This is a genomic window from Pseudomonas parafulva NBRC 16636 = DSM 17004, from assembly GCF_000730645.1.
GTDB classification, from domain to species: Bacteria; Pseudomonadota; Gammaproteobacteria; order Pseudomonadales; family Pseudomonadaceae; genus Aquipseudomonas; species Aquipseudomonas parafulva.
Map to the genome: position 1 here is coordinate 54955 of NZ_BBIU01000011.1, position 56872 is coordinate 111826.

General features: G+C 60.3%; 52 protein-coding genes (1 of these 52 cut by a window edge). 8 read left to right on the forward strand and 44 right to left on the reverse strand.

Annotated elements, in window-relative coordinates; genetic code table 11:
• Positions 1–8 precede the first annotated feature (8 nt).
• Complete coding sequence (fdxA, locus tag PPA02S_RS08500) at positions 9–332, forward strand: ferredoxin FdxA (protein WP_028635011.1); 324 nt, start codon at positions 9–11, stop codon at positions 330–332.
• 506 nt (positions 333–838) lie between these two features.
• Here fdxA and rpoS read toward each other — a convergent pair.
• The 8 genes from rpoS to PPA02S_RS08540 form a co-directional block, all read right to left on the reverse strand.
• Positions 839–1846: an RNA polymerase sigma factor RpoS gene (gene rpoS / locus PPA02S_RS08505; protein WP_028635010.1), complete on the reverse strand. Its 1008-nt coding sequence runs from the start codon at positions 1844–1846 to the stop codon at positions 839–841.
• 108 nt (positions 1847–1954) lie between these two features.
• Entirely contained in the window at positions 1955–2803 is an 849-nt protein-coding gene (locus PPA02S_RS08510) for a peptidoglycan DD-metalloendopeptidase family protein (RefSeq protein WP_028635009.1), read from the reverse strand.
• 217 nt (positions 2804–3020) lie between these two features.
• Positions 3021–3659: a protein-L-isoaspartate(D-aspartate) O-methyltransferase gene (locus tag PPA02S_RS08515; protein WP_161629595.1), complete on the reverse strand. Its 639-nt coding sequence runs from the start codon at positions 3657–3659 to the stop codon at positions 3021–3023.
• A 35-nt stretch (positions 3660–3694) separates the two neighbouring features.
• The gene (surE, locus tag PPA02S_RS08520; RefSeq protein ID WP_028635007.1) at positions 3695–4444 is read right to left on the reverse strand and encodes a 5'/3'-nucleotidase SurE; all 750 of its coding nucleotides are present in this window, start codon (positions 4442–4444) and stop codon (positions 3695–3697) included.
• Complete coding sequence (gene truD, locus PPA02S_RS08525) at positions 4432–5490, reverse strand: tRNA pseudouridine(13) synthase TruD (RefSeq protein ID WP_028635006.1); 1059 nt, start codon at positions 5488–5490, stop codon at positions 4432–4434. The genes surE and truD overlap by 13 nt, the downstream gene beginning before the upstream one ends.
• Positions 5487–5960, reverse strand: coding sequence for a 2-C-methyl-D-erythritol 2,4-cyclodiphosphate synthase (ispF, locus tag PPA02S_RS08530; RefSeq protein WP_028635005.1), 474 nt, complete (start codon positions 5958–5960; stop codon positions 5487–5489). Before ispF ends, truD begins: the two co-directional genes overlap by 4 nt.
• A gap of 50 nt (positions 5961–6010) precedes the next feature.
• Positions 6011–6862 (reverse strand): S-formylglutathione hydrolase, encoded by an 852-nt coding sequence (gene fghA, locus PPA02S_RS08535; RefSeq protein WP_028635004.1) that lies wholly within the window; start codon positions 6860–6862, stop codon positions 6011–6013.
• A gap of 8 nt (positions 6863–6870) precedes the next feature.
• The gene (locus PPA02S_RS08540) at positions 6871–7983 is read right to left on the reverse strand and encodes an S-(hydroxymethyl)glutathione dehydrogenase/class III alcohol dehydrogenase (RefSeq protein WP_028635003.1); all 1113 of its coding nucleotides are present in this window, start codon (positions 7981–7983) and stop codon (positions 6871–6873) included.
• A gap of 107 nt (positions 7984–8090) precedes the next feature.
• Here PPA02S_RS08540 and PPA02S_RS08545 point away from each other — a divergent pair, with 107 nt between their 5' ends.
• Positions 8091–8987, forward strand: a complete 897-nt coding sequence (locus PPA02S_RS08545; protein ID WP_028635002.1) for a LysR substrate-binding domain-containing protein — start codon at positions 8091–8093, stop codon at positions 8985–8987.
• A 28-nt stretch (positions 8988–9015) separates the two neighbouring features.
• Here PPA02S_RS08545 and ispD read toward each other — a convergent pair whose 3' ends face one another.
• The 23 genes from ispD to rpsB form a co-directional block, all read right to left on the reverse strand.
• Positions 9016–9723 carry a 2-C-methyl-D-erythritol 4-phosphate cytidylyltransferase gene (gene ispD / locus PPA02S_RS08550; protein ID WP_028635001.1) on the reverse strand — a complete coding sequence of 236 codons (708 nt, stop codon included), beginning with the start codon at positions 9721–9723 and terminating at the stop codon, positions 9016–9018.
• The gene (gene ftsB / locus PPA02S_RS08555) at positions 9720–10001 is read right to left on the reverse strand and encodes a cell division protein FtsB (RefSeq protein WP_028635000.1); all 282 of its coding nucleotides are present in this window, start codon (positions 9999–10001) and stop codon (positions 9720–9722) included. The genes ispD and ftsB overlap by 4 nt, the downstream gene beginning before the upstream one ends.
• 158 nt (positions 10002–10159) lie before the next feature.
• Entirely contained in the window at positions 10160–11449 is a 1290-nt protein-coding gene (gene eno, locus PPA02S_RS08560; RefSeq protein WP_028634999.1) for a phosphopyruvate hydratase, read from the reverse strand.
• A gap of 152 nt (positions 11450–11601) precedes the next feature.
• The gene (kdsA, locus tag PPA02S_RS08565; RefSeq protein ID WP_028634998.1) at positions 11602–12447 is read right to left on the reverse strand and encodes a 3-deoxy-8-phosphooctulonate synthase; all 846 of its coding nucleotides are present in this window, start codon (positions 12445–12447) and stop codon (positions 11602–11604) included.
• A gap of 3 nt (positions 12448–12450) precedes the next feature.
• Positions 12451–14079 carry a CTP synthase gene (pyrG, locus tag PPA02S_RS08570; protein ID WP_028634997.1) on the reverse strand — a complete coding sequence of 543 codons (1629 nt, stop codon included), beginning with the start codon at positions 14077–14079 and terminating at the stop codon, positions 12451–12453.
• A 270-nt stretch (positions 14080–14349) separates the two neighbouring features.
• A complete protein-coding gene (gene tilS, locus PPA02S_RS08575) occupies positions 14350–15633 on the reverse strand; it encodes a tRNA lysidine(34) synthetase TilS (protein ID WP_028634996.1) in 1284 nt (427 codons plus the stop codon).
• A gap of 118 nt (positions 15634–15751) precedes the next feature.
• On the reverse strand, positions 15752–16699 hold the full coding sequence (locus PPA02S_RS08580; RefSeq protein ID WP_028634995.1) for an acetyl-CoA carboxylase carboxyltransferase subunit alpha: 948 nt from the start codon (positions 16697–16699) through the stop codon (positions 15752–15754).
• Positions 16700–16804: 105 nt separating this feature from the next.
• On the reverse strand, positions 16805–20329 hold the full coding sequence (gene dnaE / locus PPA02S_RS08585; RefSeq protein WP_028634994.1) for a DNA polymerase III subunit alpha: 3525 nt from the start codon (positions 20327–20329) through the stop codon (positions 16805–16807).
• 86 nt (positions 20330–20415) lie between these two features.
• Positions 20416–21039 (reverse strand): ribonuclease HII, encoded by a 624-nt coding sequence (rnhB, locus tag PPA02S_RS08590; RefSeq protein WP_028634993.1) that lies wholly within the window; start codon positions 21037–21039, stop codon positions 20416–20418.
• 1 nt (position 21040) lies between these two features.
• Positions 21041–22168, reverse strand: coding sequence for a lipid-A-disaccharide synthase (lpxB, locus tag PPA02S_RS08595; protein ID WP_028634992.1), 1128 nt, complete (start codon positions 22166–22168; stop codon positions 21041–21043).
• Between the two features lies 1 nt (position 22169).
• Complete coding sequence (lpxA, locus tag PPA02S_RS08600; RefSeq protein ID WP_028634991.1) at positions 22170–22946, reverse strand: acyl-ACP--UDP-N-acetylglucosamine O-acyltransferase; 777 nt, start codon at positions 22944–22946, stop codon at positions 22170–22172.
• On the reverse strand, positions 22943–23383 hold the full coding sequence (fabZ, locus tag PPA02S_RS08605) for a 3-hydroxyacyl-ACP dehydratase FabZ (RefSeq protein ID WP_028634990.1): 441 nt from the start codon (positions 23381–23383) through the stop codon (positions 22943–22945). The genes lpxA and fabZ overlap by 4 nt, the downstream gene beginning before the upstream one ends.
• A 114-nt stretch (positions 23384–23497) precedes the next feature.
• Positions 23498–24553 carry a UDP-3-O-(3-hydroxymyristoyl)glucosamine N-acyltransferase gene (lpxD, locus tag PPA02S_RS08610; RefSeq protein ID WP_028634989.1) on the reverse strand — a complete coding sequence of 352 codons (1056 nt, stop codon included), beginning with the start codon at positions 24551–24553 and terminating at the stop codon, positions 23498–23500.
• Position 24554: 1 nt separating this feature from the next.
• Positions 24555–25058, reverse strand: coding sequence for an OmpH/Skp family outer membrane protein (locus PPA02S_RS08615; RefSeq protein WP_028634988.1), 504 nt, complete (start codon positions 25056–25058; stop codon positions 24555–24557).
• A 44-nt stretch (positions 25059–25102) separates the two neighbouring features.
• The gene (gene bamA / locus PPA02S_RS08620; RefSeq protein ID WP_028634987.1) at positions 25103–27454 is read right to left on the reverse strand and encodes an outer membrane protein assembly factor BamA; all 2352 of its coding nucleotides are present in this window, start codon (positions 27452–27454) and stop codon (positions 25103–25105) included.
• A gap of 74 nt (positions 27455–27528) precedes the next feature.
• A complete protein-coding gene (rseP, locus tag PPA02S_RS08625; protein WP_028634986.1) occupies positions 27529–28881 on the reverse strand; it encodes an RIP metalloprotease RseP in 1353 nt (450 codons plus the stop codon).
• 67 nt (positions 28882–28948) lie between these two features.
• The gene (gene ispC, locus PPA02S_RS08630; protein ID WP_028634985.1) at positions 28949–30139 is read right to left on the reverse strand and encodes a 1-deoxy-D-xylulose-5-phosphate reductoisomerase; all 1191 of its coding nucleotides are present in this window, start codon (positions 30137–30139) and stop codon (positions 28949–28951) included.
• Entirely contained in the window at positions 30136–30951 is an 816-nt protein-coding gene (locus tag PPA02S_RS08635) for a phosphatidate cytidylyltransferase (protein ID WP_028634984.1), read from the reverse strand. Before PPA02S_RS08635 ends, ispC begins: the two co-directional genes overlap by 4 nt.
• Positions 30951–31706, reverse strand: a complete 756-nt coding sequence (uppS, locus tag PPA02S_RS08640) for a polyprenyl diphosphate synthase (protein WP_028634983.1) — start codon at positions 31704–31706, stop codon at positions 30951–30953. Before uppS ends, PPA02S_RS08635 begins: the two co-directional genes overlap by 1 nt.
• 16 nt (positions 31707–31722) lie before the next feature.
• Positions 31723–32280 carry a ribosome recycling factor gene (gene frr / locus PPA02S_RS08645; RefSeq protein ID WP_028634982.1) on the reverse strand — a complete coding sequence of 186 codons (558 nt, stop codon included), beginning with the start codon at positions 32278–32280 and terminating at the stop codon, positions 31723–31725.
• The gene (gene pyrH / locus PPA02S_RS08650) at positions 32277–33020 is read right to left on the reverse strand and encodes a UMP kinase (protein WP_028634981.1); all 744 of its coding nucleotides are present in this window, start codon (positions 33018–33020) and stop codon (positions 32277–32279) included. The genes frr and pyrH overlap by 4 nt, the downstream gene beginning before the upstream one ends.
• Positions 33021–33200: 180 nt before the next feature.
• Positions 33201–34064: a translation elongation factor Ts gene (tsf, locus tag PPA02S_RS08655; RefSeq protein WP_028634980.1), complete on the reverse strand. Its 864-nt coding sequence runs from the start codon at positions 34062–34064 to the stop codon at positions 33201–33203.
• 183 nt (positions 34065–34247) lie between these two features.
• Entirely contained in the window at positions 34248–34985 is a 738-nt protein-coding gene (rpsB, locus tag PPA02S_RS08660) for a 30S ribosomal protein S2 (protein ID WP_028634979.1), read from the reverse strand.
• Between the two features lie 299 nt (positions 34986–35284).
• Here rpsB and map point away from each other — a divergent pair, with 299 nt between their 5' ends.
• The 4 genes from map (at position 35285) to PPA02S_RS08680 (ending at position 40864) form a co-directional block, all read left to right on the forward strand.
• Positions 35285–36067: a type I methionyl aminopeptidase gene (map, locus tag PPA02S_RS08665; RefSeq protein ID WP_028634978.1), complete on the forward strand. Its 783-nt coding sequence runs from the start codon at positions 35285–35287 to the stop codon at positions 36065–36067.
• A gap of 34 nt (positions 36068–36101) precedes the next feature.
• Positions 36102–38801, forward strand: a complete 2700-nt coding sequence (locus tag PPA02S_RS08670; protein WP_028634977.1) for a [protein-PII] uridylyltransferase — start codon at positions 36102–36104, stop codon at positions 38799–38801.
• Between the two features lie 30 nt (positions 38802–38831).
• The gene (dapC, locus tag PPA02S_RS08675) at positions 38832–40025 is read left to right on the forward strand and encodes a succinyldiaminopimelate transaminase (RefSeq protein ID WP_028634976.1); all 1194 of its coding nucleotides are present in this window, start codon (positions 38832–38834) and stop codon (positions 40023–40025) included.
• A 110-nt stretch (positions 40026–40135) separates the two neighbouring features.
• Positions 40136–40864 carry a zinc metalloprotease gene (locus tag PPA02S_RS08680; RefSeq protein WP_028634975.1) on the forward strand — a complete coding sequence of 243 codons (729 nt, stop codon included), beginning with the start codon at positions 40136–40138 and terminating at the stop codon, positions 40862–40864.
• 9 nt (positions 40865–40873) lie between these two features.
• Here the strand turns inward: PPA02S_RS08680 and PPA02S_RS08685 are convergent, their stop codons facing one another.
• From PPA02S_RS08685 to PPA02S_RS08705, 5 genes are all read right to left on the reverse strand, one after another.
• Complete coding sequence (locus PPA02S_RS08685; RefSeq protein WP_028634974.1) at positions 40874–42520, reverse strand: Na+/H+ antiporter; 1647 nt, start codon at positions 42518–42520, stop codon at positions 40874–40876.
• A 444-nt stretch (positions 42521–42964) separates the two neighbouring features.
• Entirely contained in the window at positions 42965–43309 is a 345-nt protein-coding gene (locus PPA02S_RS23315; protein ID WP_080667902.1) for a hypothetical protein, read from the reverse strand.
• Between the two features lie 78 nt (positions 43310–43387).
• Positions 43388–43612 (reverse strand): hypothetical protein, encoded by a 225-nt coding sequence (locus tag PPA02S_RS08695; protein ID WP_028634972.1) that lies wholly within the window; start codon positions 43610–43612, stop codon positions 43388–43390.
• An 11-nt stretch (positions 43613–43623) separates the two neighbouring features.
• Entirely contained in the window at positions 43624–44118 is a 495-nt protein-coding gene (locus PPA02S_RS08700; protein WP_028634971.1) for a DUF2514 domain-containing protein, read from the reverse strand.
• Positions 44115–44561: a structural protein P5 gene (locus tag PPA02S_RS08705; RefSeq protein ID WP_028634970.1), complete on the reverse strand. Its 447-nt coding sequence runs from the start codon at positions 44559–44561 to the stop codon at positions 44115–44117. The genes PPA02S_RS08700 and PPA02S_RS08705 overlap by 4 nt, the downstream gene beginning before the upstream one ends.
• 178 nt (positions 44562–44739) lie before the next feature.
• Between PPA02S_RS08705 and PPA02S_RS08710 the strand changes: the two genes are divergently transcribed.
• Complete coding sequence (locus PPA02S_RS08710) at positions 44740–45519, forward strand: glycosyltransferase (RefSeq protein ID WP_028634969.1); 780 nt, start codon at positions 44740–44742, stop codon at positions 45517–45519.
• A gap of 154 nt (positions 45520–45673) precedes the next feature.
• Here the strand turns inward: PPA02S_RS08710 and PPA02S_RS08715 are convergent, their stop codons facing one another.
• The 3 genes from PPA02S_RS08715 to PPA02S_RS22995 all read right to left on the reverse strand — a co-directional run bounded on the left by PPA02S_RS08715 (position 45674) and on the right by PPA02S_RS22995 (position 49107).
• The gene (locus PPA02S_RS08715) at positions 45674–47413 is read right to left on the reverse strand and encodes a type I secretion system permease/ATPase (protein ID WP_028634968.1); all 1740 of its coding nucleotides are present in this window, start codon (positions 47411–47413) and stop codon (positions 45674–45676) included.
• A gap of 252 nt (positions 47414–47665) precedes the next feature.
• Entirely contained in the window at positions 47666–48139 is a 474-nt protein-coding gene (locus PPA02S_RS08720) for a hypothetical protein (protein ID WP_028634967.1), read from the reverse strand.
• 110 nt (positions 48140–48249) lie between these two features.
• Complete coding sequence (locus PPA02S_RS22995; RefSeq protein WP_154660099.1) at positions 48250–49107, reverse strand: hypothetical protein; 858 nt, start codon at positions 49105–49107, stop codon at positions 48250–48252.
• Between the two features lie 277 nt (positions 49108–49384).
• Here PPA02S_RS22995 and PPA02S_RS08725 point away from each other — a divergent pair, with 277 nt between their 5' ends.
• Complete coding sequence (locus PPA02S_RS08725) at positions 49385–50269, forward strand: DUF6492 family protein (RefSeq protein ID WP_028634966.1); 885 nt, start codon at positions 49385–49387, stop codon at positions 50267–50269.
• Between the two features lie 51 nt (positions 50270–50320).
• Here the strand turns inward: PPA02S_RS08725 and PPA02S_RS08730 are convergent, their stop codons facing one another.
• The 5 genes in view from PPA02S_RS08730 to PPA02S_RS23320 are tightly spaced (at most 59 nt apart) and all read right to left on the reverse strand, a layout consistent with a single transcriptional unit that may run on beyond the window.
• Positions 50321–52990: a hypothetical protein gene (locus PPA02S_RS08730; RefSeq protein WP_028634965.1), complete on the reverse strand. Its 2670-nt coding sequence runs from the start codon at positions 52988–52990 to the stop codon at positions 50321–50323.
• A gap of 59 nt (positions 52991–53049) precedes the next feature.
• Positions 53050–53670 (reverse strand): hypothetical protein, encoded by a 621-nt coding sequence (locus PPA02S_RS08735; protein WP_028634964.1) that lies wholly within the window; start codon positions 53668–53670, stop codon positions 53050–53052.
• Positions 53667–54395 carry a hypothetical protein gene (locus PPA02S_RS08740; RefSeq protein WP_028634963.1) on the reverse strand — a complete coding sequence of 243 codons (729 nt, stop codon included), beginning with the start codon at positions 54393–54395 and terminating at the stop codon, positions 53667–53669. The genes PPA02S_RS08735 and PPA02S_RS08740 overlap by 4 nt, the downstream gene beginning before the upstream one ends.
• Entirely contained in the window at positions 54395–55366 is a 972-nt protein-coding gene (locus PPA02S_RS08745; RefSeq protein WP_028634962.1) for a hypothetical protein, read from the reverse strand. Before PPA02S_RS08745 ends, PPA02S_RS08740 begins: the two co-directional genes overlap by 1 nt.
• Positions 55363–56872, reverse strand: the 3' end of a protein-coding gene (locus tag PPA02S_RS23320; RefSeq protein ID WP_050577105.1) for a tape measure protein. It continues 4085 nt past the right edge of the window; the window shows 1510 of its 5595 coding nt (coding positions 4086–5595); its start codon lies beyond the right edge, outside the window; the stop codon is at positions 55363–55365. The genes PPA02S_RS08745 and PPA02S_RS23320 overlap by 4 nt, the downstream gene beginning before the upstream one ends.

The following is a 56872-nucleotide window of genomic DNA, read 5'->3' on the forward strand; positions in this document are numbered from 1 at the left end:
AATTAGAAATGACCTTCGTCGTCACCGACAACTGCATCAAATGCAAATACACCGACTGCGTGGAAGTCTGTCCGGTGGACTGCTTCTACGAAGGCCCGAACTTCCTGGTCATTCACCCGGACGAGTGCATCGATTGCGCCCTGTGCGAGCCTGAATGCCCGGCGCAAGCCATCTTCTCGGAAGACGAAGTGCCTTCGGGCATGGAAAACTTCATTGAGCTGAATGCCGAGCTGGCAGAGATCTGGCCGAACATTACCGAGCGTAAGGACGCCCTGCCCGACGCAGAGGAATGGGATGGCAAGACCGGCAAGCTTGCCGACCTGCAGCGCTAAGCAGCAGCGCAATACAAAAAGGCCCTTGCAGGGCCTTTTTTGCTTTCTAGCGGGCAAAAAAAAGGGGCGGTTTGACCCGCCCACATTTTTTTCCGTAGTCCCTGCTTGTCCTGAACATCGTCCTGATGAAATCGCTTCTTGCGATGTCCCTGGCTTTCTTCCTGAAGGCCTGTGCATGTCCGTGTGCACAGTTCGAATACTAGCGATTCGGCTGAGGGAGGCAACCGGCAAACCTCTCACAATGTTGCGCTGGATACATTTCCTCACAGGCAAAAACATCATGTTTTTCAGTCAGTTGTGAAAATAGCCAGACTGAAAACGACAATGATTTACTCTCCCTCGCATACATGGCTTACGCGACGAGTAAGCAAACACTTACACGCCAAGCTGCAACCTGTAGGCGTTGAGCGACTCTGTTAGGGGTTGGGGAGTATTCGAGCAAATACCTCACATACGAAAACGCCCCGGCATGCCGGGGCGTTTCAGGGGGGTAAGGCAGCAGCTGCTTATCGAAACAACGACTCGCTGGACAAGCCGTTCTTCTCGAGGATTTCGCGCAGACGCTTAAGCCCTTCTACCTGGATCTGCCGAACGCGCTCACGGGTCAGGCCGATCTCCAGCCCGACATCTTCCAACGTGCTGCTCTCGTGGCCACGCAGGCCAAAACGACGCACTACCACCTCGCGTTGTTTATCGGTCAGTTCACCCAGCCACTGATCGATGCTCTGGGACAGATCATCGTCCTGGAGCAGTTCGAAAGGATCGGTCGGGCGGTCGTCAGTGAGCGTATCGAGCAAGGTCTTGTCTGAGTCCGGCCCCAGCGAAACGTCGACTGACGATACCCGCTCGTTGAGACCGAGCATACGCTTGACCTCCGCAACGGGCTTTTCCAGCAGGGTAGCGATTTCTTCCGGCGAAGGCTCGTGATCCAGTTTCTGGGTGAGCTCTCGGGCTGCACGCAGATAAACGTTCAGCTCCTTGACCACGTGGATGGGCAAGCGGATGGTGCGGGTCTGGTTCATGATCGCCCGCTCGATGGTCTGGCGAATCCACCATGTAGCGTAGGTGGAAAAGCGGAAACCACGCTCCGGGTCAAATTTCTCAACGGCACGGATCAACCCCAGGTTGCCCTCCTCGATCAGATCGAGCAACGACAAGCCACGGTTCACGTAACGGCGGGCAATTTTCACAACCAGGCGCAGGTTGCTTTCGATCATGCGTTTGCGGCCAGCAGGGTCGCCTTTTTGCGACAATCGCGCAAAATGCACTTCCTCTTCCGGCGACAAAAGGGGCGAGAAGCCGATCTCATTGAGGTACAGCTGGGTGGCATCGAGCGCCCGGCTGTAATCGATGTACTTGTGTTGTTTGAGCGAAGGGCCCGACTTGGCCCTGGTCCGAACCGAGGATACAGCAGGTTCGTCTGACACCACATCCGTTTCCAAAACGATACCCGTCTCCATGAGGAGGACGTCATCGTCGATGTCAAACTCCGGCGCTTCTTTACTGAGAGCCATTGTTATAGTCCTTTGCTGAGTTCGAACTCAGACTCAAGCGGCACCTGTATCCCTGGCAGCGCTGGAGCCTGTCCCCTCTACGTCACGGGAAACAGGCTGGTACAACGGTCAACGACGTGGCAGGAACTGGAGAGGATCGACGGGCTTGCCCTGGCGGCGAATCTCGAAATGCAGCTTCACCCTGTCTGTGCCTGTGGACCCCATTTCAGCAATCGACTGCCCTGCCTTGACCTGCTGCCCCTCCCGAACCAACAGCCTGCGGTTGTGACCGTAGGCACTGACGTAGGTATCGCTGTGTTTGATGATGATCAACTCGCCGTAGCCCCTTAAACCACTCCCGGCGTAGACCACTGTACCACCCGACGCAGCAAAAACAGGCTGTCCCAAATCACCGGCGATATCAATGCCTTTATTCAAACTACCGTTTGAAGCAAATTTTCCAATCAGCACCCCGTTGGCCGGCCATGTCCAGCCACCCACCGCACGTTCTGCAGCGGGCACCGTAGCCACCACAGGGGCAGTGGTCGTAGTAACGGTTTTGGTGGTGCTGGCAGGGGCCGCCGGCGAGGTGCCCACCGGACGACGGGTCACGGTGGTACGGCTGGAGGAAGACGGGCTGGCAACCACCGTCGTGCTGCCCGACGCACCCGTGCTGAAACGAATGGCCTGGCCGGGGCGTATGGTGTAGGGCGGTGCGATACCGTTGCGGGCGGCCAGCTCTTTGTAGTCCCAGCCATAGCGGAAAGCGATGGAAAACAGCGTGTCACCCGGTTTGACCACGTATTGCCCGGACGTCACCGTCGGCCGTTTGGGCGCAGCGCTGTTGCGGTCGACCACCCGTGCGTTGTTGCTACCGCTGCTGGAGCACCCCACCAGCAGCGCGCCCAGGGCCATGGCGAGCACCACGAGCTTGAAAGCCGAGCTGTCCTTGCGCTGCCGAAAGACTGTGTGAACCACCCGCGCTCCCCTCATGGTGCCGAAATCTTCTTTGAACAAGAAATGCAATAGTATTGCAATTATAACGAAGCTCGCCGGCATTCCCAGGCAGATGCAACACGCTGCTGCAAAGGCCGATCATAGGCCGGCGCAACCTGTGCGTACCGCCTGATAGACAGGACGACGCGGCAAGAATTCGCTGCTGTTGTAAAAATAGCCCGCCGGTAAGGCCGGCGGCTCAGGCCACAGGCCCATTCAGCAAAGGCACGAAACGCACCGCGCCCAAAACCCGGCGCGAGAAGCCATGTTCTTCACGCACGATCAGCATCAGCTGCTGAGCCTCGCCGGCAGGCCCCACAGGGATCACCATGCGCCCACCGGGTGCCAGCTGGTCCAGCAACGCCTGGGGCACTTCCGGCGCCACCGCCGTCACGATGATACCGTTGTAGGGCGCCAACGCCGGCCAGCCCTCACAGCCATCGCCCCAGCGGAACACCACGTTGCGCAGGCTCAACTCAACCAGACGCTCCTTGGCGCGATCCTGTAGCACCTTGATGCGCTCAACCGAGAAAACCCGCTCCACCAGTTGCGCCAGCACGGCGGTCTGGTAACCCGAGCCGGTGCCGATCTCCAGCACCTTGTCCAACGGCCCGGCTTCGAGCAGCAACTCGCTCATGTGCGCGACCATGAACGGTTGCGAGATGGTCTGGTTGTGCCCGATCGGTAGCGCGGTGTCTTCATAGGCCCGGTGGGCCAGGGCCTCGTCAACGAACAGGTGACGGGGCGTGCGACGGATGACATCCAGCACCTGGGTGTTCGATACACCCTCTTCACACAGGCGCTGGATAAGCCGCTCCCGGGTGCGCTGGGAGGTCATGCCGATACCGCGCCGCAGCATATCGTCTTCGCGCATCAAAGCAGCCCCTCCAGCCAGCCATCGAGCTGCTCGAAGGCATCACTGAAGGTGCGGTCCAACTGCAGCGGCGTTATTGACACATACCCCTGCATGACCGCATGGAAGTCGGTACCCGGGCCGCCATCCTCGGCGTCACCGGCCACGGCGATCCAGTAGCCTTCCTTGCCACGCGGGTTGACCACCTTGGTAGGGGCCGCCGCCCGGGCCCGGTGCCCCAAGCGGGTCAGCTGGATGCCGCGGATGCGCTCCAGCGGCAGATTGGGGATGTTGACGTTGAGCACGGTACGCGGTGGCAACACCAGGCGCGACTGTGCCTCTACCAAACGACGGGCGATGTGGGCGGCAGCCGGCAAATTGTCGGGCTGGCGAGACAGCAGCGAGAAAGCAAGCGATGTGCCACCCAGGAAACGCCCCTCGAGCGCCGCTGCGACCGTGCCGGAGTACAGCACGTCATCGCCCAGGTTGGCGCCCAGGTTGATGCCTGACACCACCATGTCGGGCGCCTGAGGCAACAGGCCGTTGAGCCCCAGGTGCACACAGTCGGTGGGCGTGCCATTGAGGCTGATGAAGCCATTGGCCAGGGTCACGGGATGCAGCGGGCGGTCCAGCGTCAGCGAACTGCCGGCGCCGCTCTTGTCCTGGTCAGGGGCGATTACCGTGCACTCGGCGTAATCCGCCAGCGCAGCGTGCAGCGCGGCGATGCCGGGTGCAGTAACACCATCGTCGTTCGAAATCAGAATACGCATGGGCTGTCCGTCTGCCCTGCCGGCACCAGATCCACCACTTCGCGCACTACTACGGTGGCGAAGCATCCGGCCGGAAGGACGAATTCCAGTTGCAGGATATCAGGCTCGGGATAATGCCACGTCAGGCCGCCAATAGGGAGCCGCATGATGCGCCGTTCGTGATCCATGCCCGCCTGCGACAACCAGTGGCAGAGTGCTGGCTGACGCGCGGCGATGGCATTTTCCAAGTCTGCGCAGGCGCCAGCAGCGGGTGACGCGCCTTCGCCCCACAACGGGCCGGTGGGGTGCAGGTCGAGCACCGCCAGCCGTGGGTCACTGCATTCGGCCTCACCCGCCGGGAAGAAACTGCGGCTATCGGTGAAGGCCAGCAAATCGCCTACCTGCGCCTGGTCCCAGTTGCCTTGGGCCACGCGCGCAGCCAGCACCTGGTTGAACAGATAGCTGCGCCCGGCCGAGAGCAACCGCGAGCGCACGTTGCGCTGCTCGGGCAGGGCCTTGCGTGCCGCCCACTCGAGGGCATCCTGCACATTGCCACCGCCGTGACCGAAGCGCTGGGTACCGAAGTAGTTGGGCACCCCTTGCTGCTTGAGCAGCGCCAAACGCGCATCGATGGCCTGGTGATCTGCCTTGAGGGCCGTGAGGCGCAAGGTGAAACCGTTGGCGGAGTGGGCGCCACGCTGCAACTTGCGCTGGTGGCGCACCTGCTTGAGCACGCGCAGGCTGGCATCTTCGGCCCGCGAAAGGTCCGGGTCGGCCTTGCCAGGCAAGTGCAGGCTGAACCACTGGCGGGTCAGCGCCTGGCGGTCCTTGAGCCCGGCGTAGCTGATAGCACGCGCTGGCACACCCGCAGCACGGGCCAGGCGGCGAGCGGCCTCCTCGGTGTTGAGGTCGCGCTTTTCCACCCATAGCCACAGGTGTTCGCCCTGCCCGGACAACGGAATATCCAGCACTTCATCCACCTGGAAGTCTTCAGCTACCGCCTTGAGTACGGCGCTGCCCAGGGGTTCGCCCGATGCGCGCGGGCCCAGCAGTTCCTGTTCGGTCATGCTGGCAGCAGCAGGGCAACCGAATGCACGGCAATCCCCTCCTCGCGGCCTGCGAAGCCCAGTTTTTCGGTGGTAGTGGCCTTGACGTTGACCTGATCGAGGCCAACCTGCAGGTCGTCGGCCAGCAGTTGGCGCATGGTGTCGATATGCGGCGCCATCTTGGGCGCCTGGGCGACGATGGTGGCATCCACATTGCCCACCTTCCAACCCTTGGCCTGGACCACACTCAGCACATGGCGCAGCAGCACACGGCTGTCCGCGCCCTTGAACTGCGGGTCAGTGTCGGGGAAGTGCTTGCCGATATCGCCCAGGGCCGCAGCACCGAGCAGCGCATCGCTCACGGCGTGCAGCAGCACGTCGCCATCAGAGTGGGCCAGAAGGCCGTATTTGTGGGGGATACGCACCCCGCCCAGGGTAATGAAAGCACCGTCGCAGAAACGGTGCACATCGTAGCCGTGGCCAATACGCATAGAAAAACGCCCTGAATGAGTCAGGGCGTGATTCTACCTGTATTTGCAGGCTAGCGCCCCAATGCCGCGGCGTGATGGCGCAGGTGGTCCTCGATGAAACTGGCAATGAAGTAATAACTGTGGTCATAGCCAGGTTGCAGGCGCAAGGTCAGGTCGTGACCGCCTTTGCGCGCAGCCTGCTCGAGTGCTTCAGGCTTGAGCTGCTTTTCCAGGAAATCATCGCGGTCGCCCTGGTCCACCAGCAACGGTGGGCACTGCCCGGCCAGGGTTTCGGCCAGCAGCACGCTGGCGTCCCACTCGCGCCAGCGGGCGCGGTCTTCCCCCAGGTAGCGGCTGAACGCCTTCTCGCCCCATGGGCAATCCATGGGGTTGCTGATGGGTGAAAACGCCGATACCGCGCGGTAGCGCCCCGGGTTGCGCAAGGCGCACACCAGCGCGCCGTGCCCGCCCATGGAATGGCCACTGATGCTGCGCTCCCCCGACGCGGGGAAGTGTGCCTCGATCAGCGCGGGCAACTCCTGCACCACATAGTCATGCATGCGGTAGTGCTGGGCCCAGGGTTGCTGGGTAGCATTCAGGTAGAACCCGGCGCCCAGGCCGAAGTCCCAGGCACCGTCGGGGTCGCCCGGTACCTGCTCGCCACGCGGGCTGGTATCGGGCGCCACAATGATCAACCCAAGCTCCGCAGCCAGGCGCTGGGCACCGGCCTTCTGCATGAAGTTCTCGTCGGTGCAGGTCAGGCCGCTTAGCCAGTACAGCACCGGCAGCTTGGCGCCCTGCTCCGCTTGTGGCGGCAGGTACACAGCGAACACCATGTCGCAGCCCAGCACCTTGGAGTGATGCCGGTAACGCTTGTGCCAGCCGCCGAAGCTTTTCTGGCAGGAGATGTTGTCCAGGCTCATGGCAAACCTCAGAAGTGAATGACGCTGCGAATGCTCTTGCCTTCATGCATCAGGTCGAACGCCTTGTTGATGTCTTCCAGGCCCATTGTGTGGGTAATGAAGGTGTCCAGCGGAATCTCGCCGTTCTGCGACATCTCGACGTAGCTCGGCAGCTCGCTGCGCCCGCGCACCCCACCGAACGCCGAACCGCGCCATACCCGGCCGGTAACCAGCTGGAACGGACGGGTGGCAATTTCCTGCCCGGCGCCGGCGACGCCGATGATCACCGACTCCCCCCAGCCCTTGTGGCAGCACTCCAGCGCCGCACGCATCAGCTGGACATTGCCAATGCACTCGAAGGAGAAGTCCACGCCGCCGTCGGTGAGGTCCACAATGACTTCCTGGATCGGGCGGTCGTACTCCTTCGGGTTGATGCAATCGGTAGCACCCAGCTGGCGAGCGATCTCGAACTTGGCCGGGTTGATGTCGATGGCGATGATGCGCGAGGCCTTGGCCTTGACCGCGCCGATGATCGCCGACAGGCCGATGCCGCCCAGGCCGAAGACCGCGACGGTATCACCCGGCTTGACCTTGGCGGTGTTCAACACCGCGCCGATGCCGGTGGTAACGCCACAGCCCAGCAGGCAGACCTTCTCCAGCGGGGCTTCTTTCTGGATCTTGGCCACAGAGATTTCCGGCAGCACCGTGTACTCGGAGAAGGTCGAAGTGCCCATGTAATGGAACAGTGGCTGGCCTTTGTACGAGAAACGCGTGGTGCCGTCTGGCATCAGGCCCTTGCCTTGGGTGGCACGAATGGCCTGGCACAGGTTGGTCTTGCCCGACAGGCAGAACTTGCACTTGCCGCATTCAGGGGTGTACAGCGGGATTACGTGGTCACCAACGGCAACCGAGGTGACGCCCTCGCCTACCGCTTCGACGATTGCGCCACCTTCATGGCCCAGAATCGACGGGAAGATGCCCTCCGGGTCGGCGCCCGACAATGTGTAGGCGTCGGTATGGCAAACGCCGCTGGCGACAACGCGCAGCAGCACTTCCCCGGCCTTGGGCATGGCCACGTCGACTTCGACGATCTCCAACGGTTTCTTGGCTTCGAAGGCTACGGCAGCGCGGGACTTGATCATCAAAGGTCTCCATACAGGTGTTGAACAATGGCCTGCAGTGTAATTCACCTTGATTTGATGAATAATCAGCCTCGGCTCAAAACATTATTGCTGCACAGGGACAATCAATGCTTAGCCGTTGGGAAGGCATAGACGAATTCGTTGCGGTGGCCGAGTCTGGCCAGTTCACGGCGGCGGCCGAACGCCTGGGGGTTTCGTCATCCCATGTGAGCCGCCAGATCGCCCGCCTTGAAGAGCGCGTACAAACACGCCTGCTGTACCGCAGTACCCGCCGGGTGACGCTGACGGAGGCGGGGCAGACCTTTTTGCAGCATTGCCAGCGCCTGCAAGACGGCCGCGAGGAAGCGCTGCGCGCCATGGGTGACCTGGCCAGCGAGCCCAAGGGGCTGCTGCGCATGACCTGCGCGGTGGCGTATGGCGAGCGGTTTATCGTGCCGCTGGTGACGCGTTTCATGGCCCTGTACCCGCAGTTGCGGGTGGACGTGGAACTGAGCAACCACACCCTCGACCTGGTGCATCACGGCATGGACCTGGCGATAAGGCTGGGCCGCCTGGCCGACTCTCGCCTGGTGGCCACGCGCCTGGCGCCACGGCGCATGTACCTGTGTGCCTCACCCGCCTACCTTGAACGCTACGGCAGGCCACACAGCGTGTCCGAGCTCGCCCGCCACAACTGCCTGATCGGCAGCTCGGACGTGTGGGCGCTGCAGCTGGAAGGGCGCGAGCTCAGCCAACGGGTGCAAGGCAACTGGCGCTGCAACAGCGGGCAGGCAGTGCTGGATGCTGCGCTGCAGGGGATCGGGTTGTGCCAGTTGCCGGACTACTACGTGCTGGAGCACCTGAACACTGGGGCGCTGGTGTCACTGCTGGAGGCACACCAGCCGCCGAATACGGCAGTGTGGGCGCTGTATCCACAGCAACGGCACTTGTCGCCGAAGGTGCGGCGGTTGGTGGATTACCTGAAGCAAGGGTTGACGGGGTTGCCGGAGTATCGTTTCGGCTGAAGGGGTGTGCTGCTAATACTGGCGACCATCAGCGCCTACCCGCCCAGCGCTGGCGCAACCATTCCAGGTCTTCGGGGCGCGTGACCTTGATGTTGTCACTGCGCCCTTCGACCAGCCTCGGCGCCTGGCCGGACCATTCGATGGCCGAGGCCTCATCGGTCACTACCACATCAGACACCAGGCACTCGGCCAACGCCCGGTGCAATGCCCCAAGGCGGAACATCTGCGGCGTGTAAGCCTGCCAGATGGTGCTGCGGTCCACGGTAGCGCTCACCCGGCCATCGCTGTCGGCACGCTTGAGGGTGTCGCGCGCCGGCACCGCCAGCAGCCCCCCCACCGGGTCGTCTGCCAGCTCCGACAACAACTTGTCCAGGTCGCTGCGTGCAAGGTTCGGCCGCGCCGCATCGTGGACCAGCACCCAGTCGCTGTCCGAGGCCCCCTGGGCATGCAGCAGCAACAAAGCATTCAGCACCGAGTCCGCACGCTCACGACCGCCATCGGCGCGCCGTATGCGCGCGTCATTGGCACACGGCAGGCCAGGCCAATAGGGGTCATCTTCGGCAACACTCACCACCACCCCGCTTAACGTGGGGTGGCCCAGGAAACAGTCGAGGCTGTGCTCAAGAATAGTCTTGCCGGCCAGCTCAAGGTATTGCTTGGGGCGGTCGGCAGCCATGCGGGCACCCACGCCGGCAGCCGGGATCACGGCCCAGAAGGCCGGTAGATGCGCGTTCATTTCTGCGGCAACTGGAAGAGGGTCTCGCCCTCCTTGACCATTCCCAATTCATGACGAGCCCGTTCTTCGACGGTCTCCATGCCCTTCTTCAGCTCCAGCACTTCGGCATCGAGCACGCGGTTACGCTCGAGCAGGCGCTCGTTTTCGGCGTGCTGCTCTTCGATCTGCTGCTTGAGCTCGGCCACCTGCGCCAGGCTGCCATTGCCCACCCACAAGCGGTACTGCAGGCCACCCAGCAGCAAAAGCAGGACCAGGAACAACCAATAAGGACTGCGCATCAAGATATCCAGGTTGAAAGACCCTGTCGGTTCAGGGGCTCGGATAGCACAAAGCCTGGCCGAGGCCAGGCTTCGTAAACAGAAACCCGTTGGGCTACAGGCACATTCAGTACGCGTGTGCCTGCAGCGGCGGCTGCTGCCTTTTTACCATCTCTTGCTTAGGCGCGAAACTCGGCACGACCACGGTATACCGCCTTGGCACCCAGTTGCTCTTCGATGCGCAGCAGCTGGTTGTACTTCGAGACGCGGTCGGAGCGGCACAGCGAGCCAGTCTTGATCTGACCTGCAGCGGTACCCACGGCCAGGTCGGCGATGGTGGAGTCTTCGGTTTCGCCGGAGCGGTGCGAGATGACTGCGGTGTAGCCTGCAGCCTTGGCCATCTGGATGGCTTCCAAGGTCTCGGTCAGCGAGCCGATCTGGTTGAACTTGATCAGGATCGAGTTACCGATACCCTTCTCGATGCCTTCCTTGAGGATCTTGGTGTTGGTCACGAACAGGTCGTCGCCCACCAACTGCACTTTGCTGCCGATCTTGTCGGTGAGGATCTTCCAGCCCGCCCAGTCCGATTCGTCCAGGCCATCTTCGATGGAGATGATCGGGAAGCGCTCGGTCAGGCCCTTGAGGTACTCGGCAAAGCCTTCGGCGTCGAACGACTTGCCTTCGCCCGACAGGTTGTACTTGCCGTCTTCGTAGAATTCGGAAGCTGCACAGTCCAGGGCCAGGGTCACATCGGTACCCAGCTTGTAGCCGGCTTTTTCGACAGCTTCAGCGATGGCACCCAGGGCATCTTCGTTGGACGCCAGGTTAGGCGCGAAACCACCTTCATCACCCACAGCAGTGTTCAGGCCACGTGCCTTGAGCACGGCCTTGAGGTGGTGGAAGATCTCGGTGCCCATGCGCAGCCCGTCGGAGAAGGTCTTGGCGCCAACCGGCTGGACCATGAACTCCTGGATGTCGACGTTGTTGTCGGCATGCTCGCCGCCGTTGATGATGTTCATCATCGGCACCGGCATGGAGTACTGGCCTGGGGTGCCGTTGAGGTTGGCAATGTGCGCGTACAGCGGCAGGTCCTGGTCCTGGGCGGCAGCCTTGGCGGCAGCCAGCGACACGGCGAGGATGGCGTTGGCGCCCAGCTTGGCCTTGTTCTCGGTGCCGTCGAGTTCGATCATGGCATGGTCCAGGGCCTTCTGGTCGGAAGGGTCCTTGCCCAGCAGCAGCTCGCGAATCGGGCCGTTGATGTTGGCGACAGCCTTCAACACGCCTTTGCCCAGGTAACGGCTCTTGTCGCCATCACGCAGCTCCAGCGCTTCGCGCGAGCCGGTGGAAGCACCGGACGGCGCACAAGCGCTGCCGATGATGCCGTTGTCGAGCAGTACATCGGCTTCCACGGTGGGGTTGCCACGCGAATCGAGAACTTCACGACCTTTGATGTCGACGATTTTTGCCATTGTTGTAAGCACTCCAGAATTGACGAAAACAACGCAGCTTAGGGAATTCTTGCCGTTCGCCGGGAGGGTTTGCGATGGCAGGCCCGGCGAAGGGAGCCCCTGACCGAATGGTCAGGGGTAGGTCGGGCGCTACTTTACCCGAGAAACGCGCTTTAGGCGGTTTCTACCGTCGGAAAACTTTTCACCAGGTCGTCCAGTTGCTTGAGCTGGGCCAGGAATGGCTCCAGCTTGTCCAGGCGCAGGGCACAGGGGCCGTCGCACTTGGCGTTGTCCGGGTCCGGGTGGGCTTCGAGGAATAGCCCCGCCAGGCCCTGGCTCATGCCGGCCTTGGCCAGGTCGGTGACCTGGGCGCGGCGCCCGCCTGCGGAATCGGCGCGACCACCCGGCATTTGCAGGGCGTGGGTCACGTCGAAGAACACCGGGTACTGGAACTGCTTCATGATGCCGAAGCCGAGCATGTCCACGACCAGGTTGTTGTAGCCGAAGCTCGAACCACGCTCGCAGAGGATCAACTGATCGTTACCGGCCTCTTCACACTTGGCCAGGATGTGTTTCATTTCCTGAGGCGCGAGGAACTGGGCCTTCTTGATGTTGATCACTGCGCCACTGCGGGCCATGGCCACCACCAAGTCGGTCTGGCGCGACAGGAAGGCAGGCAACTGGATGATGTCGCAAACCTGGGCCACCGGCTCGGCCTGGTAGGGCTCATGCACGTCGGTAATCACCGGCACATTGAAGGTGCGCTTGATCTCTTCGAAGATCTTCAGCCCTTCTTCCATGCCAGGCCCACGGTAAGAACTGACCGAGGACCGGTTGGCCTTGTCGAAGCTGGCCTTGAACACATAGGGGATACCGAGCTTGTCGGTAACCCGTACGTATTCTTCGCACACCTTCATGGCCAGGTCGCGGGATTCCAGCACGTTCATGCCGCCAAACAGCACAAACGGCTTGTCGTTGGCGATCTCGATGTTACCGACGCGGATGATCTTCTGGGTCATGGATCAGGCCTTGTTCTTCTGGGCGAGGGCCGCTTTCACGAAACCACTGAACAACGGGTGGCCGTCACGCGGGGTGGAGGTGAATTCCGGGTGGAACTGGCAGGCAACGAACCATGGGTGATCCTTGGATTCAACCACTTCCACCAGCGCGCCGTCTTCGGAACGGCCGGATACCACCAGGCCAGCATCGACCAGTTGCGGCAGCAGGTTATTGTTCACTTCATAGCGGTGGCGGTGACGCTCGGTGATCACATCCTTGCCGTAGCAATCGTGCACGTTGGAGCCGGCTGCCAGTTGGCAGTCCTGTGCACCCAGGCGCATGGTGCCGCCCAGGTCGGACGCTTCGCTGCGGGTTTCGACCGCGCCGGTGGCATCAGCCCACTCGGTGATCAGGCCCACGACCGGGTGGCCGCTGTTGCGGTCGAACTCGGTGGAGTTAGCGTCTTTCCAGCCCATCACATTACGGGCAAACTCGATCACGGCCACCTGCATGCCCAGGCAGATGCCCAGGTACGGTACCTTGTTCTCACGGGCGTACTGCACCGCGGTGATCTTGCCTTCCACGCCGCGCAGGCCGAAACCGCCCGGCACCAGGATGGCATCGGCGCCTTCGAGTAGGCTGGTGCCCTGGTTTTCGATGTCTTCGGAGTCGATGTAGCGCAGGTTGACCTTGGTACGGTTGGTGATGCCGGCGTGGCTCATCGCTTCGATCAGCGACTTGTACGCATCCAGCAGCTCCATGTACTTGCCGACCATGGCGATGGTGACTTCATGCTCAGGGTTGAGCTTGGCGTCCACCACCTTGTCCCACTCGGACAGGTCGGCACCGTTGCACTGCAGGCCGAAACGCTCGACGACGAAATCGTCCAGGCCCTGGGCATGCAGCACGCCTGGGATCTTGTAGATGGTGTCGACGTCTTCCAGCGAAATGACCGCACGCTCTTCAACGTTGGTGAACAGGGCGATCTTGCGGCGCGACGAGGCATCGACCGGGTGGTCGGAGCGGCAGATCAGTACATCGGGCTGCAGACCGATGGAGCGCAGTTCCTTCACCGAATGCTGGGTCGGTTTGGTCTTGGTCTCGCCCGCGGTGGCGATGTACGGCACCAGGGTAAGGTGCATCAGCATGGCGCGCTTGGAGCCGACTTCGACGCGCAGCTGGCGGATGGCCTCAAGGAACGGTTGCGACTCGATATCGCCCACGGTACCGCCGATTTCCACCAGGGCCACGTCGGCATCGCCGGCACCCTTGATGATGCGACGCTTGATTTCGTCGGTAATGTGCGGAATGACCTGGATGGTGGCACCCAGGTAGTCACCACGGCGCTCCTTGCGCAGCACGTGCTCGTAGATCCGGCCCGTGGTGAAGTTGTTGTTCTGGGTCATGGTCGTGCGGATGAACCGCTCGTAATGGCCCAGGTCCAGGTCGGTTTCGGCGCCGTCCTGGGTGACGAATACTTCACCGTGCTGGAACGGGCTCATGGTGCCTGGGTCGACGTTGATGTACGGATCCAGCTTGAGCATGGTGACCTTCAGGCCCCGCGCTTCCAGGATGGCCGCCAGGGAAGCCGAGGCAATGCCTTTCCCCAATGAAGAAACAACACCGCCCGTGACGAATATGTAGCGCGTCATGAAAAACCCTAGAAGTCTGCGTTAAGGCGGCCAGCGCCGCCGGAGAAAGCGAAGGAAGGCCGAAGCCTCCGATCACCTGCGTCAATCACAGTGCATCTCGAAAAACTGCCGCGTCTGTACAGACCAGGGGTATCCCCGGCATGGAGCTCGCTCGTCATTTCTCAGAATCAGCCCAGCAAAAAACTGCTTGGTAATCGGCAACCCCTGTGTTTTCGCGGAACCCACAGAAGCTGTATCAAGAAGGGAGGGTAGTCTACCCGAATGTACCCATCAGCTCAAACCTTGCGCGTTGCTCGGCAGTAGCCATTGCAGCTGGCAATCGCCCCGCCCCAGGCCTGGCAGGTTGGCGACCGCCAGCAGCTGCTCGCCCTGGTACAGCAACGGCAGGCGCGCGCGCAGAAAGTGCGGCACTTGCAGCTCGTTGAGCAGGCGCTTGAGATCACGCCGCCCCCGCCCGGGGACGTCCAGCACTTCGCCACCCTGGCGGTAGGCAATGCGCAGGCCTGCCAGCGCGGCTGCGCCAACAAGTCGCACGCAGCCGTTACCAGGCAACGCCAGAGGCGCCCCGGCATCCGCCCAGCTCAGGCCGCCTGCAGGCTGTCGCAACCAATCACCACTCAGCCACCAGATACGCCCCTGACTGCGCACCAGCTGCCCATCGGCAAGCCGCCACACGGGCTGGGCATCGGCTGCGGCGTCGCGCAAATCTGCCCACCCGGCCCAATGACGCGTATCGGGCAGTCGGGTACGGCTGCTGAGCCAGTATTCCAAGGCGTTACGCTGCCGCGCGGGCGACAGCGCCCCCAGGCTGGCCAGCGCCAGCGAGTCCAGCCCTGGCCAGGTGCCCGGTGCCCCTTGCGCGGCCGATGACAGGTCGGCCCGGGCCAGCTCTTCGAGCAAGCCCAAGGCTTCGCCCAGGTGCTCGGCGGCGCGGGCGAGGCTCTGGCCGGCCTGGGGCCAGCGCCGCTCAAGCACCGGTACCACTTCAGCACGCAGGTAGTTGCGAGCGTACTGGAGATCGCTGTTGGAAGGGTCTTCAACCCAGGCCAGGCCACGCGCCTTGGCATAGCCTTGCAACTGCTCCCGGGGGCAGCCCAGCAGCGGCCTGACCAGCACCCCCTGCCCCAGCGCGCGCTGTTTGGCCATGGCCGCCAGCCCCCGCAGGCCTGCGCCGCGCAACAACCGAAACAGCACAGTCTCGGCCTGGTCATCCAGGTGCTGCCCGGTGAACAGGATGTCACCCTGCCCCATGAACGCTTCAAAGGCGGCGTAACGCGCATCGCGGGCGGCTTGTTCCAGGCTGGCGCCGCGCACGACGTCGACGTGAATAACGCGCAGTTCGACACCCAGGTGGTCGCAGGTGCGCTGGCAATGGGCAGGCCAGGCATCGGCAGCCGCCTGCAGGCCATGATGAACGTGAACGGCGCACAACGGTGGGCACGAATGCTGGCGGGCGTAAGCCGCCAGGCAGTGCAGGAGGACGGTGGAATCCAGGCCACCCGAAAAGGCGATGTACCAGTGAGGGGCGGTTACCCAGGGGGTTGGGTCGATCATCAGGGCCTCTGAAACCACTCGCGGGTGACCCCGCCCCTACAGGCAATACCTGTCTGTAGAGGCGGGGTCACCCGCGATAACCGGCAACGCCGGTGCCATTACCTGACAGCCGGAATAATCAGACGCCGTAGCTCATCAAGCGGTCGTAGCGACGCGCCAGCAGCGCGTCGTGATCGAGCTTGCCCAGGATGTCCAGCTGCTGCACCAGGTCGGCACGAATGCTTTCAGACATGGCAGCCGGGTCGCGGTGGGCGCCGCCCAGCGGCTCCTCGATGACCTTGTCGACGATATTCAGGCTCTTCAGGCGCTCGGCGGTGATACCCATGGCTTCAGCCGCGTCAGCCGCTTTGTCGGCAGTCTTCCATAGAATGGAGGCGCAGCCTTCAGGCGAGATCACCGAGTAGGTGGAGTACTGCAGCATGTTCAGCTGGTCGCACACACCAATGGCCAGCGCGCCGCCGGAACCACCCTCACCGATCACGGTGGCGATGATCGGGGTTTTCAGGCGGGCCATGACGCGCAGGTTCCAGGCGATGGCTTCGCTCTGGTTGCGCTCTTCGGCGTCGATGCCAGGGTAGGCACCCGGGGTATCGATGAAGGTCAGGATCGGCATGCGGAAGCGCTCGGCCATTTCCATCAGACGGCAGGCCTTGCGGTAGCCCTCGGGGCGTGGCATGCCGAAGTTGCGGCGCACCTTCTCGCGCACTTCGCGGCCTTTCTGATGGCCGATGACCATCACGGGTTTGCCGTCCAGGCGCGCAGTACCACCAACAATGGCAGCATCGTCGGAGAAATGGCGATCGCCGTGCAGTTCTTCGAATTCGGTGAAGATGTGTTCCAGGTAGTCCAGGGTGTAGGGACGACGTGGGTGACGGGCCAGGCGAGCGATCTGCCAGCTGGTGAGGTTGCCGAAGATGCTTTCGGTCAGGGTATTGCTCTTGTCTTGCAGACGGGCAATTTCATCGCTGATATTCAGCGAATTGTCGTTGCCTACCAGGCGCAGGCCTTCGATCTTGGCTTGCAGGTCGGCAATCGGCTGTTCGAAATCGAGAAAATTCGGGTTCATAGTCATCCGTCTTGGGTCTACGGCCAGGCGGCCGGCCGGTTGATCCGTTTGGCGCCATACCTTAAGGGATCAGGCGCATTCAGGTCGAGATTAAATTTGGTCGGTTCAACGATATTGCAGAAAGACGTTCTCACGCCCGAACTGGTCACGCAGTGTCTGAATCAACCCATCGGCCGGGTCGATTGCCCACTGCTCGCCAAACTGCAGCATGGCCTTGGCGTCACTGCCGGTGTACTCCAGGGTGATCGGGCAGGCACCCCGGTGGCGGGTGATCAGCTCGCCCAGCCATTTCAGCCGGTCGCCCTTGAGCGCCTCGTGCGCCACTTTCAGGCGCAGGCTCTCGGCCAGCTTGGTACGGGCGTCTTCCAGGGTCATGACCTGCTTCACCCGCAGGCGCAAGCCGCCCGAGAAGTCATCGTTGCTGACCTCCCCTTCCACCACCACCATGGCGTCGGTCTGCAGCAGAGACTGGGCGGTGATGTAGGCATCGGCAAACAATGATGCCTCGATGCGCGCGGAACGATCATCCAGGGTCACGAAGCCCATCTTGTCGCCCTTCTTGTTCTTCATCACCCGCAGGGCAATGATCATGCCCGCGATGGTCTGGGTATCGCGCGAAGGCTTGAGGTCAATGATGCGCTGGCGCGCAAAACGACGGATCTCAGCTTCATACTCGTCGATCGGGTGGCCGGTCAGGTACAGCCCAAGGGTGTCCTTCTCGCCTTTGAGCCGCTCCTTGAGTGTGAGGGGCCGCGCCTTGCGGTGGTTGGCATAGACGTCGGCATCCACCGCATCGAACATGCCACCGAACAGGTCGATGTGACCGCTGTCTGCCGTGCGGGCAGTCTGCTCGGCGGCTTTGATCGCTTCGCCCAGTGCCCCCAGCAGGATGGCCCGGTTGATGTCGATGTGGGCGTGGTAGGCCTTGATCTCGTCGTGGAAGTGCGGGCCAAGCCGGTCGAGGGCGCCACTGCGCACCAGGGCATCGAGGGTGCGCTTGTTGACGCGCTTGAGGTCGATGCGCTCGCAGAAATCGAACAGGTCCTTGAACGGACCACCTTCGGCACGTGCCTCGACGATTGCCTCCACCGGCCCTTCGCCCACCCCCTTGATCGCACCCAGGCCATAAACGATGCGCCCATCATTGTTGACGGTGAACTTGAAATCGGAGAAGTTCACGTCCGGGGCGTCCAGGCGCAGCTTCATGCTGCGCACTTCCTCCACCAGCACCACCACCTTGTCGGTGTTGTGCATGTCCGCAGACAACACGGCGGCCATGAATGCAGCCGGGTGGTGGGTTTTCAGCCAGGCAGTCTGGTAAGACACCAGCCCGTAGGCGGCGGAGTGCGACTTGTTGAAGCCATAGCCGGCGAATTTCTCCACCAGGTCGAAGATGTTACCCGCAAGATCGCCATCGATACCGTTGTTGGCACAGCCCTCGATGAAACCGCCGCGCTGCTTGGCCATTTCCTCGGGTTTTTTCTTGCCCATCGCCCGGCGCAGCATGTCAGCGCCGCCCAGGGTATAGCCAGCCATCACCTGGGCGATCTGCATCACCTGCTCTTGATACAGGATGATGCCGTAGGTGGGCGCCAGCACCGGCTGCAGGCCGTCGTACTGGTAGTCAGGGTGCGGGTAGGCCAGTTCGGCACGGCCGTGCTTGCGGTTGATGAAGTCATCCACCATGCCCGATTGCAGCGGGCCCGGGCGGAACAGCGCCACCAGTGCGATGAGGTCTTCCAGGCAGTCGGGCTTGAGCTTCTTGATCAGCTCCTTCATGCCCCGGGATTCAAGCTGGAACACCGCCGTGGTTTCGGCTTTTTGCAGCAGCTCGTAGGTTTTGCGGTCATCCAGCGGGATGAAGTCGATGTTCAAGTCCGGCAGGTTTTTCTTGGCCTGCTCGCGGTTGATGATCTCCATCGCCCACTTGATGATGGTCAGCGTACGCAGGCCGAGGAAGTCGAACTTCACCAGGCCGGCCGCTTCGACATCATCCTTGTCGAACTGGGTGACTAGGCCGCCGCCCTCTTCATCACAGGCGATGGGCGAGAAGTCGGTGAGCTTGGTCGGCGCGATCACCACGCCCCCGGCGTGCTTGCCGGTACCGCGGGTGACGCCTTCGAGCTTCAGCGCCATGTCCCAGATTTCGCGGGCGTCTTCGTCCCCCTTGAGGAAATCGCGCAGGATCTCTTCCTGCTCGTAGGCCTTCTCGAGGGTCATGCCCACTTCGAACGGGATCATCTTCGACAGGCGGTCGGCCAGGCCGTAAGACTTGCCCTGCACCCGCGCCACATCCCGCACCACGGCCTTGGCCGCCATGGTGCCGAAGGTGATGATCTGGCTGACCGCGTTGCGGCCATAGGCTTCGGCCACGTAGTCGATCACCCGGTCGCGGCCGTCCATGCAGAAGTCGACGTCGAAGTCGGGCATGGAGACACGTTCAGGGTTGAGGAAGCGCTCGAACAGCAGGTCGTAGGCCAGCGGGTCCAGGTCGGTGATCTTCAGTACGTAGGCCACCAGCGAACCCGCACCCGAACCCCGGCCGGGGCCCACGGGCACGCCGTTGTTCTTGGCCCACTTGATGAAGTCCATCACGATCAGGAAGTAACCGGGGAAGCCCATCTGGATGATGATATCCAGTTCGAACTTCAGGCGGTCCAGGTAGACCTGGCGCTTCTCTTCGTAGTCCGGCGTGGTGTCCTTCGGCCACAACACTGCCAGGCGCTCTTCGAGGCCCTCGTGGGACACGTGGCGCAGGTAATCGTCGATGCCCATGCCGTTGGGCGTCGGGAAGTCCGGCAGGAAATACTTGCCCAGTTGCACCTGGATATTGCAGCGCTTGGCGATTTCCACGGTGTTGGCGATGGCGTCCGGCAGGTCGCTGAACAGCGCCGCCATTTCGTCGGCCGACTTCAGGTACTGCTGGTCGCTGTACAGCCGAGGGCGACGCGGGTCGTCCAGGGTCCAGCCTTCACCGATACACACCCGGGTTTCGTGGGCATCGAAGTCGGACTGCTTGATGAACCTCACATCGTTGGTGGCAACCAGCGGTGCGCCCAGCCGGTCGGCAAGGGCCACGGCAGCATGCACATAGTCTTCGTCGCGAGGCCGGTTGGTACGCTGCAGCTCAACGTAGAACCGGTCGGGGAACATGCCCATCCAGTCCTGCAGCAGGGCCTGGGCCTCATCGAGCCGACCGGCCAGCAGCGCCATGCCGATGTCACCCTCACGGCCGGCAGACAGGGCAATCAGCCCTTCGCTGGCGGGGGCGATCCATTCACGTTGCAGAATCACCAGGCCATTGCGCTGCCCGTCGGTCCAGCCACGGGAAATCAGCTCGGTGAGGTTGCGGTAACCCTGAGGGTTCATGGCCAGGAAACAGATACGCGACAGCGGCGCTTCGGGGTCTGCACCGGCCAGCCACAGGTCGGCCCCGCAGATGGGCTTGATGCCTGCGCCCATGGCGGTTTTGTAGAACTTGACCAGCGAGCACATGTTGCTCTGGTCGGTAATGGCCACTGCCGGCATGTTCATCCCGGCCAGTGCCTTGGCCAGCGGTTTGATCCGCACCAGGCCGTCTACCAGCGAGAATTCGGAGTGGACGCGCAGGTGAACGAAGGGAACCGACATGGAAGATCCTGTAGCAGTGCTGAACGACAAGGGCGCAATTGTAGCGTAGTTGCGAAGGGATGTTGGGCCGCGCGGCTGGCCCCTGATCAGATCAGCGAATCGACCACGCCGTCACGCGCTTCCCAGGCCGCACGCACGGGGGCAAACGAGCGACGATGAATGGGCGTAGGCCCCAGGCGCGCGAGCGCTTCGAGGTGCACAGGCGTCGGGTAGCCCTTGTGCCCACCCATGCCGTAGCCCGGGTAAATGAGCTCGAAGGCTGCCATCTCCCGGTCGCGGCTCACCTTGGCCAGGATTGAGGCAGCGGCAATGGCCGGCACCTTGGCATCCCCCTGCACAACGGGTGCGCAGGGTACGGCCAGGCGTGGGCAGCGGTTGCCGTCGATCAGGGCCATGTTGGGGGTGATGTGCAAGCCCTCGACTGCACGCTGCATGGCCAGCAGGGTGGCGTGCAGAATGTTCAGGCGGTCGATTTCCTCGACTTCAGCGCGGGCAATGCAAAAGCTCAGGGCTTTTTCGCAGATTTCGTCGAACAGCGCCTCACGGCGGGCTTCAGTCAGCTTTTTCGAATCGTTAAGGCCCAGGATCGGGCGCAATGGGTCAAGGATCACTGCCGCCGTGACCACTGCACCGCACAACGGGCCACGGCCCACTTCATCGACACCGGCAACCAAGTCTTCGACCAGGTTGAAGTCCAGCCCTATCTGCATCTCAACGCCTCTCCAGCAAAGCCAGCACCGCGTCGGCGGCCTGGTTGGAGGCGTCGCGACGCAGGGTGCGGTGAATTTCGTCGAAGCGCTCGGTCTGCAGGCTGCCATCGCGCACCAGTGGCGCCAGTGTGGCGGCCAGCGCTTCGCTGGTGGCTGCGTCCTGCAGCAACTCAGGCACCAGCTCACGCTGGGCCAGCAGGTTGGGCAACGACACGTACGGGCTTTTCACCAGGCGCTTGAGTATCCAGTAGGTCAGCGGCGCAAGGCGATAAGCCACCACCATAGGGCGCTTGAACAGCAATGCCTCCAGGGTGGCGGTGCCCGAAGCGATCAACACCGCGTCACAGGCCGCCAGGGCCTGGTGCGACTTGCCATCAAGCAGCGTCAATGCAAGCTGCCGGCCGCTCAGCATCTGCTCGACCTGGGCGCGGCGGCTAGCATTGGCGCAGGGCAGCACAAAGCGTACCCCCGGCACCCGTTCGCTCAGGCGCTGGGCTGCATCCAGGAACAACGCCCCCAAGCGACCCACTTCCCCGCCACGGCTGCCTGGCATCAGCGCAACCACCGGCCCGTCACCCAAGCCGAGGGCGGCACGGGCAGCAGCGCGGTCGCACTCCAAAGGAATGGTGTCGGCCAGCGGGTGGCCGACGAACCGCACCGGTACGCCCTGCTCTTCATAGAAGCGCGCCTCGAAGGGCAGCAGCGTCAGCATCAGGTCGCAGCCCTGGCGAATCTTCAGTACACGCTTCTGACGCCAGGCCCACACGGACGGGCTCACATAGTGCACGGTCTTGATACCGGCCTGGCGCAGCTTGAGTTCGATCGTCAGGTTGAAATCAGGGGCGTCGATGCCGATGAACGCATCCGGCTTCTGCTCGATCAGGGTCTGGATCAGCAGCTTGCGGCGCTTGAGCAGTTCGCGCAGACGGCCCAGCACTTCCACCAGCCCCATCACCGCAAGGCGCTCCATGGGGAAGTAGGACTGCAGGCCCTCGGCTTCCATGAGCGGGCCACCGACACCGATGAAGCGCACATCGGGGTGACGCACCTTGAGTGCGCGCATCAAGCCCGAGCCAAGAATGTCGCCGCTGGCCTCACCCGCGACCAAGGCTATGCAAAGCTGGGCCATATCAGCGGGTGATGCCGCGGGCAGAGCTCACGATCGACTGACGGAACAGTTCGACCTCAGGGTACTGCGCAGCCGGTGCCTGCAACTCGCGCAGGGCATCTTCGACAGTCAGGCCCTGGCGGTACACGATCTTATAGCAGCGACGCAGCACGTGGATGACCTCGTCACTAAAACCGCGGCGGCGCATGCCCTCGAAGTTCATGCTGCGGGCTTCAGCCGGGCTGCCGAACACCGTGACGAAAGCCGGCACATCTTTGCCAATGGCGGTGCCCATGCCGGAAAACGCGTGGGCCCCGATGTGGCAATACTGGTGCACCAGTGTGAAACCGGACAGGATCGCCCAGTCGCCCACGTGCACATGGCCTGCCAGCGCCGTGTTGTTGACCAGAATGCAGTGGCTGCCGATGACGCTGTCATGGCCGATGTGGGCATAGGCCATGATCAGGTTGTGGTCGCCCACGGTGGTTTCGGCGCGGTCCTGCACGGTGCCGCGGTGAATGGTCACACCCTCGCGGATCACGTTGTGATCGCCAATCACCAGGCGGGTCGGCTCGCCTTTGTATTTCAGGTCCGGGGTGTCTTCGCCAATCGACGAAAACTGAAAGATACGGTTGTGCTTGCCGATGCGGGTCGGGCCTTTGAGCACAACATGCGGGCCGATGACCGTGCCCTCCCCGATTTCGACATCGGGGCCAACGATCGACCAGGGGCCGACCTCGACGCCATCGGCCAGCCTGGCCGATGGATCGATAATGGCCCGAGGATCAATCAAATTCATAGGGAGCGTTCCGCGCAGGTGATCTCTGCCGAGCATACAGGCTTGCCGTCCACCAGGGCACGGCATTCGAACTTCCAGATCATGCTCTTGCGGCTGAGGAACTTCGCCTCCAGCACCAGCTGGTCACCCGGCAGCACCGGCTGGCGGAAGCGCAGCTTGTCGGAGCCGACGAAGTAATACAGCGTGCCGTCGGCCGGCTTGGCATCCAGCATCTTGAAACCCAGGATACCGGCCGCCTGGGCCATGGCTTCGATGATCAGAACGCCCGGCATGATGGGGTGCGCCGGGAAATGGCCGTTGAAGAACGGCTCGTTGATGCTGACATTCTTGTAGGCACGAATGCTCTGGGCCTCGTAGTCCAGATCCGTCACACGGTCCACCAGCAGGAACGGGTAACGGTGAGGCAGGTATTCGCGAATCTCGTTGATGTCCATCATTTCGGGGGGGAAGCCTGTAATAAGAATAGGGAGCGCAGGTGCTGACCACACGCTCCTTTTGCAATCCAAAGAGGAGCCAGCTAGCGACTGTTCACTCTTGCTCAGAAAATGGTATCAGCCTTCTGATGTCGGCCGGCCACCTGAGGTCACGGTATCGACGCGTTTTTCCAGCTGCTGGAGGCGCTTGGCCATGTCGTCCAGGTGACGGATACGCGCGGCGCTCTTGCGCCAGTCAGCCAGTGGCTGCATGGCAGTGCCGGATGAATAGGCGCCCGGCTCGGTGATGGAGCGGGTGACCATGGTCATGCCAGACACAAAAACGTTATCACAGACATCGATATGGCCAACCATGCCAACGCCCCCGGCAATGGTGCAGTGCTTGCCGATGCGCGTACTGCCGGAAATACCCACACACGCAGCCATGGCCGTGTGCTCACCAACGTGCACGTTGTGGGCAATCTGGATCTGGTTGTCCAGCTTGACCCCATCGGCAATCACGGTATCGGACAGCGCGCCACGGTCGACCGCCGTATTGACGCCGATTTCAACATCATCGCCGATGCTCACGCCGCCAATCTGGGCGATCTTGCGCCATACGCCTTTTTCGTTGGCAAAGCCGAAGCCTTCACCGCCGATCACCGCACCCGACTGGATAACCACCCGCTTGCCGATGGTGACGTCGTGGTACAACGTGACCCGCGGGGCCAGCCAACCGCCCTCGCCGATGACGCAACGAGCACCGACCACGCAATGGGCACCAATGGTGACGTTGGCGCCGATGCACGCCCCGCTTTCAACGACTGCAAAAGGCCCGATACAGGCACTGGCATCCACCTGAGCATCCCCGGCCACCACGGCGCTGGGATGAACACCCGCCACAGCCTTGGGTTTTGGGTCGAACAGGTGGGAAATGCGTGCGTACGCCAGGTACGGGTCCGCCACGATCAGCGCGTGGCCGGCAAAGCCTTCTGCATCCGCCGCCTTGAGCAGCACGGCAGCCGCCTGGCAGTTGTCCAGGTACTTGCGGTACTGCGGGTTGGCGAGAAAGCTCAGCTGGCCGGGGCCGGCCTCCTGCAAGGTGGCCAGGCCGGTGATGTTCAGGTCACCAGGGCCCTTCAGGGTGGCCCCGAGGGCCTCGGCCAACTGGCCAAGCGTCATGGTCAGGGTCATATCAACGGGCTTGGTTCATGCGCTCGATAACCTGGCGGGTGATGTCGTACTGAGGTTTGACATCGATGACCGCGCCGCGCTCGAGCACCAGGTCAAAGCCACCTTTCTTGATGACTTCTTCCACCGCACCGTCCAGCTTGGGCTTGAGCTGCTTGAGCATGTCACGGTCGGCCACGGCCTTGGCTTCGTTGAGTTCCTTGGACTGGAACTGGAAGTCACGGGCTTTCTGCTTGAATTCAAGCTCCAGGCGCTCACGCTCAGGCTGCTGCATCTTGTCGCCGCCCTTGATCAGGCGATCCTGGATGCCCTTGGCGCTGCTTTCCAGGCTCTTGAGCTTGGTCAGCTGCGGGCCGAACTTTTTCTCGGCATCCACGGCGTACTTCTTGGCGGCGTCCGATTCCAGCAGGGCCATCTGATAGTTCAGAACGGCAACCTTCATTTCGGCGAAAGCCGGGGTGGCGACCAGCGCCGCGGCCACTACGGCCATTTGGGTCAACTTGCGCACGATGAACTCCTGGATAAACCGTTGTCGTTAAGCAAGGGCCGACCTTAGAAGGTCTGGCCCAGAGAGAATTGGAACACCTGGGTGTCGGCATCGTCCGGCTTCTTGATCGGCATCGCCAGGCTGAAGCTCAGCGGGCCCAGGGCGGTGATCCACGTCACACCCACACCGACCGAACTGGCCATGTCGGAGAAGCCGACCTTGGCGCAATCGGGCTTCTTGCCGCAATTGGTGTCGAACACGTTACCCACATCCCAGAAGACCGAGGTCCGCAGGGAACGCTGATCCTTGATGAACGGCATCGGGAACAGCAGTTCTACGCCGCCCTGCACCAGGACGTTGCCGCCGAAGGGTAGCGGGTCTTGGTCTGGATCCGTCAGCGTACCGTTCTTTTCATTGGCCTGGCTTGGGGTACTACGTGGCCCCAGGCTGCTGTCCTTGAAGCCGCGGACAGAGTTGAAACCACCCGCGTAGTAGTTCTCGTAGAACGGCAAGCCAGAGGTACCGCCGAAGCCGTCACCATAGCCCAGCTCAGTGTGCAGACGCAGGGTGTAGTTCTGGCTGAGGGGCTTGAACAGCTGGCCACGGTAGTCCAGTTTGTAGAACGACAGGTCGCTGCCTGGAATGGTCGACTCCAGGGTCAGGCTCTGGGAGTGGCCACGGGTCGCCAGCACACCTTTGTTCAGCGTTGATTCAGACCAGCCGATCGACGCTTTGAAGTTGGTGAAGCTTTTGCCTTCCTTGTTGATGAAATCAAAGATCTCATCAACCGTGTACTTACCGGTTTTCAGCTTGTCCTGCTGCACGCTCAAACCATAGGTCAGGCGCGACGTTTCGCTGATCGGGTAACCCAGGCTGACGCCGGCACCCAGGCTATCCACCGCATAGCTCGCCACGTCGACGTCGAGATCATCGTAGTTGGTGCTGCGGTAGAAGGCGTTGTAACCCAGGCTCACGCCGTCGGCAGTGAAGTAGGGGTCCACGAAGCCGAAGTTGTAGCGGGTCTGGTATTCGGAACGGGTCAGGCCAACGGAAACCTTGTTACCGGTACCCAGGAAGTTGGTCTGGCTGATCGAACCACCCAGGATCAGGCCCGCACTCTGGGCGAAACCGACGCTGGCGGTGATCGAACCGGACGCCTGCTCTTCAACGCTGTAGTTCACGTCGACCTGGTCATCGGTACCCGGCACAGGCGGGGTCTCGACGTTCACATCCTTGAAGAAGCCCAGGCGCTCAAGGCGGGTCTTGGACTGGTCGATCAGGTAGGTCGAAGCCCAGCCGCCTTCCATCTGGCGCATCTCGCGGCGCAGCACTTCGTCTTCGGTCTTGGTGTTGCCACGGTAGTTGATGCGGTTGACGTAGGCGCGTTTGCCCGGGTCTACCACGAACATGATGTCGACCGTGTGGTCCTGGTCGTTCGGCTGCGGTACGCCGTTGACGTTGGCGAAGGTGTAACCTTCGTTACCCAGGCGGCGGGTGATCAGCTCGGACGTGCTGGTCATGACCTTGCGCGAGAACACCTGGCCCGGCTGCACCAGCAGCAGCGACTTGACCTGGTCTTCCGGCACCTTCAGGTCACCGGACAGCTTCACGTCACGAACGGTGTACTTCTCACCTTCGTTGATGTTGACGGTGATGTAGACGTGCTTCTTGTCTGGCGTGATGGACACCTGGGTAGAGGCGATGTCCATGTTGATGTAGCCGCGGTCCAGGTAGTAGGAACGCAGACGTTCCAGGTCACCGGACAGTTTTTCGCGGGCATACTTGTCGTCGTTCTTGAAGAACGACAGCCAGTTGGTGGTTTTCAGTTCGAACAGCTGCTGCAGGGTTTCGTCATCGAACACGTTGTTGCCAACGACGTTGATGTGCTGAATGGCAGCGACGGTGCCTTCGTTGATCTTGATCTTCAGCGCCACACGGTTGCGCGGCTGCGGCACCACTTCGGCGTCGACCTCGGCCGAGTAGCGGCCCTGGGCCACATATTGGCGCTGCAGCTCGTTACGCACACCTTCAAGGGTGGCGCGCTGGAAGATTTCACCTTCGGCCAGGCCCGACTGTTTCAGGCCTTTCATCAGGTCGTCGGTGCTGATCGCCTTGTTGCCTTCGATCTCGATGCTCGACACCGACGGGCGCTCGACCACGTTGATGATCAGAACATTGCCATCACGGTTCAGCTCGATGTCCTGAAAGAACCCGGTCTTGAACAGCGAGCGGGTAGATTCCACCAGACGACGGTCATCGGCCTGGTCGCCCACGTTGAGCGGCAAGGCGCCAAAGACGCTGCCAGCGGAAACCCGCTGCAGGCCGTTGACTCGAATATCGGAGATGGTGAAGGACTCGGCGTGAACTTCAGCGATCATCAGTGCGGAGAGGACCGCAGTTAGCAGCAGACGTTTCATGAAGTCCTTTTATTCCAACTGGCAATAAACAACCTGCCGTCATGAACGACAGGTTTCGCAATTGAGCGAAGCTTTTATAGTCGACCCAGATCGTTGATCAGGGCGAGCAGCATCACCCCCAAGACCAAACTGATACCGATCTGGACCCCCCAACCTTGTACCCGGTCCGACAGCGGGCGACCGCGCGCCCATTCGACCAGGTAGAACAGCAAATGCCCCCCATCCAGTACCGGGATGGGCAGCAGGTTAAGAACCCCCAGGCTTATGCTCAGGTAGGCCAGGAAATTCAGGAAATCCCCTACGCCGGACTGGGCTGAAGCGCCCGCCACTTTAGCAATGGTTATCGGTCCACTCAAGTTTTTTACCGAGAGCTCACCGAACAGCATTTTCTTCAGGGACTGCAGCGTCAGCACGCTCATGTTCCAGGTGCGCGACAAGCCCTCGCCAACCGCCTCCAGCGGGCCGTAGCGCACCTCACGCAGCATCGATGCCGGCCACTCGCCACCCTTCACCCCAGCCCCCAGGTACCCCGCAGCCGCACTGCCCTCGCCCTTGCGGCCCAAGGTGACCGGCAGGTCTAGCACGGCGCCGTCGCGCTGCACGCGCACCACCACCTTGGCGTCGGGGCGGGCACGCACGCTGTCGACCACTTGCTGCCATTCAGCCACCGGCTTGCCATCGATGCTCAACAAGGTGTCACCGGTTTTCAGGCCTGCGGCCCCTGCCGGGCCCTTGCTGTCGATTTCGGCCAATACCGGCACGATGGCCGGCCGCCAGGGGTGTAAGCCCAACGACTGGATCGGGTCGGGCTCATCAGCGCCTTTGAGCCAGCTGTCGAGTTTCACCTGACGTTGCTGTTCTGCGCTGGCGCCCTCGTCCCGCACACCCACTTGCAACGTGCCACTTTCACCCAGCCGGCGCACCAGCTGCAGGTTGACCGCCGACCAGCCGTTGGTCGGTTTGCCGTCGATGGAAACGATTTCCTGCCCGGCAACCAGCCCGGCAGAGGCCGCCAGGCTGCCCGCGTCTACGGCCCCGATCACCGGGCGTATCTGCTGGCTACCCAGCATGGCCAGAATCCAGAAGAACAGGATTGCCAACAGGAAGTTGGCAATCGGGCCGGCAGCCACGATCGCAATGCGCTGCCCTACCGGTTTACGGTTGAACGATTGCCCTGCCAGCGAGGGCGGCACATCACCCTCGCGTTCGTCGAGCATTTTCACGTAGCCGCCCAGCGGGATGGCCGCCACCACGAACTCGGTGCCATGGCGGTCATGCCAGCGCACCAGCGGCATACCGAAGCCGACCGAAAAGCGCAGCACTTTTACACCGCAGCGCCGCGCCACCCAGAAGTGGCCGAATTCGTGGAAGGTGACCAGTACACCCAGGGCAACGAGGGTGCCGATAATCATGTAGAGCGCTGTCATGTCCATCTCCGAATGATGTGCAGCGGGCCGGCCTACACCGGCCCCTCGCTACCTGGGCAAACTGGTATCAGCGCCCGTGACGCCTCAGCCATTCGCGGGCCAGCTCGCGGGCGCGCTGGTCGGCGGCAAACACCGCAGCCAGTGACGGCAGTGGCACGACCGGCTCCTGATCCAGAACCTGTTCGATCATACTCGCGATATCCGGGAAGCGGATACGGCGAGCCAGAAATGCCTCGACCGCCACTTCGTTGGCCGCATTGAGCACAGCCGGGGCGCTGTGGCCCGCTTCCGCAGCCTGACGCGCCAGGCGCAGGCAGGGGAAACGCAGCTCGTCCGGCGCCTGGAAGTCCAGGCGGGCGATGCTGAACAGATCCAGCGGGGCAACCCCTGACGCTATCCGCTCCGGCCAGGCCAGGGCATTGGCGATGGGCGTACGCATGTCCGGGTTACCCAGCTGCGCCAGCACCGAACCGTCGACGTAGTCGACCAGCGAGTGGATCACACTCTGCGGGTGCACCACCACTTCGACGTCGGCCGGCGCGGCATCGAACAACCAGCACGCCTCGATCAGCTCCAGGCCCTTGTTCATCATGCTGGCCGAGTCTACGGAAATCTTGCGCCCCATGGACCAGTTCGGGTGTGCACAGGCCTGCTCGGGGGTAACCTCGAGCAGCGCCTCGGCGGGCGTCTCACGGAACGGCCCACCCGATGCGGTCAGCAGGATGCGGCGAACACCCACGGCGCCGAGGCCCCGTGCGTAATCGGCCGGCATGCACTGGAATATCGCGTTGTGCTCGCTGTCGATGGGCAGCAGTACCGCGCCGGAGCGCCGGACTGCGTCCATGAACAGGGCGCCCGACATCACCAGCGCTTCCTTGTTGGCCAGCAAGACCTTCTTGCCCGCCTCTACCGCCGCCAGGGTGGGGCGCAGCCCAGCGGCGCCGACGATAGCCGCCATCACGGCGTCAACCTCCGAAGCCGAGGCCACCTGACAAAGCCCTGCCTCGCCCTCGAGCACTTCAGTGGCACACCCGGCAGCCGCCAGGCCGCTGCGCAACCGAGCAGCGGCCTCAGCCTCCGGCACCACCGCAAACACCGGGCGATGGCGCACGCACAGCTCAAGCAGCTCGTCGATGCGTGAGTACCCGGTGAGCGCGAACACCTGGTAGCGGTCCGGGTGCCGCGCGATCACATCCAGCGTACTCAGGCCGATAGAGCCGGTAGCACCGAGCACGGTGATCCGCTGCACAGCACTCACATCACACCCCATTCAGCAGCCCACAGCAGCACGGCGAACAGCGGAATGGCAGCAGTCAGGCTGTCGATACGGTCCAGCACACCACCGTGGCCCGGCAGCAGGTTGCTGCTGTCCTTGATGCCCGAGCGGCGCTTGAACATGCTCTCGGTCAGGTCGCCCACCACCGATGCCATCACCACCAGCGCAGCACCGACCAGGCCAAGCAGCACCTGGCCCACGCCCCACTCACGGCTGATGCCAACGACCAGCGTGATGACCAGGCTCACCGCCAGGCCACCATAGACGCCCTCCCAGCTCTTGCCCGGGCTCACGTGCGGGGCCAGCTTGCGCTTGCCAAATGCTCGGCCAGAGAAATACGCGCCGATATCTGCCGCCCATACCAGCACCATCACCGACAGGATCAGCCAGTTGCCCAGTGGCCAGTGTTTGAGCAGCACCAGGCCCTGCCAGGCTGGCAGCAGCACCAGCAGGCCGATCAGCAACCGGCAGGCGGCACTGGCCCACAGCTCACTGGTGCGCGGGTAGGTCAGTACCAGCCAGGTAGCCAGCCCCCACCAGATCACCGCCGCACCGAGCACCCAGGGGGCCAGCTCCGGCAACACGTAGAGCAGCATCAGCGCCCCGGCAACCACCAGGGCATAGGCGATACGTAGGGGCTGGGCCATCAGCCCGGCCAGGCGCGCCCACTCCCACGCACCGAGCGTTACCACCAGGCCGATGAACAGGGCGAAGTCGCCCCCTTCGAGCAGGAAGAACCCACCCAGCGCTATCGGCAACAGGATCAGCGCGGTAATGATGCGTTGTTTAAGCATTAAGCACGAGCTCCAGCCTCGACCTGCTCGCTGGTCTTACCAAAGCGGCGCTGGCGCGAAGCGAAATCGGCCAATGCCTTACGCATGGCCTCGTGTTTGAAGTCCGGCCAGAAAAGGTCGGAGAAATACAGCTCGGCGTAGGCCAGCTGCCAAAGCAGGAAATTGCTGATGCGGTGCTCGCCACCCGTGCGGATGCACAAGTCGGGCAACGGCAGATCGCCCGTGGACAGGCACGTTTGCAGCAGGCCCGGGGTGATGTCGTCAGGGCGCAGATGCCCGGCCTGCACCTCCCGCGCAAGCCGCTGGGCCGCCTGGGCGATATCCCATTGCCCGCCATAGTTGGCCGCGATCTGCAGGATAAAACGGTTGTTACCGGCAGTCAGTGCCTCGGCCTCGCGCATGGCGGCCTGCAGCTCAGGATGGAACCGCGAGCGGTCGCCAATGATGCGCAGGCTGATGTTGTTCTCGTTCAGCCGCCGGGCCTCCCGGCGCAACGCCGAGAAGAACAGCTCCATGAGGGCACCGACCTCCTCGGCCGGCCGCTGCCAGTTTTCGCTGGAGAAGGCGAACAGCGTGAGCACCTCGACACCCGCCTCGGCGCACACTTCGATGACCGCACGAACGGCGTCCACTCCGGCCTTGTGGCCGGCAACCCCCGGCAACAGGCGGCGTTTCGCCCAGCGGTTGTTGCCGTCCATGATGATCGCGACGTGACGCGGCACCGAAGACGGTACCGCTGGCTTGGTCTTTTCCATCAAAAAAAACCTGGCCTCAGACGGCCATCAGGTCCTTTTCCTTGGCCTTGAACGCAGCATCGACTTCAGCAACGAACTTGTCGGTCAGCTTCTGGATTTCATCGGCCGCGCGACGCTCTTCGTCCTCGCTGATTTCCTTGTCCTTGGTCAGCTTTTTCAGGTCTGCCAGGGCATCGCGGCGCACGTTGCGCACAGCTACCTTGGCATCCTCGGCCACGCCGCTGGCCTGCTTGGTATAGCCTTTGCGAGTTTCTTCGGTCAGGGCAGGCATCGGCACACGGATGGTGGTGCCAGCGCTCGACGGGTTCAGGCCCAGGTCCGAGGTAAGGATCGCCTTCTCGATAGCCGCGCTCAGGTTCTTGTCATGGGCGACGATCTTCAAGGTGCGGGCGTCTTCGACGCTGATCGCAGCAACCTGGTTCAGCGGCATCTCGCTACCCCAGGCAGGCACCTTGACGCTGTCCAGGATGCTTGGGTGGGCGCGACCGGTGCGGATGGCCGCCAGGTTGCGAGCCAGGGCCTCCAGGGACTTGCCCATGCGGTCCTGAGCGTCTTTCTTGATGTCGTTGATCATGCTTGGCCTTCCTCGATCAAAGTGCCTTCAGCGCCGCCCACCACGATATTCAGCAGGGCGCCAGGCTTGTTCATGTTGAATACCCGCAATGGCATCTTGTGGTCACGGCACAGGCAGATTGCGGTCAGGTCCATCACACCCAGCTTGCGATCCAGAACCTCGTCATAGGTCAGGCGATCGAACTTCTCGGCATGCGGGTCCTTGAATGGGTCAGCAGTGTACACACCATCGACCTTGGTCGCCTTCAGCACCACGTCGGCATCGATTTCGATGGCGCGCAGACAGGCTGCGGAGTCGGTGGTGAAGAACGGGTTGCCGGTACCGGCGGAGAAAATTACCACATCCCCGGAGTTGAGGTGACGGATAGCTTTGCGGCGGTCGTAGTGGTCGGTGACACCCACCATGGAAATGGCCGACATGACCAGCGCCGGGATGTTCGAACGCTCCAGGGCATCGCGCATCGCCAGGGCGTTCATCACCGTGGCCAGCATGCCCATGTGGTCACCGGTAACGCGGTCCATGCCGGCAGCGCTCAGTGCGGCGCCGCGGAACAGGTTGCCACCGCCGATGACCAGGCCCACCTGAACACCGATCCCAACCAGCTGGCCTACTTCAAGGGCCATGCGATCGAGTACCTTCGGGTCGATCCCGAAGTCTTCCGAGCCCATCAGGGCCTCGCCGCTAAGTTTGAGCAAAATGCGTTTATAGCGAGGTTGGCGACCACTCACCTGCTGAGCCATTGCGAGTCTCTCCTGCGGCGTACTGTAGAAAATTCGTGCGGGCTGTTTGCAGCCTGCTAACTGTAGCGTGGCACCGGGTAGGTGCCAGCGGCGGCAGGGTTCGATGAACCCCTCGCCGTTTTGACAAAGAGGCTGCGCGCGTGAGCGGGCAGCCTCTTCGGGGCGACAGACGGGGCTGTCTTACTGCTTGGCAGCAGCTACTTGAGCAGCAACTTCGGCAGCGAAGTCGTCAACCGGCTTTTCGATACCTTCGCCGACCTTGAAGTAGGTGAAGGAAACGATTTCTGCACCGGCTTTTTTAGCCAGGGCGCCCACTTTGACTTCTGGATCCATGACGAAGGCCTGCTCTTTCAGCGAGGCTTCAGCCTTGAACTTGGAAATACGGCCGTTGATCATGTTCTCAACGATGTTTTCCGGCTTGCCGGCGATCTTGTCGGCGTTCAGCTGCAGGAACACGCCCTTCTCGCGCTCGATGGCTTCGGCGGAGATTTCCGACGAGTCCAGGAACTCAGGGTTCGAGGCTGCAACGTGCATGGCGATGTTCTTGGCCAGCTCGACGTCACCGCCTTGCAGAACAACAACGGCGCCGATCTTGTTGCCGTGCAGGTAGGCACCTACCACGTCACCTTCAACACGCACCAGGCGGCGGATGTTGACGTTTTCGCCGCACTTGGCGACCAGGGCTTCACGGGCAGCTTCACGCGAGGCGATCAGCGGGGCTGCATCGGTCAGCTTCTGGGCGAAGGCTTCTTCCAGGCTTTCGGCCACGAAATTCTTGAAGTCGTCTTGCAGGGCCAGGAAGTCGGTCTGCGAGTTCACTTCCAGCAGAACGGCGGCTTTGCCGTCGGTCTTGACGGCGATAGCGCCTTCAGCAGCCACGTTGCCAGCCTTCTTGGCGGCCTTGATGGCGCCGGAGGCACGCATGTCGTCAATGGCTTTTTCGATGTCGCCGTCGGCCTTTTCCAGGGCCTTCTTGCAATCCATCATGCCTTCGCCGGTACGCTCGCGCAGTTCTTTTACCAGCGCTGCAGTAATTGCTGCCATTTCAAAATCCTCTTGGAAAGTTTTTCAACCATTCCACCCGTTGCTCACGGGCGTTCAATTCTGCGAATCCGCTGTTGTGTTCAGCCGGCCCATGATGCGGGGCCATCGCTGACAGCAGGATTTCAAGGTGGCAAAAAGGGGGCAGAGCCCCCTTTTTGCGTGCCAAGTCGACGCTAGCGTCTATTACTCGGCAGCCGGTGCAGCCGCTTCTTCAGCGTAGACTTCGGTGCCGCCAGCAACGTTGTTGCGGCCACGGATCACAGCGTCAGCCATGGAAGTCATGTACAGCTCGATAGCGCGAATGGCGTCATCGTTACCTGGGATGATGTAGTCAACACCTTCCGGGCTGCTGTTGGTATCGACAACGCCGATAACCGGAATACCCAGTTTGTTGGCTTCGGTGATCGCGATGCGCTCGTGATCAACGTCGATGACGAACAGAGCGTCAGGCAGACCACCCATGTCCTTGATGCCACCCAGGCTGCGGTCCAGTTTTTCCAGATCGCGGGAGCGCATCAGGGCTTCTTTCTTGGTCAGCTTGGCGAAGGTGCCGTCATCGGCCTGGGTTTCCAGGTCGCGCAGACGCTTGATCGAAGCGCGGATGGTCTTGTAGTTGGTCAGCATGCCGCCCAACCAACGGTGGTCAACGTACGGCGAACCGCAACGAGCAGCTTGCTCGGCGACGATCTTGCCGGCGGAACGCTTGGTGCCGACGAACAGGATCTTGTTCTTGCCCTGGGCCAGGCGCTCAACGAACGACAGTGCGTCGTTGAACATCGGCAGGGTTTTTTCCAGGTTGACGATGTGGATCTTGTTGCGCGCGCCGAAAATGTACTTGCCCATTTTCGGGTTCCAGTAACGGGTCTGGTGGCCGAAGTGCACACCGGCCTTCAGCATATCGCGCATGTTGACTTGGGACATGATAGTTCCTTGATAAGTCGGGTTGGGCCTCCACGTATCCCAATGACCAACCCGCGAGTTCTGCAACTCGGGGCACCCAGGCCATCGTGTCGACACGTGTGTGGGTTTGTGTGCAGACGGGCCTGGGCCCGAAAGCGGCGCATGTTATACCACAGTGCGCGGGCAAACGGAACCTGAAAACTGCCCCCGCGCTGCAGGCGCCCTGCCATGACTGAAACAGCCTGAACCCCGCAGCTCTGTTAGAATGACGCCTTTCCTGTTTTAGCGCGCCGCGTGCGGCGCAGTGAAGAGAGCCTGTAATGACCGTCACCATCAAGACTGCAGAAGACATCGAGAAGATGCGCATCGCCGGCCGTCTGGCTGCCGAGGTGCTGGAAATGATCGAAGAGCACGTCAAGCCCGGCGTCACCACCGAAACCCTCGACCGCCTGTGCCACGACTACATCGTCAACGTGCAGCAGGCCATTCCGGCGCCGCTCAACTACAAGGGCTACCCCAAGTCGATCTGCACCTCCATCAACCACGTGGTCTGTCATGGTATCCCCAACGACAAACCACTCAAGGACGGTGACACGCTGAACATCGACATCACCGTGATCAAGGACGGCTACCACGGCGACACCAGCCGCATGTTCCATGTGGGTAGCGTGCCGCAGTGGGCCGAACGGCTGTCACGCGTCACCCAGGAATGCCTGTACAAGGCCATCGAACTGGTGAAGCCAGGCTGCCGCCTGGGCGATATCGGCGAAGTGATCCAGAAGCACGCTGAAAAGAATGGTTTTTCCGTGGTGCGCGAGTTCTGCGGCCATGGCATCGGCAAAGTGTTCCACGAAGAGCCGCAGATTCTGCACTACGGCCGTGCCGGCACGGGCATGGAGCTTAAAGAAGGCATGACCTTCACCATCGAGCCGATGATCAACCAGGGCAAGGCCGACACCAAGGTACTGGGCGACGGCTGGACCGCCATCACCAAGGACCGCAAGCTTTCGGCGCAGTGGGAACACACCCTGGTGGTCACCGCCACGGGCTACGAAATCTTCACCCTGCGCAAGGACGACACCATCGCGCGCATCTCGGCCTGAACAGGCACAGCCCACACCACAGGAGCGTGACCCGATGCCACAGGTGGACCCCGAACTGTTCGACCGCGGCCAGTTCCAGGCAGAACTTGCCCTGAAGGCCAGCCCTGTGGCTGCCTTCAAGAAGGCCATTCGCCAGGCCGGCGAGGTGCTGGACAAGCGTTTTCGCGCCGGCAGCGCCATTCGCCCGCTGATCGAAGCACGCGCCTGGCTGGTGGACAACGTGCTGCAACAGGCCTGGAACCAGTTCGACTGGGGTGACCACAGCGGCATCGCACTGGTCGCCGTAGGCGGTTATGGCCGCGGCGAATTGCACCCGCATTCGGATATCGACCTGCTGATATTGCTGGGCGCGGCAGAACATGAACAGTACCGCGATGCCATTGAGCGGTTTCTCACGCTGCTGTGGGACATCGGCCTGGAAGTGGGCCAGAGCGTGCGCACCGTCGATGAGTGCGCCGAACAGGCCCGTGCCGACCTCACGGTCATCACCAACCTGATGGAAAGCCGCACCATCACCGGCCCCGAGGCCTTGCGCCAGCGCATGCTCGAGGTCACCAGCACCGCGCACATGTGGCCCAGCCGGGAGTTCTTCCTGGCCAAGCGCGCCGAACTCCAGGCGCGCCACCACAAGTACAACGACACCGAGTACAACCTGGAGCCCAACGTCAAGGGTTCGCCCGGGGGCCTTCGTGACATCCAGACGGTGCTGTGGGTAGCACGCCGCCAGTACGGCACACTCAACCTGCACGCCCTGGCCGGCGAAGGGTTTCTGCTGGAAAGCGAAAACGAGCTTCTGGCCTCGTCCCAGGACTTCCTGTGGCGGGTGCGCTATGCCCTGCACATGCTGGCAGGCCGCGCCGAAGACCGCCTGCTGTTTGACCATCAGCGCAGCATCGCCGCTCTGCTGGGCTACAGCGATGACAACCCGAAGCGCGCCATCGAGCAGTTCATGCAGCAGTACTACCGGGTGGTGATGAGCATCAGCCAGCTGTGTGACCTGATCATCCAGCACTTCGAAGAAGTGATCCTGGCCGATGACGACAGGGGTACCACCCAGCCGCTGAATGCACGGTTCCGCCTGCATGACGGCTACATCGAGGCCGTGCGCCCCAATGTGTTCCGGCGTACCCCGTTCGCCATGCTGGAAATGTTCGTGTTAATGGCCCAGCACCCTGAGATCAAGGGCGTGCGGGCAGACACCGTGCGGCTGCTGCGCGAGCACCGGCACCTGATCGACCAGAGTTTCCGTACCGATATCCGCAACACCAGCCTGTTCATCGAGCTGTTCAAGTGTGAAATCGGTATCCACCGCAACCTCCGGCGCATGAACCGCTACGGCATCCTCGGGCGCTACCTGCCGGAGTTCGGCCTGATCGTCGGGCAGATGCAGCACGACCTGTTCCACATCTATACGGTCGACGCCCACACGCTCAACCTCATCAAGCACCTGCGTAAACTGCAGTACACGCCGGTGTCCGAGAAATTCCCGCTGGCCAGCAAGCTCATGGGGCGCCTGCCCAAGCCTGAGCTCATTTACCTGGCCGGTCTTTATCACGATATCGGCAAGGGTCGCCAGGGTGACCATTCCGAGCTGGGCGCAGTGGATGCCCAGGCGTTCTGCGAGCGCCATCAATTGCCCGCCTGGGACAGCCGGCTGATCGTCTGGCTGGTGCAGAACCACTTGGTCATGTCCACCACGGCCCAGCGCAAGGACCTGTCAGACCCGCAGGTGATCCACGATTTCGCCCTGCACGTGGGCGACGAAACGCGCTTGGACTACCTGTATGTGCTGACCGTGGCCGATATCAACGCCACTAACCCCAGCCTGTGGAACTCGTGGCGGGCCAGCTTGCTGCGCCAGTTGTACACCGAAACCAAGCGTGCCTTGCGCCGCGGCCTGGAAAACCCGCTGGACCGTGAAGAGCAAATCCGCCAGACCCAGTCCGCTGCCCTGGATATCCTGGTGCGCCAGGGTATCGACCCGGACGACGTCGAGCAGCTGTGGTCGCAGTTGGGCGATGACTACTTCCTCAAGCACAATGCAGCCGACGTTGCCTGGCACAGCGATGCGATCCTGCAGCAGCCTGCTGACGGCGGGCCACTGGTGCTGATCAAGGAAACCACCCAACGCGAATTCGAGGGTGGCACGCAAATTTTCATCTACGCCCCCGACCAACACGACTTCTTCGCGGTGACCGTGGCGGCGATGTCGCAGTTGAACCTGAACATTCATGATGCGCGCATCATCACCTCCAGCAGCCAGTTCACCCTCGACACCTATATCGTGCTGGACAACGACGGCGGCGCGATCGGCGACAACCCACAGCGGGTCCGGCAGATTCGCGATGGCCTCACCGAGGCGCTGCGCAACCCGGAAGACTACCCGACCATCATCCAGCGCCGGGTGCCGCGCCAGCTCAAGCACTTCGATTTTCCGCCCCTTGTGACCATCCTCAACGATGCCCAGCGGCCAGTCACCATCCTTGAGATCACCGCCCCGGACCGCCCGGGGCTGCTGGCCCGGCTGGGGCGCATTTTCCTCGAGTTCGACCTGTCGCTGCAAAACGCCAAGATCGCCACGCTGGGCGAACGGGTGGAAGACGTGTTCTTCATCACCGATGCCGACAACCAGCCACTGTCCGACCCACAGCTGTGCAGCCGCCTGCAGGAGGCCATCGTGCAGCAGTTGCAAGCCGGCCAAGCCAGCACACCCCCTGCACGCGTGACTTTTTGACGACCAGATGATTGACGAGACCTTGCGCCAATGAACCATGCCTTGACCCAGCTCCAGCCCTACCCCTTCGAAAAGCTTCGCGCCCTGCTGGCCAGCGTTTCACCTGCGGCGGACAAACGTGCAATCGCCCTGTCGATCGGCGAACCCAAGCACACCTCGCCGGCGTTCGTGGCCCAGGCGATGGCAGACAACCTCGACAAGCTGGCGGTGTACCCCAGCACCCTGGGCCTGCCCGCCTTGCGCCAGGCGATCGGTCAATGGTGCGAGCAACGCTTTGGCGTGCCAGCCGGTTGGCTGGATGCCGACCGCCACATCCTGCCGGTCAATGGCACTCGCGAAGCGTTGTTCGCTTTCACCCAGGCAGTGGTGAACCGCAGCGATGACGGTTTGGTGGTCAGCCCCAACCCGTTCTATCAAATCTACGAAGGTGCCGCCCTGCTCGCCGGTGCGACCCCGCATTACCTGCCATGCCTGGAAGACAACGGTTTCAACCCCGATTTCGATGCCGTGCCGGCAGAGGTCTGGCAGCGCTGCCAGGTGCTGTTCCTGTGCTCCCCAGGCAACCCAACCGGCGCCCTGGTGCCCATCGACACCCTGAAAAAGCTGATCGCGCTGGCTGACGAACACGACTTCGTGATTGCCGCCGACGAGTGTTACAGCGAGCTGTACTTCGACGAAGAGGCGCCACCCCCTGGGCTGCTGACCGCCTGTGCCGAACTGGGGCGCAGCGACTTCAAGCGTTGCGTGGTGTTCCACAGCCTGTCCAAGCGCTCCAACCTGCCGGGCCTGCGTTCAGGCTTTGTCACGGGCGATGCCGATATCATCAAGCCCTTCCTGCTGTATCGCACTTATCACGGCTGCGCCATGCCGGTACAAACCCAGATGGCCAGCATCGCCGCCTGGCAGGACGAAGCTCATGTGCGGGCCAACCGCGACCAATACCGGGCCAAGTACGACGCTGTGCTGGAGATTCTTCAGCCGGTCATGGACGTGCAACGCCCCGATGGCAGCTTCTACCTGTGGGCAAAGGTGCCCGGTGATGATGCCGCGTTCACCCGCGACCTGTTTGCGTCCCAGCATGTGACGGTGGTACCGGGTTCGTACCTGTCCCGCGAGGTACATGGCGTAAACCCGGGCGCAGGGCGTGTACGCATGGCGCTGGTAGCGCCGCTGGCAGAATGCATCGAGGCGGCAGAGCGGATTCGGGCTTTCCTTGGGAGCTGACAAGCACCTTGCCAGATAAAAGGTCTGTCCGCGTGTCGGGATAGATAGTTACCGCTGATACCCGCTCGGCCACCCGCACCATGGTGACTCCACTACTCTCTGGAGTCACCATGATTACAGCCAAACTCCCCCTACGCCTGGACTCAGTCAACCCGTATAAAGCGCGCCAGCTGGCCTTGACGGAGAACCCGCGCAATGGGCCACCCAGCGGTATGCGTACCCGCTCCATGGGCCCCACCGGCAAACTGTGGAAGCCAGGGCGCCTGCTCAAGGTCTCGTTCGTTAGCAAGGGCAGCGAAGCGCTAAAGGCCCGCATCTACGAGCTGGGCCGTTCCTGGATCGACCTGTCGGGCGCCAACCTGCTCATGGAGCGGGTCGAAGATAACGACCAGAGCGCCGAGATCAGGGTTTGCTGTGCCCCCGAGGCTTACCTGAACGGTACGCACCTGGGCACGAACATCCTTGCAAGTGGCTCGCCCAACCTGATGCTGTGCTTCCAACCTGGTGACGAGCTGTTTGATTTCACGGTGCTGCACGAATTCGGCCATATCTTCGGCCTGGACCACGAACATCAGCACCCTGAAGCGGACATCCCATGGAATGACCGGGCCATGCAGTACTACGCCACAGAGCTGGGCGGGGCAAGCGAAGAAGAAGTTCGCAAGCAGGTGTTCGACAAACGCCCGTCCGCCGACCTCGTCAACATTGGCTACGATCCACACTCGGTGATGCACTACCCGGTAGAACCCTTCCTGACCACCAACGGCTGGCAGGTGGGCATCAACGCCGAACTGACTGAAAAGGACCTTTCATTCATGCGTGAAGCCTACCCACACTAACCCTTACGCCTATCGAACGTGCCCCAGGTTTGCCTCGCTCATGTCGAGTTCCCCCAGCACCTGGCGCACGACCTCATCACCTACCAGGTGCTGGCGATGCAGGCTATACAGTTCAAGCCGCTGGGCGCGCAGTGCGCGCAAGCGCAACCGCCGCTCCAGCTGATCCATCTGCTCGGCCAGCGCCTTGGCTTCGGCGCTGTCGTTGTAGCTGTCCAGCTCATCACGGTACTCGGCCATCAGCCGGGCCTTGAGCTCCGTCGCCAAGGTGGCCTGGGCGGCGTCCTGGGGTGCACTGCTGTCAATGACCTCTTCTGCTTCCAGGGCGTGGATCGCGGCCTCGGCGGTGCGCCGCCAGGCCTCCTGCACCTCCTGATGCAAACGCTCGTCCGGGCTCTTGGTCACGCCGCGCAGCAACAAAGGGAGGGCGATGCAGGCGCTGATCAGTGACAGCAAAATGACACCCGCGGCAATGAAGATCAGCAGGTCCCGCTCAGGGAATGCCTTGCCCGCCCCCATCAGCAGCGGGATGGACATGACGCCGGCCAGCGTCACCGCACCCCGCACGCCGCCCACCGTCAGCAGCCAGCAGGACCGCGCGGTGGGCATCAGCACCAGCGCCGGCTTGCCACGCCAGTGGCGGATAACGCCGATCGCGCGCCAGATACTCTGCACCCAGATGAACCGCAGCAGGATCAGCGCGGCAAAGATCGCCACCACGTCCAGGCAGCGCCAGGCCAGGGTCGGCCACAGCGTGGCTTCGTGGCTGACCACCGCCTTTATGATGTCCGGTAATTGCAGGCCCAGCAGCAGGAAAATCAGGCCGTTGAAGGCGAATTCCAGCAGCGACCAGACGCTGCGGTTGAGCAGGCGGGTGCTGGTTTGGCGAGGCAGCAGGTCCAGCCAGCTCTGCATCATGCCTGCCGCCACAGCCGACAGGATACCCGATACCCCCAGGCGCTCTGCCAGAACGTAGGCCGCGAAAGGCAACAGCAGCATGAACACCACATGGGTGGCAGGGTCGTCCCAGCCACGGGCGATCATCCAGGCGCGCAAGCGGCCTACCAGCCAGCTGAGGGCCACCCCCACTGCCAGCCCGCCCAAGGCCACCAATACGAAGCTGAAGCTGGCGTCTGCCAGCGAGAACACACCGGTAATCGCCGCTGCCAGGGCGAACTTGAAGGTCACCAGGCCTGAGGCATCGTTCATGAGCGCCTCGCCCTGCAACATGTGCATCAACGGCGTGGGCAAACGGTCCTGGGTGATGGCCGAAACAGCCACGGCGTCGGTCGGCGAAAGCACCGCCGCCAGGGCGAACGCTACTGCCAGCGGGATACTCGGCAGCAGCCAGTGGATGAAGTAACCCGCCCCGACCACGGTGAACAACACCAGCCCGACGGCCAGCGCTACCACCGGCCCGCGCATGCGCCACAGTTCACGCTTGGGGATGCGCCAGCCATCGGCGAACAGCAGCGGCGGCAAGAACAGGAACAGGAACAGTTCTGGGTCCAGCGCCACGTGCAGCCCAAGGGTGGGCCAGGCCAGCAAGGCACCGGCCGCGATCTGCACCAGTGGCAGGGGGAGTGGAACCATGCGGCCGACCAGCTTCGACACACTGACCAGTGTCAGCAGAATGAGGACGGTATAAGCGGACTGCATCCGTTCGGGTTTCCTTTTGAACAGTAACGACGACAAAAGGCGAAACATCGCCTTTGAAACAATATGTTAGCGGTGCCCTGAATGGCAAAACCGCTGCACCATGGTCGTAAAAGACTATTGAATATGTAACATGATGATGCTTCGGTGACAGCAGGGTCGATTCGTTCCCCAGGATTACAGCGGGTGCAGCCAGCGCTGCCCAGCCCATCACGTTCCCACCCGTGGCACTTGTAGAACCGTTCCCGCATAATCCCGTGGTTAACATGATAAACGGAGAGGTTGGGGTAGCCTGTGACCCCAATGTGCACAATGACCTACACGCTCTACGGCATCAAAGCCTGGGACGCCAAGTTAAACCGATGAAATCCCAGTAAAATCAATGCCTTGAATCAATAACGGCGCTTTAGATTAGCGCCGTTTTTGATGTTTTCTAGCTCAATAGAATCAGGCCTTTACGGATGTATTTTGGGGAAGAATTTCCCTTCCTCCAGCGCCGCCACTCCCTCCCGGCTTCCCGCCAACCACGATCCGTCCTGGATCTGGCAACCTAAATCTTTCATGCTGAAACAAACCGATGTGCCAGGCTTCTTCATGCTCGAGCAGGGCCCACAGTCGCGCAGCCTCCGCGAGCTCAAGCATGTCGGTGAGCTGCAAATCGTCTACCTCACGGCGACGGTGCGCGGCGAGCGCCATTTCAGCAAGCACTGCTTCACGCCCATCTGGGTCTGTCACCAAAGCGTGACTATCGTTGAGCTCAGATATCCACTGAGGTGGAAGTGACTTTGCCATAGAGCACCGATACTGGATATTTGAACAGTATGTTATGACCTGTGGATGCACCGGGCAACTGCCGGTCAACGGATTTGATCAATGCAGAGGAGGCAGTTCCTTGCCTCTAGCCTTGGCGATGACTCGACGCTGATAATCCGAAACCGCCTGGCCCAGCGACTCTGAATAGATTCGCAGGCGCTCAACCTCTTCAGGCGGCGCTCCGTAGCCCCTGGCTTCCCAATAACGTTTGAGAGCCTCCATCGACTGCTCGATCAGTGGATCACCTGCCTCAATAGCTTCGGCCAATTCATCTTTGTCCATCAGGGGCACCCCTACTTGGTCAAAGCATTATAGGACGCCTCGCACAGCTGTCCTGCTATTCGGGCTTGGTCATAAGCTTTCGCCAGTTCTCCCGCTCGAGCATCAGCCCGTGCGAGCAGGTCGGAGAGCACCATGGCGGCGCGGGTGGCTGCCTGGCCTCGGGCGATAGCGGCGGTATCCGTGCCGGGGCAACTGACGGTGGCGGCGAGCTTAGCGCCTTCGTCGTGCAGCCGCTGGCCAGCAGCATCGGCGCCAGCAGCGCCAGCATCAGCCGCCTGGTGTTGTTCGTATGCATGAGCTCTCCCCTCCTCCTGCGCCTCGGCGCGTCGTTGTTCTTCCTGCCTGGCCTCGCGCTCGCCGATCACCTCGGCCAACCGGTCGCCGCTATCCCGGTGCGCCGATGTGGCCAGTGCCTGGTTGCGCTCCACCGACCGCCCGTGCTGGTAAGCGCCCCAGTACGACGCGAACACCAGGGCCAGCAGGCCCAGCCGCGCCGGCCAGCTCATGCCAGCGCCCGCCGCACGCCTTCGTCGATTACCTCGGCCTTGTAGGGGTTTCCACCGTTCTCGTGCACGATGATGCCCACCACCAACTCGCGCAGGGTCTGCGGCTTGGAGATGTCGATCGAATCGCGCACGCCGACACCCAAGCGCTTGGCGATAGCCTGGGCGTAGGCGTTGGTGTCGTTCTCGCTCGCCGGCGCCCAGCGGCTGATGAATTCGAGCGGGGTATCGATACCAGGCCGGCCCACTCCGGGCATGCCGTCCTTGCCCCGATAGTTGAGCAGCAGCTTGCCCAGGGCCCGTATGCCGTTCTCCGGTTGGTCGAAGCGGGCAAAGCGCGGCTTGGCGACCCCCACTTCCAGGCCGAGCTGGCCCTGCCAAGCGTTGCGGGGGTTGAAATCGATGTTGCCCGGGTTGTTATTGCGGACACCGCGGGATGTGGTCATGGTTTTCTCCAGGTGTAAAAAAGCCCGCACTGGGCGGGCATAGATGGGTAATTGCGAGCAACTCATGCTAAGCAGGATGCAGCACCGGGAATTCTATAGTTCGAGGCGAGGGTGGGCGATCAGGTGGCGCTATACCTACAACGTGGTATTCTCGAGATTTTACAAATCAGGATGTAAAATGAAGGCTGTAACTTACTGGGAGTCAGCCCCAGGAAAAACAATGCCACCTTATATCGCGCTTTGCATAGCCACAATGCGACTAGCGCTTGGGCCGTCATTCCTTCTTTTGCATGAAAATAATATTTCTGAGTTTCTGCAGGGTGATTTTCAAGAGAAGTCATGGGCTTTCAAACCCAGAGAAAAAGAACAAGACCCCGAAATAAAAGCGATCGTAGCCAAAAGCGACTACATAAGGATGGCGTATGTGGCTCAAAATGGCGGTTTCTGGATGGATGCCGATACGATCGTCTTTAAGAACTTTTTGCAAACTTTTGAACTGACAAACAATTCAATTTACTGGCATAGCGAGCAGTTTTTCGGCGGGAATAGCGGCAGCCGACTATTAAAGACAGCTTGCGCTAAGGCGCTTGCTGACGAGTACCAGTCATGGGGCAATCCGGGTGACATTAAAAATCTAATTCAAGCCAACCCCGAAGAAGCAAAGACAATACCACCAGAACTAATAGACCCAGGGTATCGCCCCGCCTACACATACGCCAACTGGGAAATACTTTTAGACAAGGAAATTAACGTACAGGACTTCCTAAACAACAAGGAAGCAAAACTTATGAAACTGTACAACACCTACCTGCGCGAATCGGGCCTAGGGCTTTTGAGCATGGAAGAGTTCTTTGACTCCAATACATTGATTTCGCGTATATTTTTGTCTCTTAATCCTGATAAAAAATTCTGGATCACCCAGACTGACCGTATATTGAGGTACCACAACGCGTCATAATGAAATAAAGGCGCCTCAAGCTTGCTAGCACGCAGGCCCGCATTACGCGGGCCTCTGCTGCCCTGTAAGTCACCCCGCCTTGATGACCGCCCTAAATTCCCGATCACGAGGTACTTGCCAAATCTTCATAATTAGGGCAGATAGAATCTTGCGGTCACGCAGTGGAGTTAGCTTGACTGGATGGCTGATTGATAGGTTGCTGCTGAGTAAGGCCCTTCTGACGCGCCAGCTGTTCGATCACCTTATCGCGCTCGCCGTATAGGGAAACGACTCCTTCCGACATCACAAGTACGCGATCTAAGCGTGTAAGGACGTTTGGCCGATGCGAGACAATGAAAACTGTTGACCCTAACTCTTTGAGCCTTTCGAGAGCAGCCCCCAAAGCACGCTCACCTAATTCATCAAGGTTTGAATTCGGCTCGTCGAGGACTATCAGCCTAGGAATATCATAGATCGCTCGGGCTAGACCGAGCCGTTGACGTTGGCCGCCGGATAGGTTGACCCCCTCACTACCAATGACGGTCTCGTAGCCGTCGGGTAGCATGAGAATCATCTCATGCACCCCGGCAATTTTTGCCGCCTGAACGACCTTCTCTGGATCAACAGTCTCGAAGCGAGAGATATTTTCGCTGATGGAGCCTTCAAATAGCTCGATGTCTTGAGGCAAGTACCCTACATATGGACCAAGGTCGTGCTTATTCCAATCAGTGATGTCAATATTGTCGAGGAGTACGGCGCCGCGTTCGCAAGGCCAGATTCCCAAGAGTGCACGTCCTAGCGTTGACTTACCTGCACCACTCGAGCCAATGACTCCAACAATAGAACCAGCGGGAACAGAAAAACTGACACCCCGCAAGACTGGCGTCGAACCACCAGGAGGGGTTACTACTAAGCCCTCGACATGAATACACCCCGTAGGAGGCGAAAGTTTTTTACTCTCGGGCTCAGCACGCAGATCTCTCATTGCCTTGCTTAAGCGGTCATACTGGACCTTGGCTGAAATGAAACCCTTCCAATTTCCGATGACTTGATCAATCGGCCCCAGAGCTCTCCCCAATAGCAAAGACCCTGCTATGAGGAGACCAGGATTAATCTGATGAGTAACAACTAGGTAGGCACCAATGGCGAGCGCAATGGATTGTGACCATGTACGAAAGGTTTTGGAAACTGAGCTTATGAGTGCTCCCTGGTCGCCTGCGTCGGATTGCATCCTTAACAGTTTTCGCTGTCGACTCGCCCATCTGTTCATCAGCGTCTCAAGCATACCCATCGACTCGATAACCTCAGCATTACGCAGGAGCTTGGTCGTGGTAACATTAGACTCGACGATCTGCCTATTTGCTTCAGCGGTAACCTTTCCTGTAGCTTTATGATTTATCACGGCCAGCACAATAAGCACTAGTGCGCACCCGATAGTAAACCAGCCCAACCAAGGATGAAACAGGAACATGACCGCTGTATATACCGGGAACCAGGGAGCGTCAAAGACGGCAAGAATTCCTGAGCCGGTGAAGAACTGCCTAAGTGCGGTTAGGTCATTTAGCGATTGGGCCGTTGCATCAGTACCACCGCTATTGAGTGCGCGTTTAAAGCTTGCACGGTAGACGTCCGAACTGAGTAGAACAGAAAGTCGGTTGCTGACTCGAACCAGAATTCTAGAGCGCACCCATTCTAATGAGCCGGACGTGACAATCAAGCCTGTCAGGACGATGGTCAGAATCCCAAGGGTTGAAGTGTTACCCGAAGGCACCACTCGACCTGAAACCTGGATCATAAAAAAGGTCGGGACCAGCATTAGAGCATTCACAAATAAGCTGAAAAACCCAACCGACAGAAAACTGACTTTGCAAGCTTTGATAGCAGCATGCAATTTATTGTCCCTTAAGGTACTCATGGCATCCGTACTGATCTGAACAAAAAAGGTGCTCAGTGTAGCATCTGCTTGCGCCATGCGGGCCCAGATGAAAATACATTCATGAGCGCAACCGCGGCTTAAATTCTTGCGGATGCTGCAAGAGGGGAGTGAGCCTGGGCACAATCACCAGCCGGGAGGAAATCACAAAGGGACTAGGGATTGAGCAACGCTGCCCGGGCCTCTACTGCTCCTCGCGACCGCAAAGAGCACCAGATTAGAAGATGCCGGGTATCACTCGGTGAGCGCCGAATCTTGCGTCTGAAGCGATTCCCGGGAGGCAAGCACTTTACGGATAACGGCGACAAGCAATTCACAGCTTTGAGCATCCGCCTCATTGCTCAAGATTACTTCGCCATTGGCCCCCTTGATATCCCCGTTGTGGTCAGCCCGGAATACCCCAACAACCCGATCAGAGCCCTTCAGTGGCGAGCCGGTGACAATCGTCGCTTCAAAGTGGCAAAAACCGTCTGACACCACCGGAGCAACCTTGATGGTGAATGGTTTTCCAAGAACTCTACCGGTTACGAGCTTGGCTTCCCGCTCTACGTTGATTTGAGCATAACCTTTCAACACACTTTCACTGAACTGAGGCCAAGCATCTATAATGTCCCATAAATGATCACCCGCCATATTGAGGCTTGCCTCGATTCTCGTAAGGCTATTGCAGAAGTCCTTGCGATCGAACTCTAGATCCATCTTTTCCATCTGGCAGCTCCAGCTTGTTTGCATGAGGGGCCCTATCTACATCAAAACCAATAGGTTTTCCAGTCCGCGTGGTTATTTTCTGTGCAAAAACCTGGACATGCTGCCCGCACTCACGACTCCTTTCGGCGTTGCGCGAAGTCAGATACAGCCCTGAGCCATCCGCTTTCAGGGTCCAAGACCGGCGCGGCCCCTGAAGAATCGCGGGACCGGCTGCTGCCCCATACGATGCAACCATCAGCCCCCAGAGACTCTAGCGCTCGTAAGCGCTGACTCATCTCGTCGTAAGATAGCCAGCGCGTAGCTCGACCCTCGCCAACCTCCGGGGTTATATAAGGAATGATTTTTTTGGAGGTAGAATATTTTCGGGCAGCGCTGATATTGTAGCGCGCACTTTCAAGCCAAGCTTCGAAGCCACTCCCACTGTAGTTATAAAGAGATGGGCTAAAATAATCCACCGAAGCCGCAACCTCATTATACCTTGCGTTGATTTCGTCATACTTTTTGACTTTACTCGCAGACCATCCAAACGTATTCTGAGGCACTGTCGCATAAAGGCCGATAATCGCTTCTGGATGGGATTTCCTATACAAGCCAATCGCCTCTAGAATTCGGGATGGTGTTCTTTCATCAAACCGATCCCAGCTTTCGAGATCAAGCGAAATCATATGAGATTGTTTTTTTTGGTAATCTGCGGCAACAACCCTAACTTTTGCTTCACTTATAGTCGCATTGTTTTTTCTATCTTTTGTTCTTGGAAAACTTAAAATTTTATTATCATACACAACCTCAATGGTCCTCACTCCAAGCTCTGCAAGCCAGGCCTGATCAGGCTCAGCCTTGACGGCCGCGCCATCCACTAATCGAGTTTTGTAGGGGATGAATCCGTACACATCGAATGCGGCAGCTACCACAGGGTGGATGCCACACGCAGCCATTGCTAGGCCCACCCATACTTTACTAACAGCCATCTTATCTCCTTGCGCGAGCTGCGATAGACACACTAGCAATGTGGATCACGCTGCCTTACAAAACGTTCCCTCCAGCCTTAAAGCCCACATCGAAGGCCCTCAGCAAGGTTGCCGAGATCTTTCGTTACCACCAATAAAGCTTAATGTCAATGGCGCTTTGACAAATTCCGCCCTGCTCCGCTAGATGGTGCCGTTTCCTAGCTCTGATCGATGGTTGCTACGATGCACGTCATTACTTTATCGTATAACACTAACAGCCATAATTTAAGGAAAGGGCATGTCTATCGAAATCCATACTATAACCTTTACCGGCGACTCAAGGCTGCATGAACTACAAGCACTTTCAATAGATAAAAAATTTGATCATAGCGCGATATCGAAATACCGAATCGTAGTTAATGACAAGAATGAGAGCGCCGTCAGAGAAAGCATTGAAAACTTTTTAAACACTAACATCTCTTTAGCACTTCGCCGAAAGACTGAGATCGTTTCATCTACTAAATATTTAGAGATCGGAACTGACGGATGGAAAGACCAGCAATACCTTAAACTTTTTTCGGTGGCAGACTCCAGCGCAGACTGGGCAATTGTGCTTGACGCAAAAAACCACTTCGTAAAGGATACGCTAGTTTCAGATTTCTTTGAAGGCGAAAAAGCCAAAACTACATTTTCACACCCATCTCCACTATTGGAGCCTCTTCTTCTTGGCTCCAACGAGTTTTTCGGCGTCGACAATTATCCTGGCGCCTCTATGCCAACTATCACCCCTTACACCATGAAGCCCGAACTTGTAAGGCTTATGTTAAGCAGGATTAAGTCTGACGCCCGCCTGGAGGGATCTGGCAGTCTTTCTACTGCGCCAGCCCTTAAAAAGGTAAGCGAGTTCTTCCTCTACTTTGCATTCATGCAAAAAATTGGCTGCGTTGGCGATTATTATCAAGCCTCGGGCAAGCTCTGCGAGACGCTTTACACTACTTGGCCGCAAGACCATGATATCGTAGAGCGATTCCTCAACGACCTGCTATCTGGAAAGTATTTTGTTTTCGGGCTGCACCGGAAGCGCCTACCTCAATTAACCGACACAGAAAAAGAGCTAATATCGGAAATATGGAAACCTTTAGGGCTTCCAAAGTCTCACAGCTATTACCTAGAGGCTGTTTGATGAAACTGAGCCCGATTTAACATCGGGCTCAGAACCAACACGATATCTTATTTAGTAAGAAGCTTTCTCCACGCGCACCCTGAGCGTTCCTGCGCCCAAGTCTATGGCTGACCCAGTGTCGTTTCTTAGGAAGACCTCAACCGTGTCTTGAGCTGATACGCTCGCCTTTAGGGCAGTTCCACCCAGCGGCAAGGTGAAGGCTGCGTCAGTGAAATCACCAATGCTGGCCCCTGGGACGGTCACTGTCTGGGGAGGGGATTGTTGACCGGGCGCTACGCTTGGAGGGTTCCAAGCGACCGATCCGTATAGCTTTTGATGCCTATCTGCGGGCAGGAAAAGCATTGGAGTCTCGCCCACGAAGACCCCTGCGTAGCATATATCGATATTGAATGGTGTTCCGTCATCGGTATAAATCTGGATATCCGATACAGTGCCCGCAGGGATATCAGCTCCAGTCGTCATGTTGACAGTTGACCATTCACTATCAGTCAGAGTGGCACTGAAGAAGAGCCCGGAGAACGAGACTCTTAGCGTCTTGCTACCGGATGCTGCATTTCTCGCCACAAGCACGCAACTGCACCTAGCGGTTGTCGGCAGGGCTTTAGGTCTGATCCTGACAGAGTTCGAAGCGGTGAGCGCCTGATTGATGTTGAGATAGTTTCCTCGGATTCCTCCAGAAAAGGATGCCCCTGTCTTCGGAGTGATAGAGGAGCTGTTGGCAGACCCTACAGGCAAGCCAGCTCCTACATACGAAGGCAAAACGTCGTAAAAGTCACCGTTAGGCACCAGGTTGTAGCCCGTGTCGCTCTTCCATCCTGCGGCTCGGTCCGATCGATACCCGCTTGAAGAACCCCGGGCGACTTCAGAGATAGCGGCAAAGTACGGCATTTCATTGGCCGCATGAGAATCGGTACGGATCCTGGTCTTCGGCCGAGACTTGAGCCGAACATACTTGCTGTCGAGATAAGTGTCATCGAACAGCATTTCGATGTCGGCGGTATTCGCAGGGTCAGCATACAAAATGTCAACCGTGTGGTAGCTGATGTCACCACCGTGCCATGTCCACGACTGTACATTCTGGTTGGCCATGAAGCGGAAGGCGTAGTCCTGCGCCTGAGCGTATCCTTGACTAGCGTTACCGCGGAGCGCAACGTTGATGAAGTCGAATTTGTTACTCGGCGCCGTCGAGTTCTGATGAGTCATGATGGCTTGGAACTGGCCGCCAATGAACGTGTTCCAGTAGTTGTCAGAGAATACCGTTCCCCGCGCCGACCCGCAGATCAGCAAGCGCATTTTCAGATCCTTCATCTGCGAAAACCATGCGCCGTTCAGGTGGAGGTCGGTGCTAAATCCTTCCAGGCCCTTGATAGTCAGCCGCTTGCAGCTATCGGCGCGCACTGCGCATTCGCTGACGATAGTAGCGCCAGTTGCTTCGACGTCTAGCCCGCCGATCGTAGGGCTTTGGCCGACTGTCTTGAAATTAATTTCGCTGACCACGTACTTGCCGGGCGGAATCAACGCTCGCCCGATCTTGAGTTGGGAAGTCCATTTTGCGAATGCCGCGGTGCCATCGGTAACGCCGTCAAGCGGACAGTTGAACCAATGGACGTTGATCCTCCCATCGTGGATTCGCTCATACACCACGCCAGTTACCGTGACGATGTATGTCCCGTCGGTATCGATGAAGCCAGGGATCACTCCAAGGCTTCTGAACTCTCCATACAGGCCCGGCCGGGTGACGACAATACGGCCGGAATTCCCTTGGTAGGCGCGAAGCTCAGTATAGTCATAGAAAAAACCACCAAGCCAATCGGGGTTGATCTTCCCAGCGCTGTCGGCACGAGGGACGCCCTGAGCGATGGGGCCCTCTGAAATCTCCCCCCTGAGCTCAGCAATGGCTTGCAGGCTATCATTCGCCTGCCATCCATCATTGGTGTAGATGAGTTCTTCCTGGTCTACCGCATTGAAGTATCTGTCACCTACCTGAAGCGGAGAGCCATCATCTCGAACGACTGGCGCTTCTGGCGATGGCAGCAGGAAGCGTTCCGTGCGGGATTGCGCTTCCGCAGCTGTATCGACGGCCTGCGCGGCGGCATCGACTGCGGCCTGAACGTCGCCCGTTCGAGCAATGCTCTCCGGCAGCCATTCCTCATCAATCTTGCCCTGAGCATCCGCCAATGGAATGAGCCCAGGACCTGGGTTCACAGAAGCAGTGCCGCCCGTAACAACTGCCTGGGCGTTCTGCGCGCTCGCGGCTGCACTTGCCGCGCTTTCTGCGGCAGATCTTCGGTCATCCGCAACCTGGTCGGCAGCAGCTTTTGCTTCCGAAGCGCTTTCAGCCGAGACCTGCTCTGAAAGTCCTGCTGCCAACTGGCTGCTAGCCGCTGCCTGTTCGCTGATGCTCGCCGCACTCTGGCTATCGAGGGCAGAGGCGGCTGAGAGGGAGGCCGCGTCCATGGCTTCATTGGCGGTCGCGGAGGCGCCGACAACTTCCTGGCGAGCTTGCTCCACCGCGGCCGCGTCCTGAGAAACTTGCGACGCCTTGCTGGTTACGACTTCGGTCTGCCCAGCGACTTGGGCGGCATCGACCTTAACCTGGGAAGCCAGATCCTTGACCTTACTCAGATCCTGGCTGGTAGAGTCTCGCGCTTCCTGGATCTGCCCGAGCAACTGCACCGCTGCATCAATTTCTGGCCCGGTGTGGGCGCTGTTGTAAGCCATGGACTTTTCTCCGGGCGAAAAAAAACCGGCCTGTGCCGGTTCGCTTGAATTTGGATGGGTCAGTAAACGGTGAGGATCAGGTTCCTTTCGGCTCCAGAAAGGGCATCTACAGCGATTCCACTTATCTCGTGCGGAAAATCGATGTTGGCCGAATAGGCTTGGAGGGCAGGCGCCAGCGTTCGCTCAACTCTGGCCGTAGGCTCAGCACCAGTCATCGCCACAGCCCAACCGCGCGTTGTCTTTGGGGTGATACCGATAGCCAGCAGCAGGACATTCTGAAGCTGAGTGGTAACGTTGACCGGGCTTGCCGGGGCGAGATGTGCCTCAAGCTTCACGGCAGACCAACCCTGCGACCTGAAAACCAGAACGGACACGAAGATCGAGTTCGATCCCGCCCGGGTATATGCCGGAGGTGAAAGACCCTCGACAAAGCGTGCAGTGCAGACGTAATCCTGAATACCCCCGACCCAGTGTTGCCAGCCTTTTGCCGACATCGTGGTCTGGATGTTTTCGTTGAGTGGAGACATGATCGTGACAACCAGGTCGCCTGGCTGAACGCCGGCGGGCACCTTGGCCTCAACCGTGGCGGCGCCGCTTGCAAGCAGACTGCTCGAACCCACTAGCTGCCAAGCAGACCAAGGCCCCGGGAGCGCTCCTCCCATCAAAGCAGCCTCAATCATGCTCGAGCTCCCACTGAACCCACCCAGCCATCGCCGATCCAGATCAGGATCACCGTCGTCCAGGCATTGCCGAGCACGGGGACTTGGCTGTTGTTCCAGAGAATCCCCGCCGGCCAGGCGATGTTTGATTTGCCGGTGATATGCAGCACCACCGACATGGCCCGGTTGGCAGCAGGCGGATTGGCAAAGGTAAGGGACCGCTGCTGGCTTGCGTTGACCTTGAAGACCTGGCTCAGGCTCAGATCGAGTACCGCTGTCGTCGTAGCTACATCAAGATCGTAGCGCCTTAGACTGCCGGTGTATTCCACGCCAGAGCCATCAGGCTTCACCACGAGAGGAAGCCCACCCTTTCCAGTCAATGCAGGGAGGCCAGCCGCCCCCTGCGCCGCGGCCGCCGCAGACTGGGCTGTATCACGGTAACCTTTGGCAGCGTCAGCCTGAGTCTTGGCAGCAGCAGCCTGCTGGCCAGCAGATCGCTCGCTCTGCGATGCAGATGACGCCCGCTGAGCAGCCAGTTCAACCTGCGCCGCACCGTTCTTGCTGGCAAGTTGAGCGCTTTCGGCTGCCGCCTCCGCTTGATCGCCTATGTAATCGATGGCCTGGTTCATCTGGTCCGCAAATTGCGGTAGAGCAGACATGAAGTTGTCAGCGAGCGTAGCGAAGGTGCCGGCCGAGTTCTGCCGGCTGGGCGCCTCAGGCAAAGGCGTGATAGTTGGTGTCGCCATCAGATGAGTCCTTCGACAGAGATTGAGCAGTCCGACGCCGTCGGGCCGCTGATAACCAGGTTGAATTCCTTGTAGTAGCCGTAGAGGATCGTCGACTGGTAGCTTGCCTCTCCAATCCATACCAGCGGCTTTGCCCGGTACTTGCTGAGCAAGCGCTGCACTTGCGAGACCATGCTGGTGGGTACCATCACGTCGAATTCAGCGCGCTTGGAGTAGTCCCGCTCTACGATGACTGTATTGCCGAAGTCGTCCCGCTCCTTGCGGCTGTAGTCGGTAATACCGACTGAGGTCCCGTATAGCGCTTCACCTAGGGTCGCAGCCTTACCCAGAATGAGTGCACCGACTCGAGCAATACCCGCGGGCTTAGCGACAGTGATCTCAATGGAGCCGTAACTGCCTACCGGAACGTTCAGCAGCACGAAGTCTTCGTTGACCTCAACCGGGGAGAAAAAGTAGTCGTACCAGTCGTTGATCCCATCGGTTGAGACCGGTGAGACATTCGACTGATACACAATGCCCTGGTAGGGATCGACCACTCGAACGTAGATCGATGCGGCATCCAAGCCGAAGAAAGCCAATGAATCAACCGCTCTACCCGGGGCGATGGTCAGCGAGATGCTTTCAGGGTTGGTAGTGACCGTGCCGATCTTGTCATCGAACATCCTCCATCGGTTTGTCGGCCCCAGATCCAACCAGGTTGGCGGATCTGTAGGCTTGCCGGCCGGGCTTTTGTTGCTATTGGCCACGAGCGCTTCATAGTTCCGGTGGTCTAGCATCACGGCATCGCCGACTGCGTAAGACTTAGTCGATACCCACAGCGGGTTGTCGACCTCTGGAACGTTAGTCAGCATCGATGCCACCTGGAAAGGCTGCCCAACCTGAACCACCAACGGCTCAGCATTGGGCTCCACCAAAAACGCCTCCATCACCGCCATGGCTGGGGTGATTTCGACGGGCTCAATGATCCTCACGGGTACAGCTCCTGTTCCAGTTTCTGCGGTAGAAGATCAGTGTTCTTGGCAGCTTTCTGAGTGTTCTTGGCAATGGCGAATAACGCCGACTTCAGCTCGGCCCGGAGCTCTCGTATTTCCGTAGAGCTAATGCCCCCCTGGCCGCCGCTGAGCAGCGATGCAGTCTGGCTAGCGTTGTAGATGCGACTGGGGCCGGTAACCTCCAGCTCTGGCCCTCTTTCGCCAACCAAACGCAAGCCGCCGCCGAAGCTACCGCCACTGGCAAAGCCGGGTATCTTGATGGTTTCTCCATTTGCCTTGCCCGACGTTGCGATAGCCTGCACCAGCGCGTCATAGGTCAATAACCCACCGCTCAGCGCGCCAGTCCAATCCGCCAACCCTCCAGCCTCAGCCTCACGCCCCAGCACCGTTCGATATACGGCACGCACTATCGCGGCGTTGTTCTCGTAGGTGTTTAGCTTGGCCGCACTGGCATCCTTGACCGATAAAGCGCCCGATACCGCCTGGCTCAAGTTCTGGACAGCGATGGCCACCGACACCACCGAGTTGTCCACGCCGTTGAGCGCGTCAATCTGCGCCTGGGCAAGGCTTAGTTGGGCATCGTACTGAGCGATCTGCAGATCGTAAGACTTCTTCGCCTGCTCGATCCTCACCTGCAAGCTCTGAACAGACTTCTCAGCTGCAGTCAGCTGCTTGCCGTTTGCGGCTTCCAGCTGGCTGACGATATTGGCCGTGCGGCCCTGGTCGCGGTTGTAAGCCTCGAGCGATGCGTAGGCGTTGCTGTTGTTCTGGCTGACGACACTGAGCGCATCCTCAAGCCCGCTGACACCCGCCAGAGACTTGCCCGCTCGCACCGTGGCCATGGCGCTATTAAGTATGGCCAGCGCCTGGGCCCTGAGCATCTTTACGGCATCGTCGGTATCGCCGCGCAAGGACTTCAGCGCATTGCCAAGGGCGGCCCCAGCTGAGGACAGGTCGCTAACGTTCTTCTGGGCGGTTTGTGACATGTCGCTCAGCGAGGCAACTTGGGCATCATAGGCCTGCGTAAGCGCAGACTTTTGAGCGTTGATCGCACGCTGGACAGAGCCGAAGGCTTTGTTGACGCCATCTTGCAGCGCCTCGGCGACCTTCGCGGCTGCCTCGGTGGCCTCCTGCGCCGCTTTGGCTGCGGCGTCGGCGGCTTGGGCAGCCTTTGACTCAAGGATATCGTAGGCCTGCGCCGCTGACCCTGCAGCACCGATCAGGGTCAAATACATGCCCTGCCCAACTTCGGTGGTGAGGTCTAGGGCCTCGACCATCTTACGATACGCCTCGCGTGTTTCCGGCAGCGTAACGTTCATGTCCTTGAACTGCTGTCGGACCGCTGACAGCGTTTTGTCGGCGCGCTCGGTCTCACTGAAGAACGCTTCGAAGTATCCGTTCAGGCTCTCGGTGTATGCCTCCATGCCACCTGCCGCAGTGACCATAGCGTTCGCGAGGTCCATCGAATGCGGTGATAGCTTCAGC

What these genes read in the sequence shown, in the direction of transcription:
- fdxA (WP_028635011.1), top strand. Translation starts at nt 9, where the DNA reads ATGACCTTCGTCGTCACCGACAACTGCATCAAATGCAAATACACCGAC.
- rpoS (WP_028635010.1), bottom strand. Translation starts at nt 1,846, where the DNA reads ATGGCTCTCAGTAAAGAAGCGCCGGAGTTTGACATCGACGATGACGTC.
- PPA02S_RS08515 (WP_161629595.1), bottom strand. Translation starts at nt 3,659, where the DNA reads ATGACCTCCCAGCGCACCCGGGAGCGGCTTATCCAGCGCCTGTGTGAA.
- surE (WP_028635007.1), bottom strand. Translation starts at nt 4,444, where the DNA reads ATGCGTATTCTGATTTCGAACGACGATGGTGTTACTGCACCCGGCATC.
- truD (WP_028635006.1), bottom strand. Translation starts at nt 5,490, where the DNA reads ATGACCGAACAGGAACTGCTGGGCCCGCGCGCATCGGGCGAACCCCTG.
- ispF (WP_028635005.1), bottom strand. Translation starts at nt 5,960, where the DNA reads ATGCGTATTGGCCACGGCTACGATGTGCACCGTTTCTGCGACGGTGCT.
- fghA (WP_028635004.1), bottom strand. Translation starts at nt 6,862, where the DNA reads ATGAGCCTGGACAACATCTCCTGCCAGAAAAGCTTCGGCGGCTGGCAC.
- PPA02S_RS08540 (WP_028635003.1), bottom strand. Translation starts at nt 7,983, where the DNA reads ATGATCAAGTCCCGCGCTGCCGTAGCCTTCGAAGCCAAGAAACCGTTG.
- PPA02S_RS08545 (WP_028635002.1), top strand. Translation starts at nt 8,091, where the DNA reads ATGCTTAGCCGTTGGGAAGGCATAGACGAATTCGTTGCGGTGGCCGAG.
- ispD (WP_028635001.1), bottom strand. Translation starts at nt 9,723, where the DNA reads ATGAACGCGCATCTACCGGCCTTCTGGGCCGTGATCCCGGCTGCCGGC.
- ftsB (WP_028635000.1), bottom strand. Translation starts at nt 10,001, where the DNA reads ATGCGCAGTCCTTATTGGTTGTTCCTGGTCCTGCTTTTGCTGCTGGGT.
- eno (WP_028634999.1), bottom strand. Translation starts at nt 11,449, where the DNA reads ATGGCAAAAATCGTCGACATCAAAGGTCGTGAAGTTCTCGATTCGCGT.
- kdsA (WP_028634998.1), bottom strand. Translation starts at nt 12,447, where the DNA reads ATGACCCAGAAGATCATCCGCGTCGGTAACATCGAGATCGCCAACGAC.
- pyrG (WP_028634997.1), bottom strand. Translation starts at nt 14,079, where the DNA reads ATGACGCGCTACATATTCGTCACGGGCGGTGTTGTTTCTTCATTGGGG.
- tilS (WP_028634996.1), bottom strand. Translation starts at nt 15,633, where the DNA reads ATGATCGACCCAACCCCCTGGGTAACCGCCCCTCACTGGTACATCGCC.
- PPA02S_RS08580 (WP_028634995.1), bottom strand. Translation starts at nt 16,699, where the DNA reads ATGAACCCGAATTTTCTCGATTTCGAACAGCCGATTGCCGACCTGCAA.
- dnaE (WP_028634994.1), bottom strand. Translation starts at nt 20,329, where the DNA reads ATGTCGGTTCCCTTCGTTCACCTGCGCGTCCACTCCGAATTCTCGCTG.
- rnhB (WP_028634993.1), bottom strand. Translation starts at nt 21,039, where the DNA reads ATGCAGATAGGGCTGGACTTCAACCTGGTCGAAGACTTGGTTGCCGGT.
- lpxB (WP_028634992.1), bottom strand. Translation starts at nt 22,168, where the DNA reads ATGGCCCAGCTTTGCATAGCCTTGGTCGCGGGTGAGGCCAGCGGCGAC.
- lpxA (WP_028634991.1), bottom strand. Translation starts at nt 22,946, where the DNA reads ATGAATTTGATTGATCCTCGGGCCATTATCGATCCATCGGCCAGGCTG.
- fabZ (WP_028634990.1), bottom strand. Translation starts at nt 23,383, where the DNA reads ATGATGGACATCAACGAGATTCGCGAATACCTGCCTCACCGTTACCCG.
- lpxD (WP_028634989.1), bottom strand. Translation starts at nt 24,553, where the DNA reads ATGACCCTGACCATGACGCTTGGCCAGTTGGCCGAGGCCCTCGGGGCC.
- bamA (WP_028634987.1), bottom strand. Translation starts at nt 27,454, where the DNA reads ATGAAACGTCTGCTGCTAACTGCGGTCCTCTCCGCACTGATGATCGCT.
- rseP (WP_028634986.1), bottom strand. Translation starts at nt 28,881, where the DNA reads ATGACAGCGCTCTACATGATTATCGGCACCCTCGTTGCCCTGGGTGTA.
- PPA02S_RS08635 (WP_028634984.1), bottom strand. Translation starts at nt 30,951, where the DNA reads ATGCTTAAACAACGCATCATTACCGCGCTGATCCTGTTGCCGATAGCG.
- uppS (WP_028634983.1), bottom strand. Translation starts at nt 31,706, where the DNA reads ATGGAAAAGACCAAGCCAGCGGTACCGTCTTCGGTGCCGCGTCACGTC.
- frr (WP_028634982.1), bottom strand. Translation starts at nt 32,280, where the DNA reads ATGATCAACGACATCAAGAAAGACGCTCAGGACCGCATGGGCAAGTCC.
- pyrH (WP_028634981.1), bottom strand. Translation starts at nt 33,020, where the DNA reads ATGGCTCAGCAGGTGAGTGGTCGCCAACCTCGCTATAAACGCATTTTG.
- tsf (WP_028634980.1), bottom strand. Translation starts at nt 34,064, where the DNA reads ATGGCAGCAATTACTGCAGCGCTGGTAAAAGAACTGCGCGAGCGTACC.
- rpsB (WP_028634979.1), bottom strand. Translation starts at nt 34,985, where the DNA reads ATGTCCCAAGTCAACATGCGCGATATGCTGAAGGCCGGTGTGCACTTC.
- map (WP_028634978.1), top strand. Translation starts at nt 35,285, where the DNA reads ATGACCGTCACCATCAAGACTGCAGAAGACATCGAGAAGATGCGCATC.
- PPA02S_RS08670 (WP_028634977.1), top strand. Translation starts at nt 36,102, where the DNA reads ATGCCACAGGTGGACCCCGAACTGTTCGACCGCGGCCAGTTCCAGGCA.
- dapC (WP_028634976.1), top strand. Translation starts at nt 38,832, where the DNA reads ATGAACCATGCCTTGACCCAGCTCCAGCCCTACCCCTTCGAAAAGCTT.
- PPA02S_RS08680 (WP_028634975.1), top strand. Translation starts at nt 40,136, where the DNA reads ATGATTACAGCCAAACTCCCCCTACGCCTGGACTCAGTCAACCCGTAT.
- PPA02S_RS08685 (WP_028634974.1), bottom strand. Translation starts at nt 42,520, where the DNA reads ATGCAGTCCGCTTATACCGTCCTCATTCTGCTGACACTGGTCAGTGTG.
- PPA02S_RS23315 (WP_080667902.1), bottom strand. Translation starts at nt 43,309, where the DNA reads ATGGCAAAGTCACTTCCACCTCAGTGGATATCTGAGCTCAACGATAGT.
- PPA02S_RS08695 (WP_028634972.1), bottom strand. Translation starts at nt 43,612, where the DNA reads ATGGACAAAGATGAATTGGCCGAAGCTATTGAGGCAGGTGATCCACTG.
- PPA02S_RS08700 (WP_028634971.1), bottom strand. Translation starts at nt 44,118, where the DNA reads ATGAGCTGGCCGGCGCGGCTGGGCCTGCTGGCCCTGGTGTTCGCGTCG.
- PPA02S_RS08705 (WP_028634970.1), bottom strand. Translation starts at nt 44,561, where the DNA reads ATGACCACATCCCGCGGTGTCCGCAATAACAACCCGGGCAACATCGAT.
- PPA02S_RS08710 (WP_028634969.1), top strand. Translation starts at nt 44,740, where the DNA reads ATGAAGGCTGTAACTTACTGGGAGTCAGCCCCAGGAAAAACAATGCCA.
- PPA02S_RS08715 (WP_028634968.1), bottom strand. Translation starts at nt 47,413, where the DNA reads ATGAGTACCTTAAGGGACAATAAATTGCATGCTGCTATCAAAGCTTGC.
- PPA02S_RS08720 (WP_028634967.1), bottom strand. Translation starts at nt 48,139, where the DNA reads ATGGAAAAGATGGATCTAGAGTTCGATCGCAAGGACTTCTGCAATAGC.
- PPA02S_RS22995 (WP_154660099.1), bottom strand. Translation starts at nt 49,107, where the DNA reads ATGGCTGTTAGTAAAGTATGGGTGGGCCTAGCAATGGCTGCGTGTGGC.
- PPA02S_RS08725 (WP_028634966.1), top strand. Translation starts at nt 49,385, where the DNA reads ATGTCTATCGAAATCCATACTATAACCTTTACCGGCGACTCAAGGCTG.
- PPA02S_RS08730 (WP_028634965.1), bottom strand. Translation starts at nt 52,990, where the DNA reads ATGGCTTACAACAGCGCCCACACCGGGCCAGAAATTGATGCAGCGGTG.
- PPA02S_RS08735 (WP_028634964.1), bottom strand. Translation starts at nt 53,670, where the DNA reads ATGATTGAGGCTGCTTTGATGGGAGGAGCGCTCCCGGGGCCTTGGTCT.
- PPA02S_RS08740 (WP_028634963.1), bottom strand. Translation starts at nt 54,395, where the DNA reads ATGGCGACACCAACTATCACGCCTTTGCCTGAGGCGCCCAGCCGGCAG.